Raw genomic sequence first — 57671 nt, 5'->3', positions numbered from 1 at the left:
GGTTATTTCGGTAGCTACATCGTTAATTCCGTTTATCGAACATGACGATGCAAACAGAGCTTTGATGGGTTCTAACATGCAGCGTCAAGCCGTTCCGCTTTTAATTACAGAAAGACCCAGAGTTGGTACGGGCTTGGAAAAACGTGCCGCTATGGACTCAGGGATGGTTGTAGTTTCTAAACATGATGGTATCGTTCACAGTGTAAACGGCGAAGAAATAGAAATTGTTGACCAATATAATAAAATACATACTTATCAATTAATGAAATACGTGAGAAGCAATCAGGATACCTGCTTGAACCAAAAGCCTATTGTAAAAACAGGTCAAAAAATTTCAACAGGCGATGCACTTGCGGATGGCGCTTCTACCCATTTGGGCGAACTATCGTTAGGTAAAAACGTAATGATAGCTTACATGCCTTGGGAAGGATATAACTTTGAGGATGCTATTCTTCTAAGTGAACGCTTGGTACATGATGATATATTTACAAGTGTTCACATTGAAAAACTTGAAATAGACGCAAGACAAACCAAGTTAGGACCTGAAGAAATAACAAGAGAAGTTCCTAATGTATCGGAAGAAAGCTTAAGACACTTGGATGAAAGAGGTATTGTTCGTGTTGGTGCTAAAGTCAGCGCTGATGATATTTTGGTTGGTAAGATTACTCCAAAAGGAGAATCCGAACATCCGCCCGAAGAAAAACTTTTAAGAGCAATCTTCGCCGAAAAAGCTAGAGATGTGAGAGATAACTCGCTTAAAGTTCCTCATGGTGAAGGCGGCAGGGTTGTAGACGTAAAAGTATTCGACAGGGAAAAAGGCGATGAACTGCCACCGGGTGCTAATACTGTAGTTAAAGTTTACGTTGCGCAAAAAAGACGTATAAGTGTAGGCGACAAGCTTGCAGGACGCCACGGTAACAAGGGTATTGTTTCCAGAATTCTTCCAAAAGAAGATATGCCGTTCTTGCCTGACGGAACTCCTGTTGATATAGTTCTGAACCCGCTTGGCGTACCTTCCCGTATGAACGTTGGACAAACTTATGAAGCATTGCTCGGTTTGGCAGCGTACTTAAGGGATGAATTCTATGTTGCACCTCCGTTTGATGAAATGTACGGAGAGGAGCAGTCTCGTCATGCAACTACAGAAGAACTTATAAAGGGTATTAAAGAATCCGGAGTTGACTGGGTTAGAGAAGACGGAAAAGTAATTCTTTATGACGGAAGAACCGGTGAATCGTTTGACCAGCCTGTGTCTGTAGGTTTAACTTACATATTAAAGCTTGTTCACTTGGTTGATGATAAAATTCACGCAAGAAGTACCGGACCGTACAGTTTGGTAACACAGCAGCCGTTGGGCGGCAAAGCTCAGTTTGGCGGACAAAGATTCGGAGAGATGGAGGTTTGGGCGCTTGAAGCTTACGGTGCCGCTTACACTCTTCAGGAAATGCTAACAATTAAGTCAGACGATGTTAACGGTAGAAGCAGAGCCTATGAAGCAATCGTTAAAGGCGATAATATCCCTCGTCCCGGTATTCCGGAGTCATTTAAAGTACTCGTTAGAGAGTTACAGTCAATAGGCTTGGATATTACGGTGGCTAAAAAAGGCGGTCAGGAAGTTGACCTGATGAGCGATACAGAGAACTCTAAAAGGTCGACCCCGAAAAGAACGCTTAGCGACATCGATTCAGAGTTGTTGAATATCAACTTCTTTGAAACCCCCGGCACACTTAACGATTAGTTTGATAGACTTAATACCAATTTAAAGGAGAAAAAAATTGTCTACTAGTATTGATTATTTCGATTATATAAAAATAGCGATAGCATCCCCGGAAAGGATTTTAAAATGGTCTTACGGTGAAGTTACAAAACCTGAAACCATTAACTATCGTACATTAAAACCTGAACGTGACGGTTTATTCTGCGAAAGAATTTTCGGACCGTCAAAAGACTGGGAATGCTATTGCGGTAAGTATAAAAGAGTTCGCCATAAAGGTATTATCTGCGAACGCTGCGGTGTTGAAGTTACAGACAGTAAAGTCCGCCGCCACAGACTCGGACATATTGCTCTTGCAGCGCCTGTAAGCCATATTTGGTTTTTAAAAGGTATTCCAAGCTACTTGGGCTTAGTTCTTGATATGACTTTGCGTGATTTGGAACAGGTAATTTATTTTAACGCCTACATTGTTTTAGACCCTGCAGACAGTGAATTCAAAAAATTCCAATTGATTTCTGAAGAAGAGTACGAGGATTTCATACTTGAAAATGAAGAATCCGAACTTAAAGTTGGAATTGGTGCAGAAGCGGTCAAAGAACTTTTATCGGAAATAAGCATATCTGAATTAGTTGAAGACTTGAGAGAGCAGCTGGCTAACTCAGGCAGTTCCGTACAAAAAAGAGCAAAAATTATTAAAAGATTAAGATTATGCGAATCATTAATGGCAAGCGAAACAGACCCGTCGTGGATGATTATGGATGTGCTTCCCGTTATTCCTCCCGATTTAAGACCTATGGTTCAACTTGACGGCGGAAGATTTGCCACCTCTGACCTTAATGACTTATACAGAAGAGTTATCAACAGGAATAACCGTTTACTGAGATTATTGGAAATGGGCGCTCCTGAAATTATCGTGAGAAACGAAAAGAGAATGCTTCAGGAAGCTGTTGATGCTTTGATTGATAACGGCAGAAGAGGCAGAACCGTTGTAGGACCTAATAACAGACCTTTGAAATCATTAAGTAATATTATTGAAGGTAAACAAGGCCGTTTCAGACAAAACCTTTTAGGTAAAAGGGTTGACTATTCAGGCCGTTCCGTTATTGTAGTAGGCCCGCAGCTTCAGCTTCATCAATGCGGTTTGCCTAAAGAAATGGCAATTGAACTGTTTAAACCTTTTGTTATTAATAAGTTGATAGAAAGAGGTTTGGTTCAAAATATCAAATCGGCTAAAAAGAAAATAGAAAGATCTGAAAACGTAGTTTGGGATATCCTGGAAGAAGTAATTGACGGACACCCTGTATTATTAAACCGTGCTCCAACGCTTCACAGACTAGGTATTCAAGCTTTTGAACCTGTTTTGGTAGAAGGACGGGCTATTCAACTTCATCCGCTTGTATGTTCTGCGTTTAACGCTGACTTTGACGGAGACCAGATGGCTGTTCACGTTCCTCTGTCAATAGAAGCCCAAACCGAAGCAAGAATGTTAATGCTTGCTACAAATAATATATTGGCTCCTGCTACCGGCAGACCTATTATTACACCATCTCAGGATATGGTATTGGGTATGTATTACCTTACTTTGATTGAAGATGAAAAAGAAAAACCAAAATATAATTTTAGTAACTTTAAAGATGCCTTAACTGCGCATGATGCAGGTGTGGTTGGTTTACATACTAAGATTTTAGTGAGAGATGAAAATAATAAAAAAATTGAAACAACTGTCGGCAGGATTTTATTCAACGAAGTTGTTCGCGACGCAGTATTAAATTCATAGAAGATAGAGGTAATAATAAATGACAACTACAATAAAAGGAAAACAAAAAAAGACAATGCCTTTTATTAACAAAATAGTTAATAAAAAAGCGTTAAATAACCTCCTTGCACAGGTATATCTTGAACTTGGCGGCGCTAAAACTGCTTATTTGGCTAACTCTTTAAAAAACCTAGGGTTTAGGTATGCAACTAAAGGCGGTACCACTATTTCCATTCAGGATTTAGACGTACCCGAAGTAAAAAAACAAATGTTAAAATCAGCGGAAGAAGAGATTGAAAAAGCAACAATCCGTTTCTTAAAAGGAGAAATAACCGAAGTAGAAAGGTATACAAAAGTTATTGATACCTGGAGTGAAACAACCGCCAAATTAACGGATGAAGTTGTAAAGAACTTTTCCCGTACAAACCCTGTTTATATGATGGCATTCTCCGGCGCGAGAGGTAACGTATCTCAGGTTTCTCAGCTGGTTGGTATGCGTGGTTTGATGGCAGATGCACAAGGTAAAATTATCGACTTACCTATCAAATCTAACTTTAAAGAAGGGTTAAGCGTAACCGAATATATTATTTCAAGCTACGGAGCAAGGAAAGGTCTGGTTGATACCGCCCTTAAAACTGCTGACTCGGGTTACTTGACAAGAAGACTTGTTGACGTTGCTCAAGACGTAATTATCAGAGAAAAAGATTGCGGTACTTCAAACGGTATTGAAATGGCTTCAATCTCTGATGGTGAGAGTATTGTTGTAACTTTGGAAGAAAGACTTTTAGGTCGTACTTTGGCAAAAGATATAGTTGATGCTGACGGCAATGTTATTCTTTCCGCTAACCAGCCTTTAAACAGAGAAGATGTAAAAAAGGTAAGCGAATATAAAATTGAAAAAGCGTTAGTGCGTTCTCCATTGACTTGTGAATTGGAATTTGGCGCTTGCCAGTTATGCTATGGCTGGTCTTTAACTACCAATAAACCCGTAGATATCGGAGAAGCAATAGGTATTATTGCAGCCCAAAGTATTGGTGAGCCCGGTACACAACTTACCATGAGAACCTTCCACACAGGCGGTGTATTTAAAGGTGCTGCTGCTATGCGTCAAATAAATTCCGAATTTGAAGGCAAAGTAACTTCCAAAGTGGCTACACGTGATATGAGAACCCGCCACGGTGATGTAGTACAAGTTACAACCAAAGCTGTGGATTTAAAAATTGAAGATAAATCAGGCAAAGTTCATGCAATCAAACTTCCTTACGGAGCTACTCTTTTCGTAAATGAAGGCGATAAAATTAAAAAGGGTACTATTATTGCTGAATTTGAGCCTACAATGAGCCAAGGTGATGGCGCTCGTCTTACGGAAAAAGCAACAAAAGATATTACTTCCGATTTAAGCGGAGAAATTGTCTTTGACGGTTTCAGCGTTGATGAAAAACGTGACAGACAAGGCAATATCTCAAGAACTGCCAACAAAAGCGGTACGATTTGGGTACTTTCGGGTGATGTTTATAATTTACCCGGCGGCTCTAAAATCCTTGTCGACGATGCCAAAGAAGTTAAAAAGGGCGATGTTTTGGCTGAAACTACTACAATCTCAGAACATGGCGGCGAGGTTCGTATAGGTAATAACATTGAAATTGAACAAATATCTGCCAAAGGCAATACAATTAAAAAGATTGTAAGCGGCAAAGAATTAACCATTGTAATTGCTTCAATTACCCCAAAGAACGCCGTTTTAGAAACAACCAAGAAAGAAACCTTGTGGCATGTTACAAAAACAGGTGAAAAATATATTATCAAATCACCTGAAGATATTATCGTTGAGAACGGTATGATTATCGCAGAACTTATTGACGATAGAAATATTGTAACTACGAGCGGTGAAATTCGCTATGACGGTATTGAGGTTGACGAAAATCAGATTATAACTAATCCGGGAAGAGTTGTATTTGTTCCTGAGGAAGTTCAGCAAATAAACAAAGATGTGAATTTAAAAATGGTTCAATCAGGTACGTACGTGAAATCAGGTACTGAGATTGTTAAAGATATTTATGCTCATATCGACGGTATTGTTGAGTTCAAGGAATACAACGAAGTTATCCATGAAATTGTTATTCGTCCCGGTGATATGCATACCATTGATACTTTAAATAATTTAAAAGTTGACGATGGTGAAGTTGTTGAAGCCGGTCAGGAAGTTGCTAAAGGTGTCAAGGCAAAGGTAAAAAGCATAGTATGTATTTTATCTAATGAAGCTGATGACAATACTCTTGATATAGAAGACGAAGACTTGGAAATCGAAGAAGAAACAGAAATTCCCGATAGAAATATTGATATAATTCTTCGTCCTATTCAGGAATTTGAAATCGGACCAAGAGAAGTTTCAATTAAATTTAATTCTACTGACAGTCAAATTGATATTGTACCTGTTACGCAGCTTCAATACAGAGATGGCAGCCGTATCAGAAATGTAGAAGGCGCATGTCTTACAAGAACAAGTTTAGTTCTTACTATGCAAGGCTACTTAAATCACCTAAAAGGATTGGTAGAACTGGATAAAGACACAGACAATTTGAAGGTTGTGGTCTTGGAAAACCTTATTATCAGAAGAGAAATTGATTCTACTTCAGGTAATGCGGGTGCAATGCAAACAGAACTTCTTGTGGAAGACGGACAACACATTAAACCTAAGACACCTGTATCAAAAACTCAGGTATTAGCTATTAATGAAGGTGTTGTAAAAGTTAAAAAGAAAGAAGATGCAAGAAGACTTCTTGTTATATCAAACAAGAATAAAACAACAGTTCCTGTTAAATCAAAACTTTCGGTAAAAGAAGGCACCCTTGTGAAGGCTGACCAAATTATTACCGAAAGCGGGGAAAAAGCTCCTGTATCAGGTCAAATATTGAAATCAACTAAAAGTGAAGTTGTAATAAGAAACGGACGTCCTTGTTTGATAAGCCCGGCAACTCAGCTTTTGGTAGAACAGCATGGTTTGGTACTGCGCGGTGATTTACTTGCAACGTTGGTGTTTGAAAGACAAAAAACAGGCGATATCGTACAGGGTCTTCCTAGGGTAGAAGAGCTTCTTGAAGCCAGAAAACCTAAAGAAAGCGCTATTTTGGCGGAAGATGACGGAACTGTTGAAATTGAATACGAAGAAGGCGCTCCGCGTTTATTCTTCGTAACAGAAAACGGAAGAAGTGAAATTAAGTATACGATTGATTCAAGCATTATTGTTTCGGATAAGCAAAAAGTTGCTAAAGGTAAGGCTTTAACAAGCGGTCCTTTAAATCCCCATGATATTGTAAGATTAAACGGAACTGAAGCAGTACAACAATATCTGGTTGATGAGGTACAAAGGGTATATCGTTCACAAGGTGTTGATATTGCCGATAAACATATTGAAGTTATTGTTCGTCAGATGACCAGAAAAGTTAAGATTGATGATGCAGGTGATACCCAATTAATGCCCGGTGAATTGGCTGAATCTTATAACGTTCAGGTTCAAAACGAACAAGTTACAGCCGAAGGTAAAGCTCTAGCTCAATTTAGCCCTGTATTGCTTGGTATTACAAAAGCCAGCTTGAATACGGAAAGCTTCATTTCGGCAGCTTCATTCCAGGAAACAACAAGAATATTAACAGAAGTAGCTGTAGAAGGTAAAAAAGACCAGCTAAGAGGTTTGAAAGAAAACGTTATTATCGGTCGTTTGATTCCTGCAGGTACGGGTTACTACCACTTACAAAATGCTTCTGAAGAAAAAGAAGAAGCTATGAGAAAAGCAGCAAGAGCTAACATAAGAAAGCCTTCTGCCATTCTTGAAGAAATCGAAGGAATGTTCGGAGCCCCGGAACTTCAAGTTTTGGACGACGAAGACGAAATTTAATCGTTTAACAATGTGATGTGCATCAGCACAAAGCCGACTTTATTAAAGTCGGCTTTTTTTATTAAAAAAGTTTTATATTGATAAATAGTTGTGAGAATAGATATTTTTATTTAAAAGTATTTCCGCTGTTTTGTAGATTTCCACTTCTTCAGCATTATCTTTGTTGTAAGAAATATCTTCAAGCTCACCAAACTCACTCATAATATTGTACAAATTCAAGTAAAGCTCATCTACGCTTGTAACGGCTTTTTTATCCTCTATCATTCTGTTAATTCTGGTTAATTTAGAGTCAAATCCGTCGACTATGGCGCTGTCTAAGCCGCAGCCCATAGCCAAAACTCCGAATACAAGATTTATAAGAGGTCTGTTTTCTTTTGGGCAACCGTTCGAAACATTTGACAATCCTATGGTAGTTTGAACCTGAGGGTCAAACGATTCTTTAAACATTCTGATTGCATTAAGCGCTTCTAAAGCTTGTGATTGATCAACTGCTACAGGCAGCACCAACGGGTCTAAAAAGATTTTTTCGTTCTCAATACCTGATTCTGCGGTTTTTTCGATAATTTCAAAAGCTATTTCAAGTCTTGCATCGGCTTCTTTCGGAATACCTGTTGCATCGCTCAAAGTCAGTGCAATTAAATTAGAGCCGAATTCCCGAGCAAGCGGCAAAAGAGCATCTTGTCTTGTTTTGTCTGCGCTTATGCTGTTTATGATACAATCGGAAGCATTTTTAACCGATTTAAGCCCTGCTTTCATTTCTTCGGGATTAGTTGTGTCAAAAGATATAGGTAAATCCGTCATTTCTCTTACTGTATTTGTAAGCCATAACATCATACCTTGAGTTTTTCTTGCAGGACCTATATTAAGGTCAATCCAATCTATGTTATTATCAAGCATTTTTTGGATATAACCTTTAATATAATTGCTGTCTTTAGCTTCAATTGCTTCCTTTGTTCTTTTTGAAATTATGTGTATGTTTTCTCCGATTAATTTCATTCTCTGATTCCCTTTTGTAATTTGTATAATCTAAGTGTATTTGACATTAGTGTAGCGATGGTCATAGGTCCGACGCCGCCTGGTACAGGAGTGATTGCAGATGCTTTTTGTTGAACTTTTTCAAAATCCACATCCCCGGTAAGTTTGCCGTCTTCATTTCGGTTCATTCCCACATCTACGATTATTACGCCCTCTTTTATCCAGCCGTCGTCTATAAAATTAGCTTTGCCGACGGCGCTTATCAAAATATCCGCATGTCTTGTAAAAGCCGTAATATCTCTGGTTCTTGAGTGACAAATTGTAACTGTGGCATTTTCTTTCTCCAAAAGTGATGCCATAGGTCTGCCTACGATGTTAGAGCGTCCTATTACAACGGCAGATTTGCCTTCAATTTCGATATCATAGGATTTTAAAAGCTTGATAATACCCAGCGGAGTGCAGGGGATGGCATAAGGTTTAGCGCCGGCAGATAACCATCCTGCATTTATCGGGCTGAAACCATCCACATCCTTTTCAGGCGGAATAAGATTAAGTATACTTTGTGTGTTCAAATGCGCGCTCAAGGGCAGCTGCACTAAAACAGCGTTGATATCGGGATTTTGGCATAGTTTGTTTATTTCGGCTTCCAGCTTTTCTTGCGATATGTCCGCGTCAAGAGCGATTATTTCTGATTTTATACCGATTTCCCGTGCTTTGATATTCTTTCTGTTTACATAAATTCTGCTTGCGCTGTTGTCCCCCACTATGACGACCGCAAGCGACGGAGCATAGTTTTTGATGCTGATTTCGTTTTTCAAATCAAGCATAATTTTTTCTGACAGTGCTTTACCACTCAAAATTTTAGCCATTTTCATACCCCATTATAGGAAGGTTCAGACGTAGAATTATGTCGTTTACTTCCTTGTTAAATTTATTAGAATACTTTCTTGTTCCGTTAAGTTCCAAGGCTTCGTCGTAATTGAGGTTACCCAAGACTTTAAGCCCGTAGTGATTTAGTTTTGCGGAAATATTTTCCGTTATATTGCCTTTTACCATGTTTAAAACAACACCAAGCTGACCTTCCGCATATTTTTCGGAAGATTCCTGAATTCTGTAAGCAAGGTTTACGGATTCTTCCGTAGGTCTTGTTACTATTAAAGTAGAGTCAATCTGGTAATCTACAAGCTGCTGCAGGTATTTTAAATCGTACTCACAGTCAAAAAGTACAAAATCATATCTGTCGAATAACTTTAGAAGAGCATTGTTCATTTGTGCTGTAACCGGGCAGCGGCAATCTTTTGAAGGCGAAAGCCAGGTTACGAGCAAATCGGTATTCTCTTCGAGCGGGAATATAATATCTTCCAAAGCCCATTCAATATATTCCTGTTTTGTCATTTGACTCGGGATACCCGTCTTGTATTCATGTTTGCCGCTTCTTATACCGTAAACGGTCTGTCTTATATCTTTGTTGTAAGTATGTCCGAATTCTGTCGTTAAATCATTATCTACAACAAGAAACAAGCTGTTAGGGTATTTGAGCCTTAGGTTAAACAATAAGGCTTTTGTCAAAGTTGTTTTGCCGCTTCCGCTTTTGCCTGTAAGAGCTATAGATACCGTCATTAAAATTTTTCCTCATATTTATTTCTAAAATGTTCAGACAAATGCCTTAAGTATTCCATTACTTTTTGGGCATTTTCGACACTTAAACTGCCTGTTCCGCAAGACGGAGTGAAGATACTTGCTTTTAATATTTTTTCTTCCGATATGCCTTTATTAACAAGCAAATCCTTGGCATTCTCATAAATTGCGATTAAATCTTCCGATTTTGCATTTTTCAGCGCTTCAACATCCAATGAGGGAACTACGCCCCAAGCTATAATTCCGCCTTTATGAAGGAATTTTTCCAAATCTTTTGAAAAGAGCGAAAAATTTTGCGAATAAAAATAAGCATCAAAATTAATGATATCTACTCCGCAATTCAAAACCATAGCCCAGTCTGTTTTTCCGCAGCAATGTATACCCGCAATAACATCAAACTCCTTTAATACATTTACTATTTCTGATATTACGCTTATGATATCTTCTTTTGAAACCGTAATATAAGCGCTGGTAGCGAATTGTGACATTGTAGGCTCGTCTATAAAAATTACAGGCTGCGTGTCAGGGTTAGCTTTTCTGAATTCATTAACCTGCCATAAAGCTTTTAACGTAAGAGTTTTCACCAGAATATCCCTGAAAGTTTCATCGTAAAAACAGCATCTTTTTTCCTCATCAAGAAGACTTGTGCCAAGAGTAAACGGTCCTATAATTTGTCCTTTTACAAAGGGCGGTTTGGTTTCTTTTACTTTTTGCAGGAATAACTCCATTGAAGAATAATAATCTCTGCTGATAGCATATTTTTCGAGTAAATCAAGCTCTTTTTCATTTACAATGGTTTCATAATCCGCATAGAATTCTTCCAATTTTTCGAAAAATTCATCCGATTGTGTTGCAGCAATATTTTTCAAATTTTCCTTTATTACACCGGGGAAATTTTCTGTGTATTGAACAAGCATATCTTCATTTGCACAATAGTTAGATAATTGGGGGCAGACAGGCATTTGAGGGATATTTGCAAAAACGCACTCAATAGCCTCTTCGATATTTTTATGAGGAAAGCTTCCTATAGCAGTGGCTAAAAAACTAATATTCTCTTTCAATAAAAATTACCTCATAGTAGAATGTTCATGATTAATCTTATCATTAAAATATTGGCAAAGGAATTTTATTAACATGAAAAATCAATCGTTGGCAGAATATATCTCTACTTTAAGAGAACAAAAAGGCTATTCCCAATTGGGATTGGCTAATGCTGCAAATATTGATTTATCTGCTCTTGAAGAGGTTGAATCAGGGCAGTTGCTTTTTTTACCGACAGTAGTAAGACAAAAACTCGCTAAGGCTCTTAAAGTTGAACCGAGGAATATAAAAAAATATGAGAGAAATTTTGAAGATAAAAAAGTAAGCGATAATTATTTAAAGATGATAAAAGACAATATATTGCAAGGTGAACTTGAAGGTAATATTTGTCCTGAATGCGGTTCGGAGTTAATATGCAGGGTAGCTGAACTTTATGATTTAGAAGATAGGCTCGTAAAACATCCCAAAGCGCATTGTTCCAAATGTTCTTTCCAAATAAAATAAGGAGTCTGATATGACAAGAAAAGACGAATTAGAAGCGAAAGTATCTCTCGAAAAACTTGATGAATTGGTTGAAGATATTCTTACAAACGGTGTTGCAGGCGGCGACCCTAATTTCAGGAGTATTGTTTTTTCAGGCTTATCTAAAACTAAAAACCCCATTCTGCTTTATAAAATGGAGAAAACCCTTTTTGATAAAAAAGCAAAAGATTTAAAAAAGACAATTATTGTCGGCATATTTTTGCAGCAGGAATTTTTCCAGCCGATACTTGAATATGGTGAGTTTATGTTATCCAACTGCGGCAATCTTGATGTGAATTGTGAACACTCCGAATCTTTATTGCTTGTTATTGATACGCTTTTGGTTTTAAATGATAGAGGCAGGCTTGCTGAATTTGATACGGCTTTTGAGATGTTATTGATTTTAGAAGGTATGTCCAACGAAAGTACTGTTTTGGGTAGCAAAATAAGGCAGAGAATACAGCATATAGATATGAATGCTCTGAAAAAGAAATATGAGAAATTTTGAGACAGAATTAAAACATAAAGTTGATAACCTGGAAGATTTAAGTTTGATTTATACTCCCGGAGTAGGTGCCAGCTGTAAACAGATAGAGGCTGATTCTGCGTTTGTGAATACTTTGACTAACCGTAAAAACTCTGTTGCCGTTATATTTGATGCGCTTAAATGTCCTTATAGTTTTATTCCTCACGCAGAAGCCGTATGCGCAATCTTAAAAAAAGTTGCTGATATTGATGCATATCCCCTTTTGTCAACAGGGTATGATATTAATGCGCTTGTAAGGAATTTAGAGCCGTCTTTTGGCGGGTTTTATGTATTTTCAAACACAAAAGTCGTTGATTTTTCCAAAGTTATAGTTCAGGAAAATCTTGACGGATATGAATTTGAAGCTGTTGTTGAAAATGCCCGTACCATGAAACAGGAGCTTGAATCTTTTAAAGTTGAGTCTTTTAGCGCCTGCTCTTCGGATACTTTAGCTTCACATGCGCTTAATTTAAGGGCTTCTTTGAACGGAGTAATTCAGGTTAAAAATAATTTTAAACTTCTTAGTATAAAAGAAATGAGTGAAAAATTTTCTAAAGAAAATTTAGATAAAATAGCTGAGCAAATCAGAAAAACCCCGCAAGCCGTTTGGGAGCTTACCTCAAAAAAACATACCGTAGGTATTATTACGGACGGGAGCGCTACTTTGGGCTTTGGTAATACAGGTGCTGCCTGCGCTTTACCCGTTATGGAAGGCAAAGCTGCTTTGTTTAAAACATTAGGTGATATTGATGCTTTTTCTCTTTGTTTGAAAACCCAGGATGTTGATGAAATAGTTAAAATTTCTACCGCAATTTCGTATTCCTTCGGCAGTATTAATTTAGAAGATATTAATGCCCCCAGATGTTTTGAGATTGAAGAAAAACTTATCGAAAAATGTAATATCCCCGTGTTTCATGACGACCAGCATGGAACCGCTATTGTGGTTTTAGCGGCATTTTTAGCTGCCTGTGATGCTTTGGGAAAAGATTATAAACAGGTTAAAGTAGTCATGTCAGGCGCCGGAGCAGCTGCTGTTGCTGTTGCTAAACTGCTGCTCAAAGCAGGGGTGAAAAATCTTGTTTTATCGGATAAATACGGTGTTATTCATAAGAACAGAACAGAAAATATGAATAAATACCTTGTCAAAATGGCACAAGTTACTAATCTTCAAAATGAAGAGGGTACTTTAAAAGATGTGATTAAGGGAGCGGATTTTTTAATAGGGCTTTCTGCGGGCAACATTGTTGATGAAGATATGGTCAAGTCTATGAATGAAAATCCTGTTGTGTTTGCTTTGGCAAACCCTGTTCCTGAAATAATGCCCGATATAGCTCTTGAAGCAGGCGCTGCTATAGTTGCAACGGGCAGGAGTGATTTCCCTAACCAAATTAATAACTCTTTGGCATTCCCCGGCGTAATCAAAGGTGTTCTGGAAAAACATGTCAAAGTAATAACAGAGGATTTGAAAGTGGCTTGCGCAAAAGCTATTTATGATTATACAAAAGAGCTTGGAATAAGTGAGTTGAATATCCTTCCTAACGCTCTTGATAAAGAAGTCGTAGCTAGAATTGCAAATGCTATACACGGGGAAGTTTAGCAGCTAAGCGGCTGAGAGGGGTTTTAGACAATAAAACGTCTTTGCGAGGACGAACGTAGTGAGGACGCGGCAATCCACCAACACTGGATTGCTTCGCTGACGCTCGCAAAGACAGCTATTTAAAGCCTCTCAACCTCTAAGCTTCCGAGCTTCAAACCAGCCTTATTACCCTACCAAGTTGTAACCTCATGCAGATAGTCCATATTGCCGCGCTCAATGACCCAACGTGCACAACCTAATCCTTCTATGCTGCTTCCAATGTTATCAGGACCTGTGCAGGAATTTTGGTGATACATATAATCCCCGGGAGTATGATAACCTCCCCAAGGTATAAAACCACGTTTAGTCATAGAAAAAGCAAATACATCTTTTCCGAATTGATTTGGTCCTTTCAGTCCGTTTATATCTACAAAAAGCCTAAAACAAGAAGGTTGTCCATCTGAATAAAAGGAGCCTGTACACTGTCCTGATGGTCTGTCTGACATTATATTTACACCTGAAACGAGTGTAAATTTATACCATGTGTTATCAGAATTAATATTTATGTAAGGTTTCTCGTTTAATAGTTTTATTCCATCGGCTGCACATCCTCCGGCAGTCAATTTACAATTTTGTGATGTTTTAAGGTATGGAAGCATTTTGTCCCAAGTTACACTATAATTACTATAAGAGAATCCCCACGTTTCAGGTTGTCCGTTCTCTATCTCAGCCAATTTGAATGCTTGTTGCAATGTAGAGTACGTTTCTTTTAATTTGGAAACAGTAACTCTTTCTTCCCAAGCTTGCATAATGCCTGGAATAGTTACCATTGCAAGAATTCCGATAACCATTAGTGTTATCAATACTTCCGCTAATGTAAATGCTGTGATTTGATTTGTATTTTCCATGTAGTTAATTCTAACAGTTTTTCACCTGTAAATACAAGTTTATTGCGGATATTTCTACTATGGGATACAAACTTATCATGGTTGATGTATAATTTTCATTATGATAATAAGAGCATTTAAAAAACTAGCAGAAGATATACACGCTATTTATGAAAAAGACCCTGCAGCCACCAACCTGATTGAGGTGGTTTTGTGTTATCCCGGTTTGCATGCTCTTATTTTGCACAGGATAGCCCACAAACTGTATTATTGGAAAATCCCTGTTATTCCAAGACTGCTTTCTCATTTTACAAGATTTTTGACGGGAATAGAAATTCATCCCGGTGCAGCTATAGGAAGAAGATTTTTTATAGACCACGGAATGGGAGTGGTAATAGGTGAAACAACAGTTATAGGCGATGACGTCTTGATGTATCAGGAAGTTACACTTGGCGGTACAGGCAAAGAGACAGGCAAACGCCACCCGACTGTCGGCAATTGTGTTGTACTAGGCGCAGGAGCAAAAGTTTTGGGTAATATTACTATCGGCGAAAACGTCAGAGTAGGCGCTGGCTCTGTGGTTATAGATGATGTGCCGCCTGATTCTACGGTCGTCGGTATTCCCGCCCGTATTGTTGTTCAGCAGGTTGAGCATGAAGGTCAGCTTATGCACAACAGGATTCCTGACCCTGTACAATGTTCTTTGAACCGTATGAAATATGAGATACAGGATTTGAGAGAAGCATTATCAAAATTAACGGAACAAAATTAATTTAAATTAGATTTTTCACTTTAAATAAGAGTTTTTTTATGTTTAAATCTTTGTATTGAAGATACTAATAAGGAAGTAAAATATGCAAAAACAGGTAAATATAGGATTGTTAGGTCTTGGAACAGTAGGCGGCGGTGTATTCAAAGTTTTAAAAGATAATAAAGCCATTAATATTAAAAAAATAGCTGTTAAAGATAAAACGCAAGTTCAGCAAATCTCCGGGTTGAACCCTGATTTACTGACAGAAGATGCAAAAGTTATAGTGATAGACCCTGAAATAGATATTATTGTAGAAGTAATAGGCGGGGTTTCACCTGCATTTGAATTTGTAAAAATAGCCTTGGAATCCGGGAAACATGTGGTTACTGCAAATAAAGAACTTATTGCTAAAAAAGGCGAAGAACTTTTTGAAATTGCAAAATCTAACAATGCCCTTTTATTGTTTGAAGCTGCGGTCGGCGGCGGAATCCCTCTGATTATGCCGATGAAAATGAGCTTGTCTGCGAACAAATATGAAAAACTTGCAGGAATTTTAAACGGAACAACTAACTATATTTTGACAAAAATGGATCAGGAAGGCGCTGATTATGAAAGTGTTCTGAAAGAAGCACAGGAACTTGGTTATGCGGAAGCTGACCCTACAGGTGATGTTCAGGGGTTTGATACCGCTTACAAAATTGCTATTTTGGCTTCCATTGCGTTTAAAAAACGCATTAATCAGGAAGATATTTACAGAGAAGGTATTGATGAGCTTACGCCGATTGAATTTGCTTATGCTGATGAATTCGGTTACAAAATCAAGCTTATAGCGCTTGCTCAGGAAGCAGGCAGCAAACTGGACGTAAGGGTGCATCCGATGTTAGTGTCTAAAAACCACCCGCTTGCCCATATCAACGGAGTAACAAATTCGCTTGTAATTAACGCCCAGCCTGTAAATCAGGTGATGTTTACCGGACCCGGTGCGGGCGAAATGCCTACGGCAAGTTCTGTTTGTGCCGATGTTTTGGCAATAGTTTCAGAGATTCATACAACTAATAATCTTTTGCCTTTGATGAAATGCACGCACTCTCAAAAAGCCGAAATAATTGATATTGAAAATTCTTCTAATAAATATTTTATCAGAATTGATGCCAAAGATACCCCGGGGGTTATCGGTAATATCGGCACAATCTGTGCTAAACACGACATAAACCTTGTGAAAATCGTCCAAAAAGGCGTACTTGAAAACGGGCTTGCCAATATTGTGATTTTAACGGGCGAATGTGTTGAAAAAGATTTGAATACCGCACTTGAAGAACTTGCCAAAACACAATCAATAGCACAAGTGCATAAAGTGATAAGAGTTATGGAGCTGTAATGATGCCTAAGTGTGAAAAATATACCGGATTGATAAACAGATATGCGGAATTTTTGCCCGTATCTGATAAAACCCCTGTAATTACATTGAATGAAGGAAATACTCCGTTTATTCATGCCAAAAACTTGGCTAAAGCACTTGGCGTAGACGCAGATATATATTTGAAATTCGACGGTGCTAACCCTACAGGCAGCTTCAAAGACCGCGGTATGACTATGGCAGTTTCAAAAGCCGTTGAAGAAGGTGCAACCGCCATTGTTTGTGCCAGTACAGGCAACACAAGCGCTGCAGCTGCTGCTTACGGCGCAAAGGCAGGACTTAAGACCTTCGTTATTATTCCTGACGGATATATTGCACTTGGCAAACTTTCTCAAGCAATGATGTACGGGGCAGAAGTTGTTGCTATTAAAGGCAATTTTGATGAAGCCTTGGAGATAGTAAGAGAACTTTCTGAAAAATACCCTATAAAGCTTGTCAATTCGGTCAACCCTTACAGAATAGAGGGTCAAAAGACAGCCGCTTTTGAAATATGTGATGTACTTGGTAAAGCCCCTGATTATTTGTGTATTCCCGTTGGTAATGCAGGTAATATAACAGCTTATTGGAAAGGTTTTTGCGAATACTTTGATAAAGGTATAGTTGCAAATAAGCCCAGGATGTTTGGTTTTGAGGCGGAAGGTGCTGCTGCAATAGTCAAAGGCGAGAGAATTATGAAGCCTGAAACAATTGCTACCGCTATAAGAATAGGTAATCCTGCAAGCTGGGAGCAGGCAGTAGCCGCAAGTGTCAATTCTAACGGACAGATTGATTATGTAACCGATGAAGAAATTATAGAAGCCTACAGAACTATGGCACGTACTGAAGGTATATTGGCAGAGCCTGCCAGTGCCGCCTCTGTTGCAGGTTTGTTAAAGGCACATAAACAAGGCAAAATCGAAAAAGGCTCCATTATTGCTTGTGTACTTACAGGTAACGGGTTAAAAGACCCGGATTCTGCTATTAAATATTCTAATACCCCGGTTAAAAAAGCTTCTTCTGACGTTGATGAAATAGCAAAGATTTTAGAATTTTAAACCCACTGCGCTAAGATAGAACAAAGTTCTTCGTCTGTGGATGCGTTTTTAATAACGTGGATTGTGGTGTTATCTGTTATTTGCACTTTAGAAACAATGTTATTGCCGTACTTAACTTCTTTTTTATAAGTTAAATCCAGTTTTTTTAATTTTTTTGAACTGCGAAATTCTATCGGCAAAGCCTCAAAAGCCCAAAGAATATAATTGGAGTTATTGACGTGCTGATTAACGTCAATATCATCGTATCTTACATGAAAAGTTTTTTCTGCAGAAAGTTCTGTTATGGCAGGTATTTTAGTGTATTTAAGGTCATCCTCTCTTTTTTCTAAAGGAGCCATTTGAGGGAAAGCCGTTTGAGGATTTACCATTGATTTGGTATTTATGTCGATAAGCCCCCAAGTGCTGTTTACTCTGCCTATAACATCATTTTCCCCATCTTTGATTGCAAAATCCCTGTAAGCAAATAATCTGTTTGCACCCCTTGGTTCTGTTTCTATTTTTAGTCCTAAAATATTTTGAGGATAATTACTGAACTCCATTGTGTATTTTAGAAGGAACCATGCATAACCGCGCCTTGTGATGTCATCATACCCAAAGCCTATGGTGTCGGCATTCTTTGCCGCTATATCTTCCAGGTATTCAAATAACACCGAGGGTTTTAGTACCATTTGCGTGTCTATTTCATGGTATTTAATTTCATAATTTTTTGAAAACATAAGTTAATATTAACACAAAACTCTTTTTGTGAATTATAATAAATCTTGGAGATGGGAAAATTATGCGGATTTTAGTAGTAAGATACAGATTTATAGGCGATACAATTTTAACGGTTCCTTTCCTGAGAAATTTAAGAAGGGCATACCCTTATGCCAAGATTGATATGCTTGTAGGTCCGGTATCGGGTGAACTGCTCGAGGGGTGTCCTTATCTGGATAATTTAATTTACTTTGACACGACAAAAAAGCACCGGTATGAAAATTCCAAACCAAGAAAAAAATCCTTCTTCAGATATGTAAAATTGCTTCAAACAGAGCGTTATGATAAGGCTTATGTCTTGAAGCGTTCTCTGTCCAGCGCGCTTTTGGTTTCTATGGCGGGAATTAAGGAAAGAGTGGGGTTTGATACCGAAAAAAGAAGTTTTTTACTAACTAAAAAGGTGCCTTACGACAAAAATAAACATGAAGTGGAGTCGTTTCTTGACGTATTAAGAGCCGACGGTATTGAGGTTAAAGACGATTATCTTGAAGCATGGCTTAACCCTATGGACGTTGCGCAGATGAATGAATTATTCCAATCGTTTAATTTAGGCGATAAGAAAAAAGTTATGGTTCATGCGACAAGCGGTAATACAAAAAAACAGTGGGACAAGCAGTATTTTGCCCAAGTTATAGAGTATTTGTCCAACGTAAAAGAGGCACAAGTCTTTTATGCAGGCGCCCAAAGCGATAACAAAATTTATGATGAAATCCATTCCCTTATTGAAACGGATTTACAGGTGAAGCCGATAAACCTTTGCGGTAAGCTTTCCTTGACTGAAAGCGCCGTTGCTATAGCAAGTATGGACCTGCTTTTTGGTAACGACTCGGGAAATCTCCACGTAGCAGGAGCTTTAGGAATTCCTACCATTGGTATTTACGGTCCTATGGACTATAAAAAATGGAAGGTCTGGTCGGATAAGACCCTTCCGCTTTACACCAATCTTGATTGTTACCCTTGCAATTTGAGATTTGAATGCAAAAATAATTACGGCTGTCTTAGTGAAATAACCCCCGAAATGGCGATAGATGCCATAGAAAAGCAATTAAGCGTTTGATGAGGCGGGAATATGATTGATAATTTATTTCATAACATGAGTTTTTATGAAGCAGGTATGCTGATATGTTTCGGGGCAAGCTGGCCTATGGCTGTCTATAAGACTTATAAGGCGAAATCAGTAGAAGGCAAAAGTATGAGATTTTTGCTGCTTGTTCTTACGGGGTATGTTTTTGGCATTGTACACAAATTTTTGTATAATTTTGATGCTGTTCTTTTCATATATTTTTTTAATGCTACACTTGTTGTTATAGATATGATTTTGTATATTTACTATAGATTTTTTTACAAAAGAGAGGTCATAAATGTTTAATTTTAAAAAGAAAGCCCCAAAATTTAATAAACTTGATATTCTTATAGCGGTTATTGTTTTACTGTTTGTTGCCGGAGTTGTTTCCGTAAAGCTTGGAGTATTCAAAACCTCTTCAAATATAATTACGGGCGAAAAACCAGTTATGTTTACGGTTGTAACAAGAACTTATGACGTTACTTCTACAGAGCCTATTATTTCAAAGGGTGATAAGTCTTTTATTACAATAAGAAACGTACCTTATACAGAGCTTGAAGTCGTTGATGTTAAGCGTGAGAGTATTAAAGAAATGTTCTTTAACTATGACAGACCGGAAGTTCCCTATCTTTATGATAATTTAGCTTATCCTGCAAAGTACTACTATACTGTTGTGTTAAAAGATAATGCAACTATTACAAAGGACGGAGCTGTTATCGGCGGAAATAAGATTAAAATCGGTTTGCCTGTTGATATAGAAGGATCTAACTATCGTTTTTCAGGCAATGTATCAGATGTGAAAGTAATTGAAGAAGAAAAATAATTATGAGCCAATCATATATAGTAAATCTTTTTAGGAAGTTAAATCTTGACGATAAGGCCGTTAATTCTTTTTTTAACAATAGTTTTTTAGCCCGAATCTTGTCATCATTGTCAGTTTTGGTAAGAAAAATCCCTTTTATAAAAGAAAATTACAAAACATCGTTTATCGCTAAAAATATTGATAATTTTTATTTTGTGGTATTGGCGGCGCTGCTTTTTTCGTTGACGTTTGCCCCAACGTTTCTTTTTGGTGTTTTATTGGTATTGTTAATTGCAATTTCTGTATTTAAGATGCTTTTAAATTTTGAAAAATTCGACATAAGCGTGGTGCATGTGCCTGTCATATTATTTTTGGCATTGCTTGCCGTAAGCTGCGCTTTTTCTTCATTATTTATACCGAGTTTCAAAGGTCTGGCAAAAATGATTATGTATATATGCGGATATTTTTCCGTTTTTGACTACTTACGTGAAAATCCCAAAAGAATTTTCACGGTTATTATGCTGGTCGCTATTTCTGCTTCGGCAGAGGTTTTGCTCGTATGGAAACAATATATTGCAGGGGTTGAACCTTTAGCAAGCTGGCAGGATACATCCAACGTAAACCCCGAAAATTTAATGAACCGTGTTTACGGTACGCTAAAGCCCTATAACCCCAATTTGCTTGCAGGTTATCTGCTGGCATCGGTTCCTTTTATTGCAGCTTCTTCGCTTTTGTTGGTTATTAAAAAGCATTTAAAAGCTGGGCTTATGTTTTTATTGTTTACGCTGTTAGGGCTTGGGGCTATCGTATTAACAGGCTGCAGGGCAGGCTACCTGGCTATATTGGCATCTTTTGTGTTCGGATTTATTGTATTATTCAAATCCTATGCGAAAAACCCTGAAATAAAAAAGCGAATAATAATCGGCGCGGTAGTTTTAGCCCTCATCGGGCTGTTTGTTGTGCTTTCTAACTCCTCGCTTATGCATAGAATTTCTTCAATCTTTACCTTCAGGGGCGACAGCAGTAATTCTTACAGAATGAATGTTTATGCTTCCACCTTTAAAATGTTTTTGGACAACTTTTGGATAGGGGTTGGACCCGGGAATACAACGTTTCGATTGATGTACGGACTGTATATGGTAACGGGGTTTGATGCTTTGGGCGCTTACAACATTTATCTTGAAATGGCGGCAGAGTCAGGAATTTTTGCACCGTTTCTTTTCTTATGGGCTGTATTGCTTGCATTTGCTAAGGCTTTGAAGAATGCGTTTTTATCAACTTCTTTGAGTGTTAAGATTATGGTTTTTACCGCTGCTCTGGCAATATTTTCAATGCTTATACACGGGCTTTTTGATACCATTTGGTACAGGCCTCAGGTTCAAATTTTATTTTGGCTGTCGCTTGCGATTTTAAGCGTCTTTACAAAGAAGGTGTACACCGATGTCTAAGAACATTCTTGTTATAAATTTCGGCGGGCTTGGTGATGAAATCCTGTTTTTTCCTACGCTAAAGTCCATAAAAGAAACCTATCCTGATTGTAAAATAACTTTGGCGATAGAGCCAAGAAGCAAAGCCTGTAAAGATTTAACCTCTTATATTGACGAAGTCATTTGTGTTGACATCAAGTCAAAATACAAATACGTCGAGATTATAAAGTTTTTGCTGAAAGTCTGGCAATCTAAGTTTGATGTAGTATTTTCTTCCGGCTCTTCAATTTTAGTAAGTGTGCTTTTGGCGTTGAGTTTGATTAAAGAGCGATACGGTTTTCACAGTGGACTTTTGAGTAATATTTTACTTACCAAAACCGCAAAGATAAATAAGAATCAGTATGCCGCAAATATGTACCATGATTTGGTTAAAATAGTTAACCCGGCGGCGCGGTGTACCTTGCCTGAAATAAATACGCTTTCCTCTGATTTTAAGGTTAAGTCGGATAAGCCTGTTGTGCTTATACATCCCGGTGTAAGTCTGATGAGCGTTCGCAAAAACATCATGAAATTTTGGGATGAAAAACGCTGGGCTGAATTGATTGATAAGATTTTGTACGATAACAATCATACGGTAGTGTTGGCGGGCGGACCTGACGATAAAGAAACCGTTGAGAAAATAACTTCCTTTATGTCGAATGATACAGAAGATTTTAAAAACTGCTACGGCAAGACCAAAGACATCTCAGACTTGGTTTCACTGATATCAAATGCAGCTGTAATGGTGTGTGCGGACAGCGCGCCTTTGCATATGGCGGTGGCTTTAGACACCCCTGTTGTTGCAATTTTCGGTCCCACTGATGACAAAATCCTTTTGCCTGAAAAAGATAATATTATAGTGGCGGTGAATGACGAATGCGAATGCCGCCCGTGCTTGTGGGCGAAAAGGCAAGTTTCTTGCGATGAAAGAAACTGTCTGGATATAAAGGTCGACAATGTGTTTGAGCAAGTACAAAGGTTGCTGCCCCGATGAAAAAGTTGATTTTGGCGTCTGCTTCACCCCGAAGAAGAGAGTTGATGAAAGAAGCCGGTTTGGAATTTGAAATAATCAAGTCTGATTTTGAGGAAAATCTTGAAGATGATGTTTTTTATTATGAAAAGATAGAGGCGCTTGCCCTTGGCAAGGCAAAAGATGTTGCCGCCAAAACGGAAAAAGATGCTTTGGTGATAGCTGCTGATACAGTGGTTGTTTTGCACGGCAAAATTCTGACAAAACCGCAAGACAAGTCTGATGCTTATAATATGATAGCTGCTTTGAGCGGAGATATTCATCAGGTGGTAACAGCTGTTGCGGTTATAGATGTTTTAAGCGGCAAAACAGTTGTCGAATCAACCACCACTAATGTCGAATTTAAAAAAATCCCACCTGCTAAGATTGAAGAATATGTTAATACGGATGAGCCTTATGACAAGGCGGGGGCTTATGCTATTCAGGGGTTAGCTTCGGTTTTTGTCAAAAATGTCGACGGCTGCCATAAGAATGTGGTAGGACTTTCGACAGATACACTTTTGAAGGTGTTAAACGACTTTTAATATCAAACCGTCTTTGCGGTGCCGGAGGTAAACAGGTAAAGAGCGTAAGAGTTGATCGCTGTCATTTCGAGCGTAATGCAGTGGAGTGTGACAATCCAGTGCTTCAAGTGTCGTTTTGCAAGCTTTTGTCTGGATTGTTTCAGACAATATGTAAATAATATATACAAAATTAATTTTTCTTAAAATATCATCTTATTAATCTTGTAATTGAATATAATATTAGATATTATTGTAGAATAAAAATAGCCCACATGGCTAAGGTAAAAAATAATATTACATTATTTATACCAATTAATATGACAGTTACTATAAAAGGAAAAATAGAATGAGAGTTAACCAGACCGCATTTTTTAATGCTAATCAAAGTTTGCAAACAAAAACTTCCGAAAACAGATTATTAACTAAGTTAAATAATCAATACGATTCTTTTAATTCAAAAACAACGCCAAAACAGATTTCTTTTGGGATTGAACCCGTTACTACAGGGCTGGGAATACTGATATGGGAGCTGATTTGTGCTGCAGCGATTTCACTTGCTATCTGTGCAGCAGGTGTGGCTTTGGTAGGCGGCGGTGTATACGCTGTGCTTGCAATCAGTGACTGGGTTGATAATAAAAGAAAAGCCAAGGCAGAAGCGCTAAAAATACAAATGCTGAATGATAAAAAAGCCAAAGTTGATGCTAATAACGGTCAAATTTCTTCTAAAGAAGCGGAAAAAGAATACATAAACGAACTGGAAAAAGTTACAATTCCTGCCAACGGCACAGGTCAAGAAGTAGGTTTAAACCAAGTTATAGGCAACGAGCTTTTAAAATTAGGCTTGGCAAGAAATCTGTTGTTACCGCTGTTGCAGGTAATGGACGGTGATTCAAGCGCGCATGATATGCTGCCTAACGGAATATGTTTCTTTGGTCCGAGAGGAACAGGCAAAAGCTTTATTGCTACAGCCCTGGCTGGACATTATGTAGAAAAAGGCGGTTGTTTTAAAGAACTAGAGTTTGTTAAAGATACCGAAAAAGATATAGCAACAATGGAAAAAATGTTTGGCGATGCGCAAAAAAGGTTTGAAAAATCAGGTAAAACACAATACACTATAATCCTTTTAGATGAAGCAGATAAAAATGCCAGAAAAGAAGGTATGGAATTTCATGACCCCGTGAGAAACGCAAAATTATTGAAACTTGTGAATAATTGCAAAGACAGGGGAGTAATATTTATCTCTACATCAAACAAGTTGTCATATATTACCCCTGATTTATTGCGCAACGGCAGGGCTGATATGCGTATCCCCATAGGTTCGGTTGATATTTGCGATTTTGCCGATATGGTTAATTTTTATATAAAACAATCAAATAAAACAACTGATGAACTAGATTATGCAGTTATAACAGAAGCATTTAAAAATAAAAAATTAGCCTATAAACCGGAAGATATTAATCAAGCTGTTACAATGGCAACTAGAAATATCAGAAAAGGATATTTAAGTACGGAAAAATTGCTAAAATCAATTCAGGCTCAGGATATTATATTTGATGAAGCGGTGCAAAAACAGTTTGATGACGAGAAAATAATGGCAAGAAAATTTGGCGGTCTTAATACAAATGCAAGATACTCAGATGAAGACGTTGTTAACCAAGAGGGCTAGATGATATGATAATTAAATTAAATCAGATTAATACAAATACCTGCGATAAAAAAATTGATAGTATAAATCCCAGCAGGTCTAATGTTACTTTTGCAAACAAGCCCCTGCCCCCTGCTGAAACTGCCCGGCCTGCTGCAACTATGGGAATAGGCGGCAAAATAGCATTAGCAGCAGGTACTCTATTGGGAGCAGTTTTGCTTATTAAAAACCGCCAAAAAATATCAAATGCAGCCAGAAAAGTATATTACAGGTTTAAGGGAATAGAAACAATAAAGGATGAGGCAGGTAAACTTGTTCCTAAAGAAACTTTTGTACCTGAGTTTCTTAGAAAAATGAATAAAATCCCCGGAATGTCAAAGCTTTGGGATGAGATAGGAACTCTTGATGATAGAATATATGCCAAGTTTGAGAATAACAGGCATTTTGATATGGATTATTGCAGAGATGTGTACAGATTAAACATTATGATTCCTGCTGAAAAGTTAAGGTATGTACGAGCATTAAAAAATCCTCAAGAATTTGCAGATGTTATAGAGCTTTGTAAAAAGTCAGATTTTCGTCCGTCTAATGGTGTAATGATTTACGGTAAAAATCAAGAAGAAAAGAAAAAATTATTAGATTACTTCATATCAGAAGCAAAAAAACAAGATGTAGTAGTAGAACATATATCTACCAAAGGTGTTACAGAACAAGACCAACAAATAGGTGGGATTATATCTGATGCTTTTGCAAATGCAAAGCAAAGGTATCAGGAGCAGCAAAAATTGACCCTTATAGTAATGGAGGACGTGGATGATGTCTTTAAAAAAGACGGCTCGGTAATTGGCGGAGTATGGAATACGCGCACAAACCACTGCGGAGAGAGAGGCATTTTTACCCTGACAACCGCCCAGGATATCAATACTCTTGATCAATCTGCTATCAGAGGCGGAAGAATTGATTTTAAGTTCAATATAGACGAAGCTTTAATCAAGCAGGCAGAAACCGATAAGTTAAAAAATGTAAAATAATATGTTTGAAATAGCAAATTTGTATATATTTCATTTTAATATGACAGTAATATATGGTTTAGAGTCATGATATTAAAAACTAATATAAATATCTATAATCGCAATACCAGAGCTAATAATATAAATCACAGCAGGTCTAATGTTACTTTTGCAAACAAGCCCCTGCCACCTGCTGAAACTGCCCGGCCTGCTGCAACTATGGGAATAGGCGGCAAAATAGCATTAGCAGCAGGTACTCTATTGGGAGCAGTTTTGCTTATTAAAAACCGCCAAAAAATATCAAATGCAGCCAGAAAAGTATATTACAGGTTTAAAGGAATAGAAACAATAAAGGATGAAGCAGGTAAACTTGTTCCTAAAGAAACTTTTGTACCCGAGTTTCTTAGAAAAATGAATGAAATCCCGGGGATGTCAAAGCTTTGGGATGAGATAGGAGCTCTCGATGATAGAATATATGCCAAGTTTGAGAATAACAGGCATTTTGATTTAGATTATTGCAGGGATGTGTACAGATTAAACATTATGATTCCTGCTGAAAAGTTAAAATATGTAAGAGCATTAAAAAATCCCGAAAAATTTACTGATGTTATTGAGATTTGCAAAAAGTCAGATTTTTGTCCAGCTAACGGTGTAATGATTTATGGTAGAAATCAAGAAGAAAAGAAAAAATTATTAGACTATTTTATATCAGAAGCGAAAAAACAAGATATAGTGGTTGAACATATATCTACTAAAGATAAAAAAATAGGAGAAACCATCTCTGATGCTTTTGAAAATGGAGAAAAACGCTACCGGGAGCAGCAAAAATTGACCCTTATAGTAATGGAGGATGTGGATTTCATTTTAAAAGAAAATGGTCCAACTACAAGAGGAATATGGAATACCCGTACACATCACTGCGGTGATGATCGTGGTATTTTTACTTTGACAACTGCTCAAGATATCAATACTCTTGATAAATCTTGTACCAGAACAGGAAGAATTGATTTTAAGTTCAATATAGACGAAGCTTTAATCAAGCAGGCAGAAACCGACAGGTTAACAAATGTAAAACCTATAAATAGTTAGAAGAGAAGGTTATGTATATTACTCCGGTACGAATTAATTCTATTAATATTAATAAAAATAACATTAGCGGTAATGGCAATAATAATACTGCTATTGCCTCACAATCTTGCCCCAACAATGAAATTAACCGGCTGTCTTTTACTTCCCGGAGTTTTGACCCGATTTTTGCGCCTGTCAGATATATCAGGGTTTTGATTGACAGTTGCAGCGATAAAACCAAAAAACTGTTAAAAAGCCAAATTGAATACGACCGGGAAAGGATATTTGAAGACAATTGCTATCAACTTTCAAGACAAGAGATAAAGCAGCTCTATGAAAATGAATTAGATAGGGTCAGAACACCAAATATGAACGATCAAGAAGTAGGTTTGAATAAAATAGCAGGTAATAATCTTTTAAAACTGGGGCTGATCAGGAATGTATTATTGCCTTTATTACAGGCGATGGATGGAGATTTAAGCGCACATTGCAGTCTGCCTAACGGAATTTGCTTCTTTGGACCTAAAGGTACCGGCAAAACATTTTTAGCTAAAGCGCTGGGTGAACATTATGAATCTAAAGGCGGACATTTTGCAGAACTTAAATTCACAGGCAATGATGAAAAAGATATCACAAATATGCAGCAAGTTTTTGCAGAAGCGGAACAAAGGTACAGAGAATCCGGCAATAAAAAATACACAATAGTATTTTTGGATGAAATTGATAAGACGGCTGCAAGCACGGACTCGGCTAATGCCCACCTCATAAGAACGGCAAGATTACTGGGAATGGTTAATAATTGTAAGGATAAGGGTGTAATTTTCTTATCCACGGCAAATGAGTTATCCTCAGCTTCAAAAGATTTGCTGAGAAACGGAAGAACTGATTTAAGAATTCCTGTGGGCGCTGTCGAGCTTTTTGATTTGGCAGATATGATTAACCACTATATTAAAAAATCAGGTGTAAAAACAGAAGCAAAAACTAAAAAAATTGACTATAATGCAATTATAGAAGGTGTCAGGGTCAGCGGCTTGGCATATAAACCCGAGATGGTTGAAGCTGTTGTGAATAAGGCATTAGCAAAAGCAAAAGACTATGAGGGATTCAATAACCTTGTTTTTGCAAGCGCTATTTTATCCTCCGGGCTAAAATTAACTGACAAAGAACAAGAAAATCTTAAAAAAGACGAAGAACTGGCAAGGAAATTGGGCGGTCTTAATGATAATGCCAGATATATCGGTGAAAATACCCCTCTTCTTGAGTATTACAGAACAGATAGGAATTATAAAAGCAAACCTGATTCTATGTTTTTTACAGAAGACAGCTCTTCCGGAGGCGACTTTATAATGCCTTAGAGCGGGTTTTGCATTCTATTATATATAATTCTGTATGCTAATTTTTATCGGACAGCAATTTATCAGCCAAAGCTGTATCGAGTTTTCTGTATATTTTAGGCTTCATGGATTTCAGAATTTCAGAAGCATATTGCAGTTCTTTTGTCCAAACGCAGTATTTAGACATAAATTTATCTGCTGTTTTTGCATTTCCGTCCAGTTGAAGCGTTATTATTTCTGTAAGCATATTTTTTACTGCTTCAGGAAAAACTTCTTTATTTATTGATAGTTTTCCGTTTTCTTCAAAATTTATTGCCCCGTATTCTTTTAGGTAGTTAAATTGAGCTACCGCCCTAAGTCTATGGGCTTGTGCTTTTGAAGGTTCTTCCTGCGGCATCAGGTCTGCTGCCCATGTGAAATAAATTTCATCAAGCTGTTTAGGTGTATATTTGCCGATTTCTGTGAAATACTTGCTCATTAATATGCCGCCCAAGTCGGCTTTTGCTTCTTCTATCGCATCGCCCCAGCTGCCTAAAGATGATTTTTTATCCAGCCCGTCTTTTGTTTTCATAGGTCCCAAGGAGTGGGTAAGTTCATGAGCAATGGTAAATAAATGGTCTGCTTCGTTTGAGTACAGGTTTCTTTGTGATTGTTCTACCAGTTGGGTTAAAAACTGTTCCCTCACAACAGGGTCGTAGCTTTTTCTGATATCGCGGTGGAATACGTTGCGGCTTCCATGTCCGCGTTTTACGGATAATTTGTCAGAGTTGGGAAGGTTTTGCGCTACTGTCATCCCCGGGCGAGAAGTTCTGCTATCACCTGCCAGCATAACCAAATCAACATCCACGAGCGTTTGTTTAACTGCTTCTTGTGCATTTTCGCCGTCGGTAGATTGTTTGTAGGTTTCAGATAACGGCATAAATTTAGAAAAATCTTTAAGATGATTTTTGTAATCAGCAAGCTCTGCGCCGGCTTTTTGGTCAACAATACCTATCCTTATACCCAGCATGTCTTTTGAATGCCCCTCTATATTATTCTTAAGAAGCATATTTTGAAGGGCTTTGTCCTCTAATATTTTGCCTGTAAATTGGTCATCGTAAGATTCCCTTGTGATGGTTAACTCTAACGGCGAGTCAGAAAGTTTTGTCCAGGCAACATCGGCTTTGTAGCCATCTTCAGGGTCAAGCGAGGTAAGGGCTTTTGCCTGCAATTTAAGATATGCTGTGAATCCCTCGTGGGTAGATGTTTTCGCTGCTTCTAAAAGTTCTTTTGCAATTTCTTCAAATTCTTCTTTATACGTTGTTTGGTAGGGAATAGCTACGAATTTATTGCCTTCTTTTTTTACCACGGTGTTACTTGATAAAATATCAGATGCTTCATTAATATTGTCTTTCAGATATTGTGCAACTTCTTCGGGAGTTGCATTCGAAGGGTAAAAATTCTTTCCGTCAGCCAGTTTTTCACCTTTGATTAAGAAGTTTGTTTCTTTTCTTTCATCCTGAATTCCGTTAAATATTTTATATACTTCAAGAGTTTTTTGAGCGGGTTTATTACCCTCGTTAGCTTTCTTGGTAAGCTCTTCAATGAATTTTGTACCCTTTTCGTGTTCTTGTTTCATAAATACTTTATTTAAGATATGCCCCGCCTTAACAAGGTGCTTGAGGGCTTGTTGGTCGCCTTCTTTCAGGTTATTATATTGCTCCAGGGGGTTTAGAATAATTGTTCTTACTTCTTCGTTTAAAATTTTATCAAGCTTTTCTTCTGTTAAGTTAGGTACAACTTGAGTTTGGGTTTGGATTTGATGTTTCATAAAAGCACTCCAGGTGGTATTATCAAGGGTTTTATCAGATGGCAATTTATCAGGCTGTTTAGACTTTTCGGGTGCGTTTTGAGCAGAAAAATTTGGTGTTTTAGCTATTTTGTTAAAATTGTTACATCTTATTTCCATTACAAAGTTTCCTTACTGTCTTTTTTGGTATATTCTTATAATACAGCTGAAAGTAAAAATTTGCCGAATATATGAACAATAATAACAATAATTTACAAAATTTGATAAATATAATAAATACTTTGCGTTCTCCGGGCGGTTGCCGGTGGGATAGAGAGCAAACCCATACTTCGCTCAAGCAGAATTTTATTGAAGAAACTTATGAAGCTTTAGATGCAATCGATGAAAATGATATGAAAGCATTGCAGGAAGAATTGGGTGATGTTTTGTTGCAGGTTGTTTTGCATTCCCAAATTGCTAAAGAGGGCGGGTATTTTAACATTGAAGATGTTGCACAGGGAATAAGCGAAAAACTTATCAGAAGGCATCCGCATGTTTTCGGCGATACAAAGGTAACTTCTACCAAAGATATAATTGACAACTGGGAAGTTATAAAAAAGGAAGAAAAACCCGAGCGCAAGTCTGTTTTAGATGGAATCCCCTTTTCTCTGCCGGCGCTTATGTGTGCTTACAAACTAAGCAAAAAAGCTGTTAAAGCAGGTTTTGAGTGGCCAAATTTGAACAGTCTGTATCAATGTATTGAGAGTGAATTTGAAGAGTTTAAATCTGCTGTTGTAAAAGATGATAAAGAAAATCAGGAAGAAGAAATCGGCGATATTTTGTTTGCTATGGTCAATCTTGCAAGATGGCACAAGATTAATCCTGAATTGGCGCTTGCAAAAGCCAATAAAAAATTTGCAAAAAGATTCAGGCAGATGGAGAGCCTTGCCGATAAACCGCTTCAAGAGTATTCTTTTGAAGAATTTGACAGTTTATGGAACAATGCAAAAGAGAGTTTAAAAACGAAATAATATGAGTTATACTTTGCCGTTAAAGACTTTTAAATCATCAATAAGACCTGTAAATACGGGGAAAATTCGCACCCCTGAGGTTTGCTCGTTACCTTTTATCTCGTCGGAGAAAGGTAATACGAAGCCTCTTTTTGCGCTTGAAGTTTTGATGAATTTGCCCAAGAATTATTCGCCTGTATTAAGGGATTACCGGTGTGATTTGTTATCTGATATGGTAAAATGGGCGGTTAAAGCGGAAAAAGTCAACTCTGATTTTTTGGCGCTTAAATTTAATATAGAAGACGAAGCCCAAATCCCTAAAGCAAAAAAACTTTTTGAAGAAATATTAAGGCTTACAAAAAAAGAACTCATAGTTACAGGCGCTAACAAAAAAGAACTTGATGCAATATTGCTACCTGAACTTATAGCTATAGCAGACAGAGATTGTATTTTTGGCATAGCGGAGCAAGACAATTACAGAGAGATTTCAAAGCCTTTAAAAAACACTAATCACTATATAATCGGCAGAACGCCGATAGATATAAACCTTGCAAAAGAGCTGAATATCTTAATAAACGAAGAAGGTATAAGCAGGGATAGAATACTGATTGACCCTAATATGGGGGCTTTGGGATATGGTTTGGATTACGGCTACAGTATCATAGAACGGACAAAATTAGCGGGGCTTGACGGTGATGAAACTTTGAATATGCCTGTGATAGTATTTGCCGGCGAAGAGTCCTGGAAGTCTAAAGAAGCCCGCAGCGACGATTTTTCACCGAGCTATGGCGGTTTAAAAGATCGTGCCGTAGCTTGGGAAGCTGCTACGGCTTCCGCTGTTATGAATGCAGGTGCTGATATTCTCGTATTATGGCACCCTGAAGTAATAGAAGCTTTGAAAGTATTTACGGGAGAGAATTAATGGCATTATCAGGTATTCAAATTTTTAAATTTCTTCCCGGCGGTAAAAAAACACCCGAAGCAAACTGCAAAGAATGCGGCTGCTCAACTTGTATGGCATTTGCAATGAAGCTTGCAAAGAATGATATAAATATGAACCTTTGCCCGCATTTAGACGAAGAGTTAAAAGCCTTATTTGCTTCTGAAAACAGGAAACCGCAGCAAGCCGTAACATTCGGTCATTCTCCAAATGAGCTTATAATGGGCGATGAAAATGTAATGTTTCGCCACGATAAAACTTTTGTTAATCAAACTGTTTTTGCAATGAAGCTTAACAGCGCAGATATCGAATTTGATAAGAAATTAGCTGATATACAAAAATTTTCAATAGACAGAGTGGGAGAAACTTTTAATGTTGATGCCGTTGCACTGTTTGACGGCGGCAAAAATTTTAAACAAACAGCGCTTGCCGTTGCAGCTTTAGAAATCCCTCTGATTTTAATTACAGATAATTATGAAAATATGGTGGAGGTCTTGGATGATACTACCGTTAAAAATCCTCTTATATATTTGAAAGATGCAGCCACAGAACAGCTTACGAAGTTACATAAAGAATATTCCTGCCCTGTTGTTGTAAATGCTTCAACCTTCGAGAACCTTGCCGAAGCTTCTGCAAATCTGCTCGAAAAAGGCGTTAAGGAGATAGTTTTATCACTTCATCAGGAGATTGACAGCAGTATTATTGAACCTTTGACAATGATTAGGCGCAGTGCAATCGAAAAAAAATATGAACCTTTAGGCTTTCCCGTGATGATAGAATTTAATACTACGGGGAATATTGCGCTTGATACGGTTAAAGCATCGGCTTTAGTCTGTAAATATACCGGGCTTTTGATATTTGACGAGTTTGACAGAGCTTTGATGACAACGTTGATTACTTTGAGGCAAAATATTTATACCGACCCCCAAAAACCTTTGCAGGTAGAGCCAAAATTATATGAAATCAATGAACCGCAGCCTAATTCACCGGTTTTTGTGACAACAAATTTTGCTCTTACATATTTTTCCGTAGTAAATGAGCTTGAAAATATACCCGACGGCAGTTATCTTGTGATAACGGATTCTGACGGAATGAGCGTGCTTACTGCCTGGTCTGCTTCAAAATTTACGGGTGAAATTATAGCAAAAAGTGTCAGAGCAGCCGGACTGAATAAAAAAGTTTCGCATAATAATCTTATTATCCCCGGGTTTGCTTCGGATTTACTCGAGGAAATAAAAGAAGAGCTGCCTGAATTTAATATTATTTGCGGACCTAATGAGGCTACGGATTTACCCGGTTTTGTCAAGAATTTGGGGGGTTAAACTCTTTTAAGTTTGAGTTTTTGCTGAACAGGTTCTGCCTCAAAAAGTTCACCCATTGTGCATTTTAAAATATCGCAAATTCTGTCCATGTTTTCGTAGGAAGGCTGGGTTCTTCCTGAAGCCCAGCTGTATATTGTTTGCTGAGTTAAACCTATTTCTTTTGCCAAACGATACAAACTCCACTGTCTTTTTTCTTTTGCAACCTCTTTTATTTTAATTTTCATAAACAATCCTCAAATACTCAACAATCTCTATAAATATTATAAATGTTTACTAAAAATTCTCCTAATTTTCAGCCTGTTTTTCATCTGTTTGTATGATTTAACGGAAAAATCTTGTATTTAATTATCGAAATCATTAATATATTATTAGGTAGTAATTATTAATTATTGCAGGAATAATCATGAAGAAACTTTTATTGTTGTTGCTTGCAGGTATTATGTTGTCATCTGCGGCGTTTGCTCAGAAGCAGGCATATAATTCCAAGCTTCAGGAAGCAATTTGGATGTATAAAAAAATGAATTATACGGGCTGTATGCAGCTGACGTTAGATGTTGTGGAAGACGACCCGTCTAATGTATTAGCGTATTATTACCTTGCTATTTCAACAGCAAGGCTTGGTAACAAAAAGAAAGCTGTTGAAGCTTATAATAAAGTTATTGAAATCAACTCCAGCGCCCAGCTTTCAAATTACGCCAAGAACGGTATTATCTGTATTGAAAAACCTGCCGAATGTCCCAGCGGAACAACGGAAGGCGACCCTGCCAAGAAAGCGGTGGACGATGTCAAAAAAAGTATAGAGCAAAGAAAACTTGATAGTGTAAAAGATATCATTAATACTAAACAGGATGTAAAAGATGTTCCTTATGACTATATGAAGGATTTTACGGATTTTTCCAAACCCCAAAAGAAAAGCGGGCAGCCTGCAAAAGAGGAAATAGCCGATGCTTTGGAAACGCTTAAAAGAGCGGGTTACGGTAATTTTGTACAGCCTCAGAATTTTGCTATGACGCCTGAAATGATGCAGATGAGTATGCTAATGGGTTCGACAGGCAATAATAGCGGTATGAATGCAATGCTGCCGTATATGATGAATATGCAAGGTCAAACAGGACAAAATATAGACCCGCAGCTAATGCAGTCAATGATTATGGGTTCAATGATGCAGGATATGTATTCTAATTTTGGAACTGCAGATAACAAATAATTAATCGATTTCAAACTGTCTCCGGCACCACAAAGACAGCCCCCAAATATTAATTTTTGTAAAACATTATTAATAATTGTAACAGTTTTATCCGTTTTGAGTTTAGAAATGTGAACTTTTGTTCATATTACTAGTAATAGTGCTAATATTGTATTAGCATGCTTGTGCTTATTTTTTGTGTGTCTATTGGTTGTGTTTGACAGTTTAATTACTTAAGGAGAATTATATATGTGTAGCAGGAAGTCCGCTTTTACCTTATCCGAAGTCCTTATTTCAATGACTTTGATAGGTATATTAGTTGTTGTAATGTTATCTATTACCAACTTTTCCGATAAAAATGCAAAAGTCATTATAGGGAAAAAACAACAAGCAGAGAGCCTTATTGTCAGCGTTTCTAAAGCTCTGTCCTCAGGCGACACAACCGGCTTGGCTTTGACAGCTTATACCGAGAGCGACGCTGCTTTAAAAGAAGCTTTTGCCGACAAATTAAATACAAAAAATGAAGATATTTCCTTAAGTAACGTTGACGACTATAATCTGCCGGAGGGTATGCCCGCTCCTGAGAGTCCATTACCCGCTGTTGAACTTGTTAACGGTACAAAAGTAGCATTTCAGGTGCTGAATACTAATTGTGCAAAATTAGCGGACGGTGGCGCTCCTTGTGCTTTAGCCTATGTAGATGTGAATGAAAAATCCGCAGGCGATGAAAAAGCCCAATTTATGATGGCAATATACCGAGACAGAGCGGCAAGCGAATATGAACTTTGTTCCGGTTATACCGACGGCGAAAAAACAGTAGAACTTGAATGCCCGTCGGATAGACCTAACGGTAAATTAACAAGAACGGACACATGTTCTTTTGGAACTATAGCAACAGGCGATGTTACAGATAATTGCTGTCCTTCCGGTCAAACGTATGGCAGCAATGGCTGTGAATGTATTAACAAAGATTTAATAATTTCGGGTTCGCAATGTGTTTGCCCGCAAACTAAACCGAATTTCAATACAAAAACCGGTAAATGTGTGGAAACTTGCGTAGGCAATAAAGTATGGAATGTTTCCAAAAACGCTTGTGTATGCCCTGCAACTTTACCTGATTTAATAGATGGGGAATGCACTTGTACCGATAAAACAGAAGCCTGTAGCGGCGCTAAAGAAGGTACCATAATTTACAAGGCAACTTGCAGCGATACCGGCAAAACTTTTGCCGCTGATCCCGTTAATACTTGCAAATGTCCTAAAACTTTGCCTGATGAGATTAATGGAAAGTGTGTTTGTTCCGATATCGTGAGTGCCTGTTCATCTCCTAAAGTAGGAAGCATTACCTATACCGCAAGCTGTTCGGCTTCAGGACGGGTTAAAGTTGCAGAAAAGGCAAACACATGTACCTGTCCCGCAAAAGAAAAAATTACACTTAAAACTAATGAAGTATATTCGCCGTTGAGCGAAACTTGTACAACCTGCCTGGATCCTGACATGAAAAGAGCCGCTGACGGCAGTTGTATTTGTCCTGATGGCAAGCCATACTTGGATGCCAGAACTAAGAAATGTATACATATACCTTCAGATTGTGCTTGCCGTGAAATGCTTGGAAACAAAAACATTGTGGTAAAACCTATAACATCGGAAGATGATTTGAAAAAAATAGGCAGAGATTCCGGCTATCCCTTGAAAAATGCTTGCTACTGTCAAATAAGAGATTTGAATTTTAGCAGCGAAAACAATACTATCCTTTGTACTAAAGCTGATAAGAAAACACAGGTAAATGTGCCTGTATTCCCTCTGGCTACCATTAAAGCGGATTGTACGGAGGATACAAATAATCAAACTTTTGAATCCGTATATGATGGTGGCAAATATACTATAAACGGAGTCAATATAAATACAAATACAGATTACAGAGGATTATTTGCAAAACTTAACAATGCAAAAATATTAAACCTGAATCTGAATTCTTGTGATATTAAAGGCAAGAATTACGTAGGCGGTTTGGCTGGGTATAGCACAAACTCTCCTGTTGAGAATGTCAATTTGACTTGTAATGTAACCGGAACCTCATACGTAGGCGGTTTGATTGGTCAAAATAATACAGGTTCACCCGTAAAAGATTCTTCTCATACCGGCAGTATTAATGCATCTAGCACGTATACAGGCGGTTTGATAGGACAAAATACAAGAAGTAATTTGACTAATATTAGCCATGTTGGTGAAGTTACGTCAAAGGGTAATAAAGTAGGTGGATTAGTTGGTGAAAATAATATAAATTCTCCTATTATAAATGCAACTTCAACAGGAAATGTTAAAGCGGGTTCTTATGATGCTAATGATAAATATACCGGTAGTGGGTCTAATACAGGCGGATTAATCGGTCTTAATTATTCTGCGCTTACAAATACACATGCTGCAGGTAATGTTACAGGCGGATATTATATAGGTGGTTTGGTTGGTAATAATCAGACTAGTGCACCTATAAAGAATTCATCATTTTCTAACGGTGCTGTCACATCAAGGGGAACCCATGACGGTTATAGTCAGGTAGGTGGTTTGGTGGGAGTAAACCAATCACCGATAGACGAGAATTCTTATGCCGATGCAACTGAAGTTTTTGGGTCAGGACATAGAGTGGGCGGACTTATCGGTGATAACAGAGCTAAACTCGAAAGAGTATATTCAACTTCGAAGATTATTACATCGGGAACACAACAAGCAGGCGGCTTGATTGGATATAATTCGGGAGCTGTAACCAACGCTTATGCAACAGGTGCTGTTACTGCATCAAATATAAGGGCGGGAGGCTTAATCGGATATACTGCAGGAGTTGCCATTAAAAGCTGCTATGCAACAGGTGCAGTAAATGCAGGCAGTTCCGGTTATGCGGGTGGTCTGATAGGTGAGCTTGCAAGCGGCAGCGTACTGAATGCTTATGCTACAGGTTCAGTCACAGCGCCTGACCATGCCGGCGGATTAATAGGTGTTATGAGGGCTCCTCTTACCTATGGATATTCCACGGGTAAGATTAATTCTTCAGGTTCTAATGTTGGCGGTTTGATAGGTTGGAATTCGAGTAAAGTTAACTCCAGCTACTGGAATATGGAAACTTCCGGTCAAACTACCAGCAAAGGCGGCTTAGGTCGTAATACAGAAGAAATGACCTCGGCGCCTGACGGATATACTTATGCTGATTGGGAAACGCAGAGTTGGTGCTTTAGCTGTGGGTTTTACCCTGTTCCTACGGGTGCTCCAACGTCAATGCCTTATGGTGCTGCCGCCTCTGATATATGTAAATATACAGAATGTGTGTTGGATTCTTGTCCTGACTACGGCAGGGTGTATCTGATAATCAACGGACATGGCTATAATAAGCAGTTAAAAGCACTGTTAAGTCAATTCAGCTGTATTCCAAGAGACCAGGTAACTCAGGATGAATTGGTAAAATCAGGTGCAAGTGTAATGTTTATTATGTCCGAGAAGGGTGAATTGATTAAAGATATTAGACTTCAATCTAATATCAACGACCTGCGTGTATATGGCGGTAAAATAGATGCCAACGGTGATTTGATCTATTCAGCGTCAGGGTCTGTAACCACATCAGGTTGCGGCGGACACGAAAGCAGCAAGACCGGGGGGACTTTAATAATGAAACTTGGTACGAGGACTTGTACCTACGATGTACAGTATTTGTTGAAACAACAATCACCCCTTGTTTTAGACCTTAAAGGCGATGGATTGAAATTCACTTCAGCTGAAGAAGGTACAAAATTTGACCTTAATATTGACGGTATAGCTGAACAAACGGGCTGGACCGGTATTCAAAAAGACTTTGATAACGCCTTCTTATGTTTGGATAAAAACAACAACGGCAATATTGACAACGGTTCTGAACTCTTCGGCGACCAAAACGGTGAAGATAGCGGTTTTGCGGAGTTAGCCAAATACGATAAACCCGAATATGGCGGTAATGGCAATAAATTCATTGACTCCGGTGATGAATATTTTGATAAATTATTGCTATGGGTTGATTTTAATAATAATGGTGTAGTGGATTATGAATGTTTGGATAAAGATTATGACACTGCATTAACCCAAAAATATCAACAGCAAATAGATGATTATAAGCAAGCTAAAGCTAACTATGAGAAAGATTTGGCAGCTTATAATACAGCCTATGATAATGCAGTGAAGAAATATTGTTATGAACAGGCAAAGAAATACTGTTCTAAAAATTTCTGCTTTTTTTACTATGGTGCTCCACAATGCAGCATTCCTGATAATATCCCCGGTTTTAACGAGGAAAAACCGATAGAACCTGAAATCCCGAGAAATATTAACGGTTGGCTGGCTCATCCTGATAATGCAAAAATAAACTTGCTTGATATGTTCAGGGATGTATTCGGTAAGCGTCCTTCAGGTCAAAAATACTGTTTTACTAAGGAACTGAAACATTTGAAAGATGTTAATATTACCGAGCTTTCAACTCAATTTGATGTGATACTGGAAGACGATTCAGTTATCTCGGGTGATGATTTTACAAAATCTGATCTTGTAAATGCTAAAAAAGATGAATATGGCAATACTATCGGACTTGTAGGTTCATTTAAAATGATGGTCGAAGAAGTCGTAAACGGTGTTGTTCAATTTGTCGAAAAAGTCGGGTTGATGATTGACGTGTTCTTCAAGACAGTTGTAGAAAACGTATTTACACAATAAAGTTAGGTTATAATCGATAAAAAGCACACTTTCGGGTGTGCTTTTTTCGTTAATTTTTATAACAGATTGTGCTAATCCAATTGAGTTTTTGGATATTTTTCTCTATTATAAGAATATAGTTTGGCTGGGGGTAATATGTTGAATTCTCAACTTATGGAATGTGGCATTGCAACATCGGATGATTTGCTTTTGAACCTTCCTTCTTGTGATGAAGCTTCTAACAATGCGTTTTTAGCAAAACAAATTGCAAGTAAGCTGATTGAAATAGTTAACGATGATAGAGCGGTAGAAAATCCCCTGTTTCTTGAGTTTAAGCCAGGTTTTATAGACAGATTGGCGCTTAATATAGTAAAAAATCCCCATAAGTCCATAGCTATAGGAGTTTCGGGTGAATCAGCATCCGGTAAAACCACATTGGCACGGAAAATTCTTGATATTTGTGTTAATGAAAAAAATAAAAGTTTATACACAATTATACCCAGTGATAATTATTACAAGGATAAATCCCAGGAATTGAAAGACGCCGGCAGCTATGAAGCTCTTTTTGAAAGAGGCTTTTCTCTGGATGAACCTGCTGCGGTTGATTTGGAGCTTTTAAGAAAAGATTTGCTAAGAATTAAAAGCGGTAAAAAAATATCCACACCTGAGTACGATTTTATAACAATCGCAAGCATCCCGCATAAGATAGAAAAGAAGCCTGCTAAGGTGATTTTACTTGAAGGTTTATTTGTGCTTGAAAATATGCTGAAAGAGCATTTGGATGTTTCAATTTATGTTCATACCCCTGCCGACGTTATAAAAGACAGATGGTATAAACGTTCTGTATCACGCGGTAAAACAGGCAGAGCAGCGGATATGCTGTTTGAGATTGTTAATAAAGGGGCAAAGCTTTATGTCCGTCCTTATGCAAAAGATGCGGATATTGTTATCAGCGGTGTTGTCAGTGAATATTATATAGAAAGCGTTGCTAATAAGATTAAAAACGCAATAAGAGAAGTTTTGGCTTAATTTGTTTTAGAATTTAATATTGACATTATTTTCTCTGCATTTTCGTTGCGATAACCTGATTTGTATAATGTTTTGTTATTCTTATTTAAAACATAATAGCAGGGAATAGTCGGCTGTGGCTCTAATCTTAATTGGTTTATCCTTACAAAAGACGATTTGTCATCAATATCGATAGTCTTTAAAGAATATTTGCCGTTGGAAGTTTCTGCTACTTCTTCAAAAACACTTATTGCTTTTTGAGAATAAACATTCCAGTTCGCATATATTAAAATTAACTGATATTTTTCATCAGCAAAACTTTTGCCTATAAACAGAATGCTGAATGACAAAACAGCAAGAAAAGAAAATATTAAAGTTTTCTTTAAATTATTCATAATATTATTTTAACAAATTTTTTGTAAATTGTCAGCATAGAAAAATTGCGTATATCGGGAAGCGGTGTTTTTGTAGGCGGTAGCGAAGCAATCCGGGCAAAAACTTGCAAAACAACACTTAAAAACACTGGATTGCCGCGCTCCACTGCGATCCGCTCGCAAAGACAGCTATCAACTCTTAAACTCTTAAACCCTAACCTCAACTTCTCAGCCTCCTAGCTGCCCGGCTTCCTCCCGCGTCTACCCAAAAGCCTAATTTTTCTGTCGAAAAATTGACTTTTTGGCTAGGCTCCACTGTCCGGTTTCAAAACATATCACCTGCTGTCTCGCAGCTGCTATGTTTTTCACACTTCTAAGGTCGCCTACCCAGAAGCCTAATTTTTCTGTCGAAAAATTGACTTTTCGGCTAGGCTCCATTAAATATAACATGTGAGGTAATATGTTATATTTTTTGTTAAAACTTTTTAGAATTAACCAATGCACTCACCCTAATGTTCAGACGAACAGGGCAATGAGCTATTGCCCCGATTGCGGTGAGCTTATAAAAATTAACTGGTATATAGTCAAATGTAAATGCTGTAATAAAAAACGCATAGGTATTGTTAAAGACGGCAAAATCATCCCTCTTGCCAACTATTGTTCCAATTGCGGAAGCAATGAATATATACTTGGGCGTATAGAGAATATTAACTATTTTGATATGAATTTTGCGATTGCGGCTAAAGAAACCGAAAAAAATAACAGAAAATACGACACTACCCAGATTTGGGTTGATGAAAAAGAAAATACAGAAGAAGTCCATCAATTGAAGCTTTTACCCCAGTACAATTAATCAAAATACTTTGAAAGATTTTGTTTTAATTTTTTTCTTGAGTCATCTCTTTTTTTTGTGGAAACTTTTAAAATTTGTTTATTATGAACCGTTTTTACTTTTGATTCGGTTTTAACACCCTGTTGTTTAATTTTTTCTTTGTACTGCCTTGCCTCTTCCAATATTGACAAATAGCTCTGATAGCGGCTTTGGGATATTTTGTCCAAGTTCTCTAATACACTGCAGCCTTCTTCATTTACATGCAAGCAGTCTGAATATTTGCAAAAATAGGCATATTCTGCAATCTCGCCAAAGAATTTTTCTACCTCTTTAGGCTGCATATTATCAAATTTAAGCAGACTAAACCCGGGCGTATCTAAAACGCTCGTTGTATTATCAATGTTAAACAGTTCACAATGCCTTGTAGTATGAGTTCCGCGGGCAGTTTTGCGGCTGATTTTTTTTGTTTTGAGTGATAATTCAGGGTCAAAAGCGTTAATAATACTGGATTTCCCAACCCCTGAAGCTCCCGATAAAATGGCGGTTTTGCCTGCAATTTCTTTTTTTAGCTCATCAAGCCCTGTTTTTTTTGTTGCAGATGTAAAGATTACTTTGTATCCAAGTTTCTCGTATAATTTTTTAAAATCTTCTTTTTCTTCTTTTATTAACAGGTCGGATTTATTCACACAAATAATTAAATTTAATCCGAATTGTATTGCCTGCGCTAGGTATCTGTCAATTTGTTTATATTCGATTATCGGACTTTTTAATGAAATAACAAGAACTACAATATCAATATTCGCAACAGAAGGACGGGCAAGTTCATTCTTTCTGTCCAAAATCTTCGAAATAGCGCCTTGGTTAGAAACAGGGTTGTAATCTTCTATCTCTACGTTATCACCAACTAAAACGCTAATTCCTGCTTTTTTAAAAAATTCTCTTAGTTTGCACTCAACAATAAAATCGCCGGATTTGACATAATAAAAATCCGAGAATATTTTAATAACTTTTCCTGTCAAGAAAACCTCTCAATTGCTCTATGATGAAGCAATTATAACACTTATTACACGTTAATAACAACTTTTAAATCGCTATCACCGGTAAGTTCTATCTGTTTAGTTGCTTCATTGTTGTTGAAGCTAAGGGTAAAATTGTTTACTTCTTTGTCGTCCAGAGTAATTCTTTTGCGAGTTACCTCTTTTAATTGAAAGTCTTTAACCATAACTAAACCGCTCCTTTAGTGTTTGTAATATAAGGTTATACTATATAATAAAATAAATCAATACCAGAATTTGCTAGTAGTATTAAAATTGTTACCTGATTGTCTGGTACCTTTGATTCTGTATTTAGAAGTCATGACCAGCGACGACCCCGCCCAGGAAGACGTTTCCGAGATTATAGTATCTGTCCCCGTAAAGATATCGCCATTAACGGTAATAGTTACCTGTTCGGTTTCTTTTCTATTATACCCGGAAATTTGTCTGCTAAACGTGGCGGTATTATTTATAACCTCATTAATTGTAATGGAAGCTGTCGCCCCGTTCTTTGGGTTTGATATTGTTACGATAGGTCCGCTTTGGCTTAAAACCCATATGTCAGATGTGGTTTGAAGGTAAACATCAGGGGTATTGGTTTCAAGCAAAGTCCCCTCAACTTTCCAAATCCCATACATGGCTTTGGGAAGTTCCTGTAATTTACTGACTCCTCCGCTAAGCACAGGGGTAGAGGACGTTTGTGTGTTTTCTACAGCAGAGCCTTTTAACGGTTTATTTCCGTAATCAATTTTCAAATTTCCTACACTTGCATAGCAGGTTTGGACAAAAATTAACAGAACTGTTAAAACGACTGCTTTTAAAAAATTCATTATTATCCTTTATTTTGATAACTCTGTTGTTAAAAGTTTATTTACAACTTGCGGGTTGGCTCTGCCTTTGGTTTCTTTCATTACCTGACCTACAAAGAAGCCAAAAAGTTGTGATTTCCCGTTTTTGTAAGCTTCAAGCTGTCCTGGGTTATTATTAATAATTTTTTTGACGATTTCAACTATTTGCCCTTCATCGGAAATTACACTTAAGCCTTTTTTCTCTACTATAGTTTTGGGGTCGACGCCATTTTCAATCATTTCAATTATTATATCCTTTGCTATATTATTTGAAATAGTACCATTTTCAATCATCTCAACCATTTGCGCAAGTGTCTGAGGGGTTAGTTTTGTTTGGGTTATATCAAGCCTGTTCTCTTTTAAATACCCTGTAATATCGCCCATAAGCCAATTTAAAGCTATTTTAGGATTTACACCCAGTTCAACTGCTTTATCGAAGAAAAGAGCTGTTTCCATTTGGTCTACTATTACGTTTGTATCATATTCGCTTAGTCCGAGTTCGTTCATATATCTTGTACGTTTTTGCGACGGAAGTTCAGGCATTCTTTCTTTTACTTCCGCTATCCATTCTTTAGATATTTCCAGGAGCATTAAGTCAGGCTCAGGGAAGTACCTGTAGTCATGAGCATCTTCTTTGTTCCGCATTGACTTTGTTATGCCTTCGTTTTCGTTCCAAAGACGGGTTTCTTGAATAACTTTTTCTCCAGCTTCAATAATTTCAAATTGTCTGAAAATTTCAAAATCAACAGCTTTTTTCAAAGCGGAAAAACTGTTGATATTCTTGATTTCTGCTCTTGTACCGAGTTCTTTCTGCCCGAAGGGTCTTAAGCTTATGTTAACATCGCATCTCATTGAGCCTTCTTCAAGATTACCGTCGCAAACCCCTACATAACGCACAATATTGCGAAGTTCTTCCATATATTCTTTAGCCTCTTCGGCTGAGCGGATATCAGGCTCTGATACGATTTCAAGAAGAGGTGTTCCCGCCCTGTTTAAATCTACCAAAGAATATGATGAGCCAGCAAGTCCTGCTGCACCGGCATGGACAAGTTTACCGGCATCTTCTTCAAGATGGGCTCTTGTTATGCCTATTTTTTTGCCTTTGATTTCAAGATAGCCTTTGCCGCAAACAGGCTTCTCAAACTGGGATATTTGATAACCTTTGGGCAGGTCAGGGTAGAAGTATTGTTTTCTGTCAAACTTTGATGTTTCTGCTATTTCGCAGTTTAAAGCCAAGCCTGTCAATATTGCCATATTAACGGCTTCTTTGTTTAAAACAGGCAGTACTCCCGGCATGCCAAGCGTGATAGGGCTTATGTTTGTATTTTGGTCGCAACCGAATTGTGTTGAGTCCGCACAAAATATTTTGGATTTTGTTTTTAATTGGGCGTGTACTTCCAAGCCTATTACTACTTCATACTTTTCTAAAATGCTATCTAATGTTATATTCATAAGTTTCGATTCCAAATCTTTTTACACCCCTAATTTTATCATAAATAAAGTAATCGGCAGCTTATTATTCGATTTCTATATCATTAACGCATTTTCCGTTAGAGGCATACTCTGTTATCTGTTTGCTTGCTGTTTTGTAGCTGTTCAGACAAGCATTGCCGCCTGTACATCCGCCTTCACAGGACATTATTTCAACCAAATTGCCCTGCTCGCAGTTTTTATTCTTTGCATATTTTTTTAGTTCACGTATGGATTGAATATTTAGCCCGTCAACTAATACATTTCTGCATACAATATCGTTGTTGGTTGCAACTTCAACGGCTTTGGCAACTCCGCCCGTCAGAGGGAAATTTCTGCCTTGTTTGGATGATTCGACTTCAAACGGAACATCAGGGCAATTATTTACTTCTATTTTTTTAGCAACGAGTAATGCACCGAGTTCTTCGAAGCTTAGTACATAATCAACGTTGGGGTTTTTCATCCCTTCGGTTTTCTTTGCCACGCAAGGGCTTATGAAAACTGTTATGCAATCAGAACACTTCTTTTTTGCAATTTCAGCGGTGTAATAAAGCGGTGTATGAGAATCTGACCGGAACGGCTTCATGTCCTCTATGTGTTTATCCACAAGCTCATTGTAAGCTGCACAGCATGAAGTCGTCATAAATTTGTCTCCGCGCCGCATTCTTTGTTTGAAATCTTCTGCCTCATGTTTGGTTGTAATATCTGCGCCATGCGCTACTTCCATTACATCGCAAAAGCCGCATTTCATTATAGCTGATTTGATTTTGCCAATGGGATAGGGTAGTTGTCCAACAATGGCAGGGGCAACCAGTGCTATAACTTTTTTATTTTCTTTTATGTGCTTAAGAATGTCTATAATCTGACTCTTGACGTGGACCGCTCCGAACGGGCAGATGCTTACACATTTGCCGCAAGATATACATTTTTCAAAATCAATTTTTGCATGTCCTTTTTCATTTTTAGCAATAGCACCTACAGGGCAGGCATTTTCGCAAGGTACAACAACCTTTGTTATGGCGCTGTAGGGACATGCACTGATACATTTTTGGCAATTTTTACATTTTTCGCTATCAATTAAGGCTTTGCCGTTAATTATATCTATAGCGCCGAAGTTGCAGCTTGTTGTACAAGGACGGGCTACGCAACCCTGACATAAATCCGTTACGTGGATTCTGCTGGGAACACAGCCTTTGCAGGCTGTTTCCAGTACTGTTAAAGGAAGTGTTTCAGGTTTTGACCTTTTTAATGCTTTTTGTGCATATGATGATAATGAAATTCTTTCATCATATTCTTCAATGGAAAAGCCAAGGACAGCTATAGTTCTTTCTTTTAATATAGCTCTTTCTTTATATACACAGCACCTGAAAGGAACAGCACACCCTTTTGGGCGCATATCGTAGGGGATTAACCTTGCTTTAGCGGGAAAATCATCTGTCAAAAATGCCTTTATTGTTCGTATTAATATTTCTTTTTTCAGGTGTGTTGCCTGATTATTTTTATTTTGCATAGCTAAGTTGCTTTTCTATTTCTCTCATAACTTTTTCTACGGTAGCTTCAAAAACCACTTCATTATTTACCGTAACATAAGGCGCTCTTGAATATTCCCAGTCGATATTACATTTTGAAAGGCATGGTGAGCCTGAAACCTCTACTTTATCGCCATATTTAGCAGGCACCAATTCCATTAATTCCTGTAAATTTGATGAGCCCATAACGAAGCAGGTTGTACCTAAACATACTTTTACTTGAATTTTTTCCATTTATTGTCCTTTCAAAACTGTCTTTATATATATTTTACTACAACCTTTTTAAAATATTTTTTACCCGTTTTATCTTCTGTTTGCTTTATCGTAGTCTTGATTTAGTTATTTTATCAAATAAAAGAACCTTGTTTAAATCAAGCCCTAATACTGTTTTTTCATTCTCTTTTACGTTAAAGTTTATTGAGACTTTGGCGCAGATGTTTTGTTCTTTAAAGCTGAAATGTATCAGCTTTTCACTGCCGAGAAGCTCTGTCAGATACGGTGTAATTTCTATTGTTACGGGCGAATTTTCAACAAAATATTCAGGTCTTATTGCAAAAACAAACTCTGTTTTATTATGATTTTTTATAATTTGCAGCAATTCATCCCCGGGTGCAATAGTCTGACCCAGTATTTCTATTTTATTGTCATTAGTTAGTACGGCTTCAAAAAAATTCATCGCAGGAGAACCTACAAATCCTGCCGTGAAGATATTTTCAGGGTTGTTATAAACTTCTTCGGGCGTTCCTATCTGTTGGATTATTCCTTTGTCTAAAATAACAATCCTATCACCCATAGTAAGCGCTTCGACCTGGTCATGGGTAACGTAAACTATTGTTGCGTCTATGTCGTGATGAAGTTTTTTAATTTCGCTTCTCATTTGAACTCTGAGCTTGGCATCGAGGTTTGATAACGGTTCGTCCATCAGAAAAACCTTAGGGTTTCTGACCATTGCTCTGCCAAGAGCAACTCTTTGTCGTTGACCGCCTGAAAGCTGTTTTGGTTTGCGCTCAAGATATTGTTCTAAATCCAAAATTTTGGCGGCATTTATGACTCTTTTTTCGATTTCATCTTTTTTGAATTTACGCATCTTAAGCCCGAAAGCCATGTTTTCTTTGACCGTCATATGAGGGTACAGGGCGTAGTTTTGGAATACCATTGCAATATCTCTGTCTTTTGGGTGCATTGAATTAACAACGGTATCATCTATTAAAAGTTCGCCTTTGGTTATATCCTCAAGCCCTGCTATCATCCTTAAAATAGTTGATTTGCCGCATCCTGAAGGTCCTACCAATACTAAAAATTCTTTGTCTTTAATTTCTAAATTCAGATTTTCTATAGTGTTTGTTTTTTTGTCATAAGATTTGTTAACGTTTTTAAATTCTACTTTTGCCATTTTTACCCAAACTAAAATACCTGCCATTATTTTACCACCTTCGGTGATATTTTAACAAGACAAGATTTTCGAATAGAATATTAGTCTTACAATGCTAATTTATGTTATAGTTATTTCAAACCGAAGGAGTTTTTTATGAACGATAAAGAAAAGGAAGAGTTTATAGCGAATATGCAAAAAGTGGTTCAGCAAATGCGTTTGGATGATATAGAAGACGACCCTTCAAGCGAGTTTGAAGAATTCCAATGCGATTGTTGTGCGAAAACTGCAGCAAGAGCAGGTTCCATTCCTTACGGAGATAAAGTTTTTTGTAATGAGTGTGTTTTGTTTGCGGAGATTGCTCTTGCGTTAGGTAAAGTCAAAAATTCCGCTGAAATAATAAAGTTTATGGAAGACAAAAGGCTGGAAGAGCTTTGTGAATATATCAAAACAGATATCACAAGTCATAATAATTAGTGATATTCTTTATTCTGTTTATTAAATTTAGAAAACAGAAAATCCTGGAAATAAAAGTGTAAAATCTTTAAAAGGCGGCACCCAGATTCGAACTGGGGGTAAAAGCTTTGCAGGCTCCTGCCTTACCACTTGGCCATGCCGCCGTAGTAATTAGGATATCATGAAAAGTATTTTATTTGAAGGAAGCTTTTAAAAATTCTGAAACCGCTTTATTTTTAGTTTCCTGAGACGGTTGCACTTCTGCAATTGTTACAGCGGATTTTGCAGCGGTTTTCCTATTTGTTATCCATTTGTTAATCAAAGGAACCGCAATACCCAGCGCAATGCAGGAATATAACAATCCTATCAGTTTAGAAGTATTAGTAACAGAAAGTCTTTTGGCAATTTCGCCTTCGGGTTTTATCCAGTTATTTTTGAACAGCTGTTTTACAGGCAGAAGTTTATTGTCTTGTATGACATTATGTTTTAATCCTGAATTGATTATTTCTTCGGGAGATTTAATGCTTGAATTTTTTATCCAATTTAAGAAGCCTTTTCCGTGTACTTTTTCATCATAATTAATTAAGGATTTATCTTTCCAGTTCACGTACAGTTTTGTTACTAAAGCGCCTAATAATAAGAAATTTGTAAAGCCTAAGAAATCTCTGAAAGCAGTTTCCCGAACTTCATCTTTATTTCTTGCGGCTAACAATCGCCCTATAATAGTAGTTCCGTAGACGACTTTTATTTGGTCTAATGTAGGAAGATAACTTTTAAACTGTATTTTCTTGAGAAAATCCCCTGGGTTTTTCGGGCCGATTGTTTTGAATACGAAAAATCCTATTACGGAAGCCGTAACCAGCTTATGAGGCAGGATACTCTTTTGTTTTTCCTGAGTTTTATTATCATTACTTACATTGGCAGATTGTGCTTTGTAATTGGGATCACCGACAAAACCGCTCACACCTGTGCGCTTTTTAGTCATATAGGTATTGAATTTTTGTATAGAAAAACCTATGCCACTGATTAAAGTTAAACCTAATATAGTCTTACCTACAGCCAGTTTTGAAAAACTTTTGAGGAATTTATTGGAAGCTGTATCCGCACTTCCTGCGAATTGTTCTACAACATTCTTCTGTATAAATGCTTTAGTAAGAGAATAAGCATCATTGATAAAATATTTACCCTCTGCCATAAGCTCTTTGCCGTCAATTTTAGCGATAAGATTGCCCGTAGAAGGAATATCAAAGTTCATTTGTGCAAGCAGCTTATAAGCAACATCTCCTTTTAATGCAAATTTTTTGTTATTTTCTATTTCTTGCAAAAGTGTTTTAACTATTGCATTTTTATTTTCGCAGGACAGTGAATGTAAGACAGAAGTACTCATTTTGCTGTTACCTGCCCAGCCCTTTACATCGGCAAAAACAGTGTTTAATAATTCTTCGGCAAGCTCTTTTTGAGAAGCAGCCGGATTTTTATTCACTATTTTATGAAATGCTTTTGCAAAAGTATCGACAGTGTCGCTGTCGGCTGTAATTACCTTGAAGTCTACATCATACTTCTTTTTTATAGGTATTGCCAATAAACCTGCGGTTAATAGCCCTGATAACCCTATCCAGCTCAGATTAAGAGTTGAAGAAAATTCCCTGAAAGCTGTTTCCATACCTGCGTACGTATTTCTGGTAAAGTCAATGATAGTTCTTGGCAAGCCCATTGAAGTTACATCAATAGCAGCAAGACCAATCAGTTCATGCCTGTTTATAGCAATAAACGGCGCTGTGAGTAAAGCAGCATTTTTAAAAGTTGTTTCGTTGTTATCTGATTTTGCTTGTTTATTATATTTTAGTATGTCTATGGGTTGTGATATTTTCATTTTAGCTTTGCCTCTGATGTTGGTTTGCCCTGAAAAAAGCCTGATATATTTCTTTCTTTTGTGTACTTAGCCCCGGGCTTTGATTATTATTTTCTTGTTCCTGCAGTTTTTGCGCTCTCAGCATTTGTTTTTCTCTGCCGTTTTTGTATGTTTTGTATTTATTATACATCGGAATTAAAAGACCGAGTACTATACATGAATATATAAGACCGGAGGCTTGAGAGAAGGCTCTTGCCTTTTTCAAGGCAGGGTTGTTAGCTACTTCTTCAAAGCCCTTTAATTCGGTATGTTTAAACCAGTGCCAGAATTTGTCGATAAAGCTTGAATTCGGGTCAAACTTTTTAGTCTCATTAAGAAGCTTGCCTTTGAAAGCAGGGTTTCTTTCCTTCCATGTTGCAGCGGCTTTTGCTACATAATCTCCCAGATAGTAAAGATTGATAAACCCTAAGAAATCTCTTAGTCTTGTTTCTTTTAATTCATTTTCACTTTCGCTGGATACAAGCCTGCCGCCAAAAGTAAACAGCGTAATAGCGCGGCACTGGTTAAGGGTTGGCAAAATACCGTTAAATTGGAACATTCCTACGCTCGGACGTTTACCGAATGATGCTAAAGCCAGTGCAGCCAGTCCCATAACGCTTAGCATTTTATGAAAGTTTAGTTTTTTCCTTTCTTCATGGGTAAGTTTATGTTGGTGTGTTTCACCAAAACTCGGTTTTTTAGGGTAATCTATTTCTCCGACAAACCCGCTGCTGCCGGTCCTCATTTTTGTAATATATCTGTTGAACGCCTGGAATGAGGCTCCTAATGCAGCGATGGCGGCTAAACCTAAGAAACTCTTGGTATTGATAAGTTTAGTTAATTTCTTGCTGAAAGCAGCAATTTGGTTGTCATTCATTTTAATAAACGTATTTGCCATATCGTTCATATCTCTTGTAAGATTTTTGATATTTGATGAAGATATGTCCAGTTTTTTTATACCGCTCAAGGCGCTGTGAGGCAGAACCCCATCGGCAAATTTTATGTTTCTTGAACCGCCCAGTTGTTCTATAAGTTTATCTGTAGCTTGTTCAACCAGCTTTTTATCGTTTTTTCCTATTGCATCTTTTATACCCTGGAGCAAAGCTTTGTTGTCTTTAAGTCCTGAAATCGGCACCCAGTTATTTTTGCCTGATAAAACTTCAATCTGATTTAAACTATCAACAAACGAGCTTATTCTTTCTGTGTTGCCGCCTTTTGTTCCCAGCCATGCACTTGTAAGTGCTTCATTGGTTGCCTGATTTGCCCATATTTTGTGAGATTGTAAACCTGCAAAATCTTTACCCATCACTAACCTTTGCACGAGTTTACCTGCCCCTAAAACAACTACTCCCGGAATTAAGCAGTTAATAATAAGTCCTGCAGACTCTCTCAGGAAGGTTTCCGTAGCGGCAAACCCGTTTCTTGTTGCGTCAATAATAGTTCTTGGTGTAATCATAGAGGTTAAATCAATGATAGACACTCCTACCATAGGGCTTTTATCGCTTGCAATTAATCCTTGCGTGATAAGGTTCCCTATCCCTTTAAAAGTTTCTGACGACTGCTTCAGGTTTGGGTTGGATTGTTTCTTATATGAACTGTTTTCTACGTTTAAACTTACTAACATTTACTGCCTTATGTGATTAACTATGGGTTCAAACAAGCTTTTTAATAACGAACAAATAATAGTGTAGCAACTACACGTCAAATTTAAAACACTTAAAGGAAAAAATTTGTTAGTCGCCGAAAAATCTGTTTTTTGCTTGCAGCTTAAATCTAAGCTTTTTACAGATTGTTTTTTTATTTTTATGGGAACTTTCCCTTCTCTTTAAAAACTTTAAAAGTATTTTTTTGAAAAATAACAGTTTTTTATTTAAAAATAGAGTTTTTTGTTTTCTTAATATTTCTTAACAAAATGGGCTAAAAATAGGATTTTAGTGAGTTTAAGTTGTATAATATACTGATTTTTAAAAATTAAGCATGTCAAAAATTTATAAAACATGAATATTTTTTGTGATTTTTTCACAACATGGTGCGATTTTTTAAAAAACAAAACAAGTAAGTTTACATTCTTTTACAAGGGGGGCATTTTTTTAAGAGAAAAATTTTTTATTAAAATATAAGGTATTCAAAAGGTGTGATTGTATGGGTTATGTTAATCCAAGAATAAGAAATAACACAGGAACACAGATTGCTACAGTTGATACTGTAAAGCAGATGCTCCATGAAATGCAAAATCCGATTAAGCATGAAAAGCTTATAGAAGCAGATGGCGGAGCTTACAGGGCATATTGTTTTAACGTATCTCAAAAGATTAAATAAGATAAGCCTTGCGATAATAAAGGATAAACCCAAAAATTCCCAAAACGATATTTGGCAGCCATGCCGCCAGAACAGGATTTAAAAATTCCGCCTGACCCAAAGAAATTGAAACGGCTCTTAGTATGTAATATATAAAAAGAATCAGTATGCTGAATAGCAGCCCCCTGTTGAAGCGTACTCTTGGACCTGTGATCGCCAGCGGAATGGAAATAAGAGCAAATATTATTGCGGTAAAAGGCAGCGCAAGTTTTTCATTCATCAATATATCAAACTCTCTTAGTCTATTTTTTCTTTCTTTTATCATTTCTTCGTTCAATGTTATTTTATCCAGCATTGCATGCTGTTCTTTTATATATTTTTTCAAATCAAAATAATTTAAGTCGGTTTCTCTGATATCGGCTATTCTTTCCATAGCTTCTGTAGTGTTATCGAAATTAAGTGACTCAAAGACCGTAGTATTCAATACTTTGCCGTTAGTAGATATAGTATAAACAACGCCATTTTCCATCAACCAGCCTTCACTTGTAGTTTTGCCTGTCTTAGCGTAAATAACCTGAATAAGTTTATCTCTTGTTAAATCTAACACCGTTATACTGTTAAGCTGCTTTTTTTCTACGGATGCAACGTGGAAAAACCTTTTCAGTCCTCCGTCTTTTACTTCTTTATATATAAAGTTACGTTTGCCGTTAGGTACGTTTTTTTGAGTAATAGCCCAGATTGTAAGTGTCTTGGCTTGTTTACTGGCACCCGGTGCAATTACTTCATTTATCGTAAATCCTAATAACGACAAAGCTGCAGCGCATATAAGAATAGGTTTTGAAATCCTTGCAATCCCTATACCGCAAGAGCGTAGAATCGTTATTTCCTGTTGAGAACTCATACGATTGACAGTCATTAATGTTGCCAGCAAAACGCCCATAGGTATGGTAAAAATTAGCATGGAAGGCAATTTAAGTATTACCAGTATAGCTGCAACATAAAGAGGAATACCGTATGCTGTTATTTGTTTCACAATTGTAATAAATGCATCGGTTGCAAATATTATGGAGGTAAATATCACAATACCTATCAAAAAGGCTTCCAGCAACTGTTTTGTTATATATTTATCCAAAATTTTAAGTTTATTGTCCATGAGTACCTGTATTTTTTTTTATCTTATGATAAAATCATATCGAACATACGTTTTAAAAACAAGATTTAAGGAGAACATAATGTCAAAAGCATTAGAAGTTATTGATTCGACATTTGAGCAAGAGGTTAAAAATTCTGAAAGACCTGTGCTTGTTGATTTTTGGGCGCCCTGGTGCGGACCTTGCAGAAAGATTTCGCCTATTATTGATGAGATTGCTGATGAATTTGATGGAAAAGTTAAAGTTGTAAAAGTTAATACAGATGAAAACTTAAAGACTACGCAAGAATTTAGTATAAGTGGAATACCGAGTATATTAATCTTTAAAAACGGCCAGGCTGTCGAAAGATTGGTAGGGCTTATGCAAAAGGCGCAGTTGATATCAAATATAGAAAAACATATATAAAAAAGAAGGCTAAAAGCCTTCCTTTTTTTGAGTATCAAATTCATTTGAAAGATTACAAAAATCTTCTATAGATAAAGTTTCTCCCCTTATAGTATCGGAGAGATTTAAGTTATTAAATACTTTATTTATTATTTCCTTTTCAAACCCGCCGATTGAAAGGGAATTTTTTAATGTTTTGCGCCTTGTCTGAAAAGCGGCTTTTAATATTTTTTTTAGCATAGTTATATTTTGAGGGTTATATTTTGACTTCACCGACGGAGTTATTTTAACAACGGCAGAATCCACTTTCGGGGCAGGATAAAAGCTTCCTGAGGGTACTTTTAGAAGGAATTCTGTGTCGGCATTAAAATTGCAAAGTATTGATAAAAGCCCGTATTCTTTGTTTTTACTTTTGCTGTCGGCTACAATTCTGTTTGCCACCTCCAGCTGCACCATAAGAAAAATTTCTGAAACAGCGCTTCTGTTTTTATTGTCTGTGTCGTCAATTTCTCCTAATAAATGAGCCAAAATAGGGCTTGTTATGTAATATGGAATATTTGCTATGATTTTTAAAGGTTTGTCAGTTTTGTATTGCGAAATATCGGTTTTTAAAATATCCTTTTCGATGATTTCAATATTTTTAAAAGGTAATTTTTGAAGTTCTTTTATTGCGTATGTATCTATTTCAACCGCATAAACTTTTTTGGCATATTTAGCTATATGTTCCGTCATAAACCCTATACCTGCGCCTATTTCCAATACCGTATCATCAGGTGTTATATTTGCGGCAGATATTATGGAATTTACTGCATTGGAATCCGTTAAAAAATTTTGCCCCAGATGTTTTTTTGTTCTGAATTTTTTTGCTCTTTGGATGAGATTCATTATCTTTTCCTTAAATATTGTATTATATTAACTTAAACATATTTATCTTGTAATAACATTGACTTATTTATATAATGTCTTTATGAGAAAAAACCGTGCTTTTACCTTAATTGAATTATTAATTCTGATGGTTGCCGCAGTGTTGGTTACGGTGCTTATTTTTTCGCTGCTTATGCAATCGGCTGATAAATCATCGCTTAATTCACGTAAGAATTTTGCGGTAAAAAATCTCAAGATTACCTCTCGCTCCATTGTTATGAGCTCTAACAATCTTACAGGATTTTCAAAAGGTTTTTTATCTTACGGTCTTCAACCTGATACTCTTGAAGCAAACCGCTTTTTACGTGATAAATTTGCATCTTTGATTTCTTATTCAAAGTTTTTAGATGATGAAAAAGAATTCAGGAATTTTGAAGTATTGCCTGTAAAAAACCCGTCGGGCTTTGTGTTGTTAAACGGAACCCAGGTTGGTTTTTATTACTTAAATGAAAACTGCGGTGATGTTGAAGATAGCACAAAGGCTTGCGGCCTGGTAATCTATGATGTGAACGGTAAAATGAAGCCTAATAAGCTGAATAAAGACCAGTTTACCCTAAATCTCTACAGGAACGGCATTAATTAATGAATAAATGGTCAAAAGTGTTTTCTGTAGAATACCCCGAATGTAACCTTTGCGCTAAATGCTGCAAATGTGCCATTCCTTCGGTTTCCTACAGCAGTTTGATTGAAAGATTTAATCAGGCGGATAAATTTGCGGTTGATTTTTTAGAAATGTTTGTTCCTTATAACACCTTGGACGAAGCAAGAGCTGCTTCTTTTGGTACTGTTGAAAATGTTATTAAAAATTTAAAAAATAATGATGATTACAATGAAGAAGAGTTAAAATTTTTCTGCTGTAAGCACATTAAAGATGACAACAGATGTGGTATTTATGAGAACAGACCTGAATTATGCAGAATGTATCCTGATACACCTTTTTTAATAATGCATCCGGGGTGTGCTTACGAAGATTGGGCGCAAGAGTGCAAAAGTAAATACAAACTTTTTATGAAAGAGCTCGACAATTTTAAATCAATACAGCAGGAATATAAAAAACTTGAAAAAGAGAGAAAACAAATTTCTCCCGAAGAATTTATAACAAGGTTCAACAAGCTCCAGTTGTTGGATGAGCAAAGTATGGAAAGCCTTAAAAAATCAGGGGTAGATATTTCTTTTGATAATATTTAACTTAAAAATTCTTCAATATTTTCGTTGAAAAATTTTGACAGTTCGCCTTTATCAAACCAGACACCGTGTTGTGCAGGGCATCGGTCGAGTAAAATACCTTCCGTGATTTGGAGTTTTTCCATTACTCTGTCGCAAACAGGGCATTTTTTAGGATTTTCATTACTCCTTACCGAGGGCATAAAATAGGGTTCATCGGTTTTTGTTTGAATTTTAAGAATTTTCTTTATGTCATCATATTCGTATAAATCAAGCCAAAGCCCCTCGCAGCTTTCGCAAAAATCTATTTCTACATAATCTTTTTTCTTGCTTATCATTGTATTTTGACAGTTAGGACAATCCATGGTTTTTCTCCTTTAAAATATTAGTGTATAGTAAATTAATTGCTTCCCGTTAAGGTCCATAGCATAAGGTCCTGTAACCTTTGTTGTTGATTTTATATTGACTGCAGGCCTGACTGAATAATTGAAATCTGCAGGCCAAGTATCAATTACTCCATTTCGATTTACTACAAAGGCATCATATTTGAACCCTGCCGAAATTGCTTTAGGGCTGTTAATGGTTCTTGTCCAATAAGAGGGAGCTTCAATTTCTATGAGTTTTTCGTTATAAAGTTTGCTTAGAGATTTACAGGTTAATTCTTGGGGCAGGTATTCATATTCAAGCCCATTTCCGTTATTTTTTCTGTCGGATAAAACGAGTTCTACTATGGAAAGTAAAAATACATTTTCATTGCTTTTGACAAGATTTCCTTTTAAATCCTGATTTTCTACGGTTACTTCTACAATTGCATTTTTGAATTCAGGTGATAAATGCTTGTAGAATGTTGTTCTTAGCCATCTCCTTATATCTGAATCAGGATAAGGCGTAAGAGATTTATTTTCATGATTAAAAGGGTATTGGGCAACCTGATGTCTCGCAAACAGCAAAGAAGAGTCTTTTGCATATACATCATAGCCTACAACACTCCAAAAAACAGGCATTCTAAATTGAATGGCCCCCGCATAATTTTTATCTTTAATGTAATTCCACATAGAATTAGGGTCCATGACTATGGTTCCCAGCGGTAAATCGCCGACAGTTTGAGCGTTTCCTTTGTACCTGAAATCATTTTGAGGATTATGTTGATTGTACTGAATTTGAGGCTGCGCTTGCTGGGTTCCGTAAGTTGTAGCATTTATATTATAACTGCCGTTGGGGTTTTGAGAATATCCCTGATTTTGGTATTGATTATAGTTATATTGGGTAGCTGGTAAATAATTGGTTTGATTAGGGTTATATTGCTGTTGATATTGGTTAGAGGAGTTTTGTTGTTGATTTTGATTTTTGGACGAATCAGGAATAGTATCTTTTAAACGATTTCCTGTATTTTGCGCTCTGTCTATAGTATAGAGTGCATTGTTAATCTGGCTGAATACGTCTGCGTGTGCCATGTTAGTAAAAATAAAACATGCTAATGTAATCAGTAAAAATAAATTCTTTTTCATACAATTTCCTTATTTTAGAAGAGTAACCTGAATAGTAAAAACCTTTTATTCAATTTTTCGGAGAATTTTTTAAGATTTTCGCTCGT

54 protein-coding genes and 1 tRNA gene (2 of these 55 running past the window's edge) are annotated in these 57671 nt (G+C 37.1%); 31 read left to right on the top strand and 24 right to left on the bottom strand.

What is annotated here, in order from left to right:
- The 3 genes in view from rpoB to PHX18_03430 are tightly spaced (at most 37 nt apart) and all read left to right on the top strand, a layout consistent with a single transcriptional unit that may run on beyond the window.
- Positions 1 to 1738: the 3' portion of a DNA-directed RNA polymerase subunit beta gene (rpoB, locus tag PHX18_03440; GenBank protein ID MDD3593662.1), read on the top strand. Its footprint begins 1577 nt before the window's first position; only the last 1738 of its 3315 coding nucleotides appear in the window; its start codon lies off the left edge, out of view; the stop codon is at positions 1736 to 1738.
- Between the two features lie 37 nt (positions 1739 to 1775).
- Positions 1776 to 3491 (top strand): DNA-directed RNA polymerase subunit beta', encoded by a 1716-nt coding sequence (gene rpoC, locus PHX18_03435; GenBank protein MDD3593661.1) that lies wholly within the window; start codon positions 1776 to 1778, stop codon positions 3489 to 3491.
- Positions 3492 to 3510: 19 nt separating this feature from the next.
- A complete protein-coding gene (locus tag PHX18_03430; protein ID MDD3593660.1) occupies positions 3511 to 7365 on the top strand; it encodes a DNA-directed RNA polymerase subunit beta'' in 3855 nt (1284 codons plus the stop codon).
- Between the two features lie 72 nt (positions 7366 to 7437).
- Here the strand turns inward: PHX18_03430 and PHX18_03425 are convergent, their stop codons facing one another.
- From PHX18_03425 to PHX18_03410, 4 genes are read right to left on the bottom strand one after another with little or no spacing between them, the layout of a single operon-like run.
- Positions 7438 to 8361 (bottom strand): dihydropteroate synthase, encoded by a 924-nt coding sequence (locus PHX18_03425; protein ID MDD3593659.1) that lies wholly within the window; start codon positions 8359 to 8361, stop codon positions 7438 to 7440.
- Complete coding sequence (locus PHX18_03420) at positions 8358 to 9209, bottom strand: bifunctional 5,10-methylenetetrahydrofolate dehydrogenase/5,10-methenyltetrahydrofolate cyclohydrolase (protein MDD3593658.1); 852 nt, start codon at positions 9207 to 9209, stop codon at positions 8358 to 8360. The genes PHX18_03425 and PHX18_03420 overlap by 4 nt, the downstream gene beginning before the upstream one ends.
- On the bottom strand, positions 9202 to 9960 hold the full coding sequence (locus tag PHX18_03415; GenBank protein MDD3593657.1) for an AAA family ATPase: 759 nt from the start codon (positions 9958 to 9960) through the stop codon (positions 9202 to 9204). Before PHX18_03415 ends, PHX18_03420 begins: the two co-directional genes overlap by 8 nt.
- On the bottom strand, positions 9960 to 11039 hold the full coding sequence (locus PHX18_03410) for a hypothetical protein (protein MDD3593656.1): 1080 nt from the start codon (positions 11037 to 11039) through the stop codon (positions 9960 to 9962). Before PHX18_03410 ends, PHX18_03415 begins: the two co-directional genes overlap by 1 nt.
- Positions 11040 to 11112: 73 nt before the next feature.
- Here PHX18_03410 and PHX18_03405 point away from each other — a divergent pair, with 73 nt between their 5' ends.
- Genes PHX18_03405 through PHX18_03395 form a run of 3 tightly spaced genes read left to right on the top strand, consistent with a single transcriptional unit; the run spans position 11113 to position 13664 of the window.
- Positions 11113 to 11523: a helix-turn-helix transcriptional regulator gene (locus PHX18_03405; GenBank protein MDD3593655.1), complete on the top strand. Its 411-nt coding sequence runs from the start codon at positions 11113 to 11115 to the stop codon at positions 11521 to 11523.
- A gap of 10 nt (positions 11524 to 11533) precedes the next feature.
- Positions 11534 to 12049, top strand: coding sequence for a hypothetical protein (locus tag PHX18_03400; GenBank protein ID MDD3593654.1), 516 nt, complete (start codon positions 11534 to 11536; stop codon positions 12047 to 12049).
- Positions 12036 to 13664, top strand: coding sequence for a hypothetical protein (locus PHX18_03395; GenBank protein MDD3593653.1), 1629 nt, complete (start codon positions 12036 to 12038; stop codon positions 13662 to 13664). The genes PHX18_03400 and PHX18_03395 overlap by 14 nt, the downstream gene beginning before the upstream one ends.
- A gap of 170 nt (positions 13665 to 13834) precedes the next feature.
- Here PHX18_03395 and PHX18_03390 read toward each other — a convergent pair whose 3' ends face one another.
- Entirely contained in the window at positions 13835 to 14551 is a 717-nt protein-coding gene (locus tag PHX18_03390) for a prepilin-type N-terminal cleavage/methylation domain-containing protein (protein ID MDD3593652.1), read from the bottom strand.
- Between the two features lie 100 nt (positions 14552 to 14651).
- Between PHX18_03390 and cysE the strand changes: the two genes are divergently transcribed.
- From cysE to thrC, 3 genes are all read left to right on the top strand, one after another.
- Positions 14652 to 15302 (top strand): serine O-acetyltransferase, encoded by a 651-nt coding sequence (gene cysE, locus PHX18_03385; GenBank protein MDD3593651.1) that lies wholly within the window; start codon positions 14652 to 14654, stop codon positions 15300 to 15302.
- An 82-nt stretch (positions 15303 to 15384) separates the two neighbouring features.
- Positions 15385 to 16659 (top strand): homoserine dehydrogenase, encoded by a 1275-nt coding sequence (locus tag PHX18_03380; GenBank protein MDD3593650.1) that lies wholly within the window; start codon positions 15385 to 15387, stop codon positions 16657 to 16659.
- Positions 16659 to 17732, top strand: coding sequence for a threonine synthase (gene thrC, locus PHX18_03375; GenBank protein MDD3593649.1), 1074 nt, complete (start codon positions 16659 to 16661; stop codon positions 17730 to 17732). Before PHX18_03380 ends, thrC begins: the two co-directional genes overlap by 1 nt.
- Here the strand turns inward: thrC and PHX18_03370 are convergent.
- Positions 17729 to 18448 (bottom strand): thioesterase, encoded by a 720-nt coding sequence (locus PHX18_03370; GenBank protein ID MDD3593648.1) that lies wholly within the window; start codon positions 18446 to 18448, stop codon positions 17729 to 17731. The genes thrC and PHX18_03370 overlap by 4 nt on opposite strands.
- Positions 18449 to 18510: 62 nt before the next feature.
- Between PHX18_03370 and waaF the strand changes: the two genes are divergently transcribed.
- The 10 genes from waaF to PHX18_03320 all read left to right on the top strand — a co-directional run bounded on the left by waaF (position 18511) and on the right by PHX18_03320 (position 28430).
- Entirely contained in the window at positions 18511 to 19545 is a 1035-nt protein-coding gene (gene waaF / locus PHX18_03365) for a lipopolysaccharide heptosyltransferase II (protein ID MDD3593647.1), read from the top strand.
- 12 nt (positions 19546 to 19557) lie between these two features.
- Complete coding sequence (locus tag PHX18_03360) at positions 19558 to 19857, top strand: PQ-loop domain-containing transporter (GenBank protein MDD3593646.1); 300 nt, start codon at positions 19558 to 19560, stop codon at positions 19855 to 19857.
- Entirely contained in the window at positions 19850 to 20374 is a 525-nt protein-coding gene (locus tag PHX18_03355; protein MDD3593645.1) for a DUF4330 domain-containing protein, read from the top strand. Before PHX18_03360 ends, PHX18_03355 begins: the two co-directional genes overlap by 8 nt.
- A gap of 2 nt (positions 20375 to 20376) precedes the next feature.
- Complete coding sequence (locus PHX18_03350; protein MDD3593644.1) at positions 20377 to 21801, top strand: O-antigen ligase family protein; 1425 nt, start codon at positions 20377 to 20379, stop codon at positions 21799 to 21801.
- Complete coding sequence (locus tag PHX18_03345; protein ID MDD3593643.1) at positions 21794 to 22813, top strand: glycosyltransferase family 9 protein; 1020 nt, start codon at positions 21794 to 21796, stop codon at positions 22811 to 22813. Before PHX18_03350 ends, PHX18_03345 begins: the two co-directional genes overlap by 8 nt.
- On the top strand, positions 22810 to 23373 hold the full coding sequence (locus PHX18_03340) for a Maf family protein (GenBank protein ID MDD3593642.1): 564 nt from the start codon (positions 22810 to 22812) through the stop codon (positions 23371 to 23373). The genes PHX18_03345 and PHX18_03340 overlap by 4 nt, the downstream gene beginning before the upstream one ends.
- A 325-nt stretch (positions 23374 to 23698) precedes the next feature.
- Positions 23699 to 25018, top strand: a complete 1320-nt coding sequence (locus tag PHX18_03335) for an ATP-binding protein (protein ID MDD3593641.1) — start codon at positions 23699 to 23701, stop codon at positions 25016 to 25018.
- Between the two features lie 5 nt (positions 25019 to 25023).
- Positions 25024 to 26028: a hypothetical protein gene (locus PHX18_03330; GenBank protein ID MDD3593640.1), complete on the top strand. Its 1005-nt coding sequence runs from the start codon at positions 25024 to 25026 to the stop codon at positions 26026 to 26028.
- Positions 26029 to 26094: 66 nt separating this feature from the next.
- Positions 26095 to 27096, top strand: coding sequence for a hypothetical protein (locus PHX18_03325; GenBank protein MDD3593639.1), 1002 nt, complete (start codon positions 26095 to 26097; stop codon positions 27094 to 27096).
- Between the two features lie 11 nt (positions 27097 to 27107).
- Positions 27108 to 28430 carry an ATP-binding protein gene (locus PHX18_03320; protein MDD3593638.1) on the top strand — a complete coding sequence of 441 codons (1323 nt, stop codon included), beginning with the start codon at positions 27108 to 27110 and terminating at the stop codon, positions 28428 to 28430.
- A gap of 37 nt (positions 28431 to 28467) precedes the next feature.
- On the opposite strand, the gene PHX18_03315 is transcribed toward PHX18_03320, so the two are convergent.
- Positions 28468 to 30357 carry a hypothetical protein gene (locus tag PHX18_03315; GenBank protein ID MDD3593637.1) on the bottom strand — a complete coding sequence of 630 codons (1890 nt, stop codon included), beginning with the start codon at positions 30355 to 30357 and terminating at the stop codon, positions 28468 to 28470.
- A 71-nt stretch (positions 30358 to 30428) separates the two neighbouring features.
- On the opposite strand from PHX18_03315, the gene mazG reads away from it, so the two are divergent.
- From mazG to acsC, 3 genes are read left to right on the top strand one after another with little or no spacing between them, the layout of a single operon-like run.
- Positions 30429 to 31208: a nucleoside triphosphate pyrophosphohydrolase gene (gene mazG, locus PHX18_03310; protein ID MDD3593636.1), complete on the top strand. Its 780-nt coding sequence runs from the start codon at positions 30429 to 30431 to the stop codon at positions 31206 to 31208.
- 1 nt (position 31209) lies between these two features.
- A complete protein-coding gene (locus PHX18_03305) occupies positions 31210 to 32109 on the top strand; it encodes a hypothetical protein (protein MDD3593635.1) in 900 nt (299 codons plus the stop codon).
- On the top strand, positions 32109 to 33449 hold the full coding sequence (gene acsC, locus PHX18_03300; GenBank protein MDD3593634.1) for an acetyl-CoA decarbonylase/synthase complex subunit gamma: 1341 nt from the start codon (positions 32109 to 32111) through the stop codon (positions 33447 to 33449). The genes PHX18_03305 and acsC overlap by 1 nt, the downstream gene beginning before the upstream one ends.
- Here acsC and PHX18_03295 read toward each other — a convergent pair.
- Complete coding sequence (locus PHX18_03295; protein ID MDD3593633.1) at positions 33446 to 33673, bottom strand: helix-turn-helix transcriptional regulator; 228 nt, start codon at positions 33671 to 33673, stop codon at positions 33446 to 33448. The genes acsC and PHX18_03295 overlap by 4 nt on opposite strands.
- 179 nt (positions 33674 to 33852) lie before the next feature.
- On the opposite strand from PHX18_03295, the gene PHX18_03290 reads away from it, so the two are divergent.
- The 3 genes from PHX18_03290 (at position 33853) to PHX18_03280 (ending at position 40371) form a co-directional block, all read left to right on the top strand.
- Positions 33853 to 34656: a tetratricopeptide repeat protein gene (locus PHX18_03290; GenBank protein ID MDD3593632.1), complete on the top strand. Its 804-nt coding sequence runs from the start codon at positions 33853 to 33855 to the stop codon at positions 34654 to 34656.
- A 228-nt stretch (positions 34657 to 34884) separates the two neighbouring features.
- On the top strand, positions 34885 to 39363 hold the full coding sequence (locus tag PHX18_03285; GenBank protein ID MDD3593631.1) for a prepilin-type N-terminal cleavage/methylation domain-containing protein: 4479 nt from the start codon (positions 34885 to 34887) through the stop codon (positions 39361 to 39363).
- A gap of 135 nt (positions 39364 to 39498) precedes the next feature.
- Positions 39499 to 40371, top strand: a complete 873-nt coding sequence (locus tag PHX18_03280; protein MDD3593630.1) for a hypothetical protein — start codon at positions 39499 to 39501, stop codon at positions 40369 to 40371.
- Here PHX18_03280 and PHX18_03275 read toward each other — a convergent pair.
- Positions 40368 to 40745, bottom strand: a complete 378-nt coding sequence (locus PHX18_03275; protein ID MDD3593629.1) for a hypothetical protein — start codon at positions 40743 to 40745, stop codon at positions 40368 to 40370. The two genes, PHX18_03280 and PHX18_03275, sit on opposite strands and share 4 nt — an antisense overlap.
- A gap of 451 nt (positions 40746 to 41196) precedes the next feature.
- On the opposite strand from PHX18_03275, the gene PHX18_03270 reads away from it, so the two are divergent.
- Positions 41197 to 41577, top strand: coding sequence for a hypothetical protein (locus PHX18_03270; protein MDD3593628.1), 381 nt, complete (start codon positions 41197 to 41199; stop codon positions 41575 to 41577).
- Here the strand turns inward: PHX18_03270 and rsgA are convergent.
- From rsgA to ugpC, 7 genes are all read right to left on the bottom strand, one after another.
- Positions 41574 to 42575, bottom strand: a complete 1002-nt coding sequence (gene rsgA / locus PHX18_03265) for a ribosome small subunit-dependent GTPase A (protein MDD3593627.1) — start codon at positions 42573 to 42575, stop codon at positions 41574 to 41576. The two genes, PHX18_03270 and rsgA, sit on opposite strands and share 4 nt — an antisense overlap.
- A 44-nt stretch (positions 42576 to 42619) precedes the next feature.
- Entirely contained in the window at positions 42620 to 42778 is a 159-nt protein-coding gene (locus tag PHX18_03260) for a hypothetical protein (protein MDD3593626.1), read from the bottom strand.
- Between the two features lie 57 nt (positions 42779 to 42835).
- A complete protein-coding gene (locus tag PHX18_03255) occupies positions 42836 to 43420 on the bottom strand; it encodes a hypothetical protein (protein ID MDD3593625.1) in 585 nt (194 codons plus the stop codon).
- A 9-nt stretch (positions 43421 to 43429) separates the two neighbouring features.
- Positions 43430 to 44890, bottom strand: coding sequence for an Asp-tRNA(Asn)/Glu-tRNA(Gln) amidotransferase subunit GatB (gatB, locus tag PHX18_03250; protein ID MDD3593624.1), 1461 nt, complete (start codon positions 44888 to 44890; stop codon positions 43430 to 43432).
- A gap of 64 nt (positions 44891 to 44954) precedes the next feature.
- Positions 44955 to 46418, bottom strand: a complete 1464-nt coding sequence (locus tag PHX18_03245) for a monomeric [FeFe] hydrogenase (GenBank protein ID MDD3593623.1) — start codon at positions 46416 to 46418, stop codon at positions 44955 to 44957.
- Positions 46408 to 46671 carry a hypothetical protein gene (locus tag PHX18_03240; GenBank protein MDD3593622.1) on the bottom strand — a complete coding sequence of 88 codons (264 nt, stop codon included), beginning with the start codon at positions 46669 to 46671 and terminating at the stop codon, positions 46408 to 46410. The genes PHX18_03245 and PHX18_03240 overlap by 11 nt, the downstream gene beginning before the upstream one ends.
- A gap of 85 nt (positions 46672 to 46756) precedes the next feature.
- On the bottom strand, positions 46757 to 47857 hold the full coding sequence (ugpC, locus tag PHX18_03235; protein MDD3593621.1) for a sn-glycerol-3-phosphate ABC transporter ATP-binding protein UgpC: 1101 nt from the start codon (positions 47855 to 47857) through the stop codon (positions 46757 to 46759).
- Between the two features lie 108 nt (positions 47858 to 47965).
- Between ugpC and PHX18_03230 the strand changes: the two genes are divergently transcribed.
- Positions 47966 to 48286, top strand: a complete 321-nt coding sequence (locus PHX18_03230; protein MDD3593620.1) for a hypothetical protein — start codon at positions 47966 to 47968, stop codon at positions 48284 to 48286.
- A 72-nt stretch (positions 48287 to 48358) separates the two neighbouring features.
- On the opposite strand, the gene PHX18_03225 is transcribed toward PHX18_03230, so the two are convergent.
- From PHX18_03225 to PHX18_03215, 3 genes are all read right to left on the bottom strand, one after another.
- Positions 48359 to 48429: transfer RNA gene (locus tag PHX18_03225), tRNA-Cys, on the bottom strand.
- 29 nt (positions 48430 to 48458) lie between these two features.
- On the bottom strand, positions 48459 to 50138 hold the full coding sequence (locus tag PHX18_03220; protein ID MDD3593619.1) for a hypothetical protein: 1680 nt from the start codon (positions 50136 to 50138) through the stop codon (positions 48459 to 48461).
- Between the two features lies 1 nt (position 50139).
- A complete protein-coding gene (locus tag PHX18_03215; GenBank protein MDD3593618.1) occupies positions 50140 to 51780 on the bottom strand; it encodes a hypothetical protein in 1641 nt (546 codons plus the stop codon).
- 518 nt (positions 51781 to 52298) lie between these two features.
- On the opposite strand from PHX18_03215, the gene PHX18_03210 reads away from it, so the two are divergent.
- On the top strand, positions 52299 to 52475 hold the full coding sequence (locus tag PHX18_03210) for a hypothetical protein (protein ID MDD3593617.1): 177 nt from the start codon (positions 52299 to 52301) through the stop codon (positions 52473 to 52475).
- Here the strand turns inward: PHX18_03210 and PHX18_03205 are convergent.
- Positions 52468 to 53607: an LptF/LptG family permease gene (locus PHX18_03205; protein ID MDD3593616.1), complete on the bottom strand. Its 1140-nt coding sequence runs from the start codon at positions 53605 to 53607 to the stop codon at positions 52468 to 52470. The two genes, PHX18_03210 and PHX18_03205, sit on opposite strands and share 8 nt — an antisense overlap.
- 79 nt (positions 53608 to 53686) lie before the next feature.
- Between PHX18_03205 and trxA the strand changes: the two genes are divergently transcribed.
- Complete coding sequence (trxA, locus tag PHX18_03200; GenBank protein MDD3593615.1) at positions 53687 to 54010, top strand: thioredoxin; 324 nt, start codon at positions 53687 to 53689, stop codon at positions 54008 to 54010.
- Positions 54011 to 54019: 9 nt separating this feature from the next.
- On the opposite strand, the gene rsmA is transcribed toward trxA, so the two are convergent.
- Positions 54020 to 54874 carry a 16S rRNA (adenine(1518)-N(6)/adenine(1519)-N(6))-dimethyltransferase RsmA gene (rsmA, locus tag PHX18_03195; GenBank protein ID MDD3593614.1) on the bottom strand — a complete coding sequence of 285 codons (855 nt, stop codon included), beginning with the start codon at positions 54872 to 54874 and terminating at the stop codon, positions 54020 to 54022.
- A gap of 82 nt (positions 54875 to 54956) precedes the next feature.
- On the opposite strand from rsmA, the gene PHX18_03190 reads away from it, so the two are divergent.
- Together PHX18_03190 and PHX18_03185 are read left to right on the top strand one after the other, a co-directional pair.
- Complete coding sequence (locus PHX18_03190) at positions 54957 to 55496, top strand: type II secretion system protein (GenBank protein MDD3593613.1); 540 nt, start codon at positions 54957 to 54959, stop codon at positions 55494 to 55496.
- Positions 55496 to 56101: a YkgJ family cysteine cluster protein gene (locus tag PHX18_03185; protein MDD3593612.1), complete on the top strand. Its 606-nt coding sequence runs from the start codon at positions 55496 to 55498 to the stop codon at positions 56099 to 56101. Before PHX18_03190 ends, PHX18_03185 begins: the two co-directional genes overlap by 1 nt.
- Here the strand turns inward: PHX18_03185 and PHX18_03180 are convergent.
- The 3 genes in view from PHX18_03180 to PHX18_03170 are tightly spaced (at most 14 nt apart) and all read right to left on the bottom strand, a layout consistent with a single transcriptional unit that may run on beyond the window.
- Entirely contained in the window at positions 56098 to 56442 is a 345-nt protein-coding gene (locus PHX18_03180; GenBank protein MDD3593611.1) for a zf-TFIIB domain-containing protein, read from the bottom strand. The genes PHX18_03185 and PHX18_03180 overlap by 4 nt on opposite strands.
- A 12-nt stretch (positions 56443 to 56454) precedes the next feature.
- A complete protein-coding gene (locus PHX18_03175) occupies positions 56455 to 57585 on the bottom strand; it encodes a DUF6273 domain-containing protein (GenBank protein ID MDD3593610.1) in 1131 nt (376 codons plus the stop codon).
- A 14-nt stretch (positions 57586 to 57599) separates the two neighbouring features.
- On the bottom strand, positions 57600 to 57671 hold the 3' end of the coding sequence (locus tag PHX18_03170) for an MlaD family protein (GenBank protein MDD3593609.1). 1308 nt of this gene lie beyond the right edge of the window; the window shows 72 of its 1380 coding nt (coding positions 1309–1380); its start codon lies beyond the right edge, outside the window; its stop codon occupies positions 57600 to 57602.

The organism is Candidatus Gastranaerophilales bacterium (assembly GCA_028696075.1).
In the GTDB taxonomy this organism is placed as follows: Bacteria; Cyanobacteriota; Vampirovibrionia; order Gastranaerophilales; family JAILCC01; genus JAQVHS01.
This window is presented reverse-complemented; position numbering and strand designations above follow the sequence as displayed.

Excerpts from the sequence above, each read along its gene's own strand:
- PHX18_03430 (MDD3593660.1), top strand. The coding sequence starts at position 3,511 with ATGACAACTACAATAAAAGGAAAACAAAAAAAGACAATGCCTTTTATT.
- PHX18_03425 (MDD3593659.1), bottom strand. The coding sequence starts at position 8,361 with ATGAAATTAATCGGAGAAAACATACACATAATTTCAAAAAGAACAAAG.
- PHX18_03420 (MDD3593658.1), bottom strand. The coding sequence starts at position 9,209 with ATGGCTAAAATTTTGAGTGGTAAAGCACTGTCAGAAAAAATTATGCTT.
- PHX18_03415 (MDD3593657.1), bottom strand. The coding sequence starts at position 9,960 with ATGACGGTATCTATAGCTCTTACAGGCAAAAGCGGAAGCGGCAAAACA.
- PHX18_03405 (MDD3593655.1), top strand. The coding sequence starts at position 11,113 with ATGAAAAATCAATCGTTGGCAGAATATATCTCTACTTTAAGAGAACAA.
- PHX18_03400 (MDD3593654.1), top strand. The coding sequence starts at position 11,534 with ATGACAAGAAAAGACGAATTAGAAGCGAAAGTATCTCTCGAAAAACTT.
- PHX18_03395 (MDD3593653.1), top strand. The coding sequence starts at position 12,036 with ATGAGAAATTTTGAGACAGAATTAAAACATAAAGTTGATAACCTGGAA.
- PHX18_03390 (MDD3593652.1), bottom strand. The coding sequence starts at position 14,551 with ATGGAAAATACAAATCAAATCACAGCATTTACATTAGCGGAAGTATTG.
- cysE (MDD3593651.1), top strand. The coding sequence starts at position 14,652 with ATGATAATAAGAGCATTTAAAAAACTAGCAGAAGATATACACGCTATT.
- PHX18_03380 (MDD3593650.1), top strand. The coding sequence starts at position 15,385 with ATGCAAAAACAGGTAAATATAGGATTGTTAGGTCTTGGAACAGTAGGC.
- thrC (MDD3593649.1), top strand. The coding sequence starts at position 16,659 with ATGATGCCTAAGTGTGAAAAATATACCGGATTGATAAACAGATATGCG.
- PHX18_03370 (MDD3593648.1), bottom strand. The coding sequence starts at position 18,448 with ATGTTTTCAAAAAATTATGAAATTAAATACCATGAAATAGACACGCAA.
- waaF (MDD3593647.1), top strand. The coding sequence starts at position 18,511 with ATGCGGATTTTAGTAGTAAGATACAGATTTATAGGCGATACAATTTTA.
- PHX18_03360 (MDD3593646.1), top strand. The coding sequence starts at position 19,558 with ATGATTGATAATTTATTTCATAACATGAGTTTTTATGAAGCAGGTATG.
- PHX18_03355 (MDD3593645.1), top strand. The coding sequence starts at position 19,850 with ATGTTTAATTTTAAAAAGAAAGCCCCAAAATTTAATAAACTTGATATT.
- PHX18_03350 (MDD3593644.1), top strand. The coding sequence starts at position 20,377 with ATGAGCCAATCATATATAGTAAATCTTTTTAGGAAGTTAAATCTTGAC.
- PHX18_03345 (MDD3593643.1), top strand. The coding sequence starts at position 21,794 with ATGTCTAAGAACATTCTTGTTATAAATTTCGGCGGGCTTGGTGATGAA.
- PHX18_03340 (MDD3593642.1), top strand. The coding sequence starts at position 22,810 with ATGAAAAAGTTGATTTTGGCGTCTGCTTCACCCCGAAGAAGAGAGTTG.
- PHX18_03335 (MDD3593641.1), top strand. The coding sequence starts at position 23,699 with ATGAGAGTTAACCAGACCGCATTTTTTAATGCTAATCAAAGTTTGCAA.
- PHX18_03330 (MDD3593640.1), top strand. The coding sequence starts at position 25,024 with ATGATAATTAAATTAAATCAGATTAATACAAATACCTGCGATAAAAAA.
- PHX18_03325 (MDD3593639.1), top strand. The coding sequence starts at position 26,095 with ATGATATTAAAAACTAATATAAATATCTATAATCGCAATACCAGAGCT.
- PHX18_03320 (MDD3593638.1), top strand. The coding sequence starts at position 27,108 with ATGTATATTACTCCGGTACGAATTAATTCTATTAATATTAATAAAAAT.
- PHX18_03315 (MDD3593637.1), bottom strand. The coding sequence starts at position 30,357 with ATGGAAATAAGATGTAACAATTTTAACAAAATAGCTAAAACACCAAAT.
- mazG (MDD3593636.1), top strand. The coding sequence starts at position 30,429 with ATGAACAATAATAACAATAATTTACAAAATTTGATAAATATAATAAAT.
- PHX18_03305 (MDD3593635.1), top strand. The coding sequence starts at position 31,210 with ATGAGTTATACTTTGCCGTTAAAGACTTTTAAATCATCAATAAGACCT.
- acsC (MDD3593634.1), top strand. The coding sequence starts at position 32,109 with ATGGCATTATCAGGTATTCAAATTTTTAAATTTCTTCCCGGCGGTAAA.
- PHX18_03295 (MDD3593633.1), bottom strand. The coding sequence starts at position 33,673 with ATGAAAATTAAAATAAAAGAGGTTGCAAAAGAAAAAAGACAGTGGAGT.
- PHX18_03290 (MDD3593632.1), top strand. The coding sequence starts at position 33,853 with ATGAAGAAACTTTTATTGTTGTTGCTTGCAGGTATTATGTTGTCATCT.
- PHX18_03285 (MDD3593631.1), top strand. The coding sequence starts at position 34,885 with ATGTGTAGCAGGAAGTCCGCTTTTACCTTATCCGAAGTCCTTATTTCA.
- PHX18_03280 (MDD3593630.1), top strand. The coding sequence starts at position 39,499 with ATGTTGAATTCTCAACTTATGGAATGTGGCATTGCAACATCGGATGAT.
- PHX18_03275 (MDD3593629.1), bottom strand. The coding sequence starts at position 40,745 with ATGAATAATTTAAAGAAAACTTTAATATTTTCTTTTCTTGCTGTTTTG.
- PHX18_03260 (MDD3593626.1), bottom strand. The coding sequence starts at position 42,778 with ATGGTTAAAGACTTTCAATTAAAAGAGGTAACTCGCAAAAGAATTACT.
- PHX18_03255 (MDD3593625.1), bottom strand. The coding sequence starts at position 43,420 with ATGAATTTTTTAAAAGCAGTCGTTTTAACAGTTCTGTTAATTTTTGTC.
- gatB (MDD3593624.1), bottom strand. The coding sequence starts at position 44,890 with ATGAATATAACATTAGATAGCATTTTAGAAAAGTATGAAGTAGTAATA.
- PHX18_03245 (MDD3593623.1), bottom strand. The coding sequence starts at position 46,418 with ATGCAAAATAAAAATAATCAGGCAACACACCTGAAAAAAGAAATATTA.
- PHX18_03240 (MDD3593622.1), bottom strand. The coding sequence starts at position 46,671 with ATGGAAAAAATTCAAGTAAAAGTATGTTTAGGTACAACCTGCTTCGTT.
- ugpC (MDD3593621.1), bottom strand. The coding sequence starts at position 47,857 with ATGGCAGGTATTTTAGTTTGGGTAAAAATGGCAAAAGTAGAATTTAAA.
- PHX18_03230 (MDD3593620.1), top strand. The coding sequence starts at position 47,966 with ATGAACGATAAAGAAAAGGAAGAGTTTATAGCGAATATGCAAAAAGTG.
- PHX18_03220 (MDD3593619.1), bottom strand. The coding sequence starts at position 50,138 with ATGAAAATATCACAACCCATAGACATACTAAAATATAATAAACAAGCA.
- PHX18_03215 (MDD3593618.1), bottom strand. The coding sequence starts at position 51,780 with ATGTTAGTAAGTTTAAACGTAGAAAACAGTTCATATAAGAAACAATCC.
- PHX18_03210 (MDD3593617.1), top strand. The coding sequence starts at position 52,299 with ATGGGTTATGTTAATCCAAGAATAAGAAATAACACAGGAACACAGATT.
- PHX18_03205 (MDD3593616.1), bottom strand. The coding sequence starts at position 53,607 with ATGGACAATAAACTTAAAATTTTGGATAAATATATAACAAAACAGTTG.
- trxA (MDD3593615.1), top strand. The coding sequence starts at position 53,687 with ATGTCAAAAGCATTAGAAGTTATTGATTCGACATTTGAGCAAGAGGTT.
- rsmA (MDD3593614.1), bottom strand. The coding sequence starts at position 54,874 with ATGAATCTCATCCAAAGAGCAAAAAAATTCAGAACAAAAAAACATCTG.
- PHX18_03190 (MDD3593613.1), top strand. The coding sequence starts at position 54,957 with ATGAGAAAAAACCGTGCTTTTACCTTAATTGAATTATTAATTCTGATG.
- PHX18_03185 (MDD3593612.1), top strand. The coding sequence starts at position 55,496 with ATGAATAAATGGTCAAAAGTGTTTTCTGTAGAATACCCCGAATGTAAC.
- PHX18_03180 (MDD3593611.1), bottom strand. The coding sequence starts at position 56,442 with ATGGATTGTCCTAACTGTCAAAATACAATGATAAGCAAGAAAAAAGAT.
- PHX18_03175 (MDD3593610.1), bottom strand. The coding sequence starts at position 57,585 with ATGAAAAAGAATTTATTTTTACTGATTACATTAGCATGTTTTATTTTT.